General features: G+C 45.1%; 56 protein-coding genes. 34 read left to right on the top strand and 22 right to left on the bottom strand.

Annotated features, from left to right (window positions below; all coding sequences use genetic code 11):
* Positions 1-92 precede the first annotated feature (92 nt).
* The 3 genes from IQQ51_RS15455 (at position 93) to IQQ51_RS15445 (ending at position 2,454) form a co-directional block, all read left to right on the top strand.
* Complete coding sequence (locus IQQ51_RS15455; RefSeq protein ID WP_009847432.1) at positions 93-353, top strand: type B 50S ribosomal protein L31; 261 nt, start codon at positions 93-95, stop codon at positions 351-353.
* A 1-nt stretch (position 354) separates the two neighbouring features.
* Positions 355-480, top strand: coding sequence for a type B 50S ribosomal protein L36 (gene ykgO / locus IQQ51_RS15450; RefSeq protein ID WP_004734365.1), 126 nt, complete (start codon positions 355-357; stop codon positions 478-480).
* 387 nt (positions 481-867) lie between these two features.
* A complete protein-coding gene (locus IQQ51_RS15445) occupies positions 868-2,454 on the top strand; it encodes an AbgT family transporter (protein WP_193841537.1) in 1,587 nt (528 codons plus the stop codon).
* Positions 2,455-2,582: 128 nt separating this feature from the next.
* Here IQQ51_RS15445 and IQQ51_RS15440 read toward each other — a convergent pair whose 3' ends face one another.
* From IQQ51_RS15440 to IQQ51_RS15420, 5 genes are all read right to left on the bottom strand, one after another.
* Positions 2,583-3,512 (bottom strand): hypothetical protein, encoded by a 930-nt coding sequence (locus IQQ51_RS15440; RefSeq protein ID WP_193841536.1) that lies wholly within the window; start codon positions 3,510-3,512, stop codon positions 2,583-2,585.
* A 9-nt stretch (positions 3,513-3,521) separates the two neighbouring features.
* Positions 3,522-4,685, bottom strand: a complete 1,164-nt coding sequence (locus IQQ51_RS15435) for a BamA/TamA family outer membrane protein (RefSeq protein WP_193841535.1) — start codon at positions 4,683-4,685, stop codon at positions 3,522-3,524.
* Positions 4,686-4,873: 188 nt separating this feature from the next.
* Positions 4,874-5,644, bottom strand: coding sequence for a MipA/OmpV family protein (locus tag IQQ51_RS15430; RefSeq protein ID WP_193841534.1), 771 nt, complete (start codon positions 5,642-5,644; stop codon positions 4,874-4,876).
* A gap of 118 nt (positions 5,645-5,762) precedes the next feature.
* Positions 5,763-6,206, bottom strand: a complete 444-nt coding sequence (locus IQQ51_RS15425) for a YaiI/YqxD family protein (RefSeq protein WP_009847429.1) — start codon at positions 6,204-6,206, stop codon at positions 5,763-5,765.
* A 38-nt stretch (positions 6,207-6,244) separates the two neighbouring features.
* Positions 6,245-6,532, bottom strand: coding sequence for a hypothetical protein (locus tag IQQ51_RS15420; RefSeq protein ID WP_017069390.1), 288 nt, complete (start codon positions 6,530-6,532; stop codon positions 6,245-6,247).
* Positions 6,533-7,300: 768 nt separating this feature from the next.
* On the opposite strand from IQQ51_RS15420, the gene IQQ51_RS15415 reads away from it, so the two are divergent.
* A complete protein-coding gene (locus tag IQQ51_RS15415) occupies positions 7,301-7,819 on the top strand; it encodes a GNAT family N-acetyltransferase (protein ID WP_193841533.1) in 519 nt (172 codons plus the stop codon).
* On the opposite strand, the gene IQQ51_RS15410 is transcribed toward IQQ51_RS15415, so the two are convergent.
* Both IQQ51_RS15410 and IQQ51_RS15405 read right to left on the bottom strand, forming a co-directional pair.
* Positions 7,785-8,093 (bottom strand): DUF3301 domain-containing protein, encoded by a 309-nt coding sequence (locus tag IQQ51_RS15410; protein ID WP_017060748.1) that lies wholly within the window; start codon positions 8,091-8,093, stop codon positions 7,785-7,787. The two genes, IQQ51_RS15415 and IQQ51_RS15410, sit on opposite strands and share 35 nt — an antisense overlap.
* A gap of 84 nt (positions 8,094-8,177) precedes the next feature.
* Complete coding sequence (locus IQQ51_RS15405) at positions 8,178-9,218, bottom strand: DUF3549 family protein (protein WP_048616184.1); 1,041 nt, start codon at positions 9,216-9,218, stop codon at positions 8,178-8,180.
* A gap of 87 nt (positions 9,219-9,305) precedes the next feature.
* Between IQQ51_RS15405 and IQQ51_RS15400 the strand changes: the two genes are divergently transcribed.
* Together IQQ51_RS15400 and truC are read left to right on the top strand one after the other, a co-directional pair.
* Entirely contained in the window at positions 9,306-9,620 is a 315-nt protein-coding gene (locus tag IQQ51_RS15400; RefSeq protein ID WP_193841532.1) for a YqcC family protein, read from the top strand.
* Positions 9,620-10,369, top strand: coding sequence for a tRNA pseudouridine(65) synthase TruC (truC, locus tag IQQ51_RS15395; protein ID WP_193841531.1), 750 nt, complete (start codon positions 9,620-9,622; stop codon positions 10,367-10,369). The genes IQQ51_RS15400 and truC overlap by 1 nt, the downstream gene beginning before the upstream one ends.
* A gap of 154 nt (positions 10,370-10,523) precedes the next feature.
* Here truC and IQQ51_RS15390 read toward each other — a convergent pair whose 3' ends face one another.
* From IQQ51_RS15390 to map, 3 genes are all read right to left on the bottom strand, one after another.
* On the bottom strand, positions 10,524-10,907 hold the full coding sequence (locus tag IQQ51_RS15390; protein ID WP_004734354.1) for a DUF3461 family protein: 384 nt from the start codon (positions 10,905-10,907) through the stop codon (positions 10,524-10,526).
* 181 nt (positions 10,908-11,088) lie between these two features.
* Positions 11,089-13,710, bottom strand: a complete 2,622-nt coding sequence (gene glnD / locus IQQ51_RS15385; RefSeq protein WP_050644945.1) for a bifunctional uridylyltransferase/uridylyl-removing protein GlnD — start codon at positions 13,708-13,710, stop codon at positions 11,089-11,091.
* Positions 13,711-13,849: 139 nt separating this feature from the next.
* Positions 13,850-14,728, bottom strand: a complete 879-nt coding sequence (gene map, locus IQQ51_RS15380) for a type I methionyl aminopeptidase (RefSeq protein ID WP_048612219.1) — start codon at positions 14,726-14,728, stop codon at positions 13,850-13,852.
* A 457-nt stretch (positions 14,729-15,185) separates the two neighbouring features.
* Between map and rpsB the strand changes: the two genes are divergently transcribed.
* From rpsB to IQQ51_RS15275, 21 genes are all read left to right on the top strand, one after another.
* The gene (rpsB, locus tag IQQ51_RS15375; protein ID WP_032547152.1) at positions 15,186-15,917 is read left to right on the top strand and encodes a 30S ribosomal protein S2; all 732 of its coding nucleotides are present in this window, start codon (positions 15,186-15,188) and stop codon (positions 15,915-15,917) included.
* A 138-nt stretch (positions 15,918-16,055) separates the two neighbouring features.
* The gene (gene tsf, locus IQQ51_RS15370) at positions 16,056-16,901 is read left to right on the top strand and encodes a translation elongation factor Ts (protein WP_193841530.1); all 846 of its coding nucleotides are present in this window, start codon (positions 16,056-16,058) and stop codon (positions 16,899-16,901) included.
* Between the two features lie 150 nt (positions 16,902-17,051).
* Complete coding sequence (gene pyrH, locus IQQ51_RS15365) at positions 17,052-17,783, top strand: UMP kinase (protein ID WP_017630771.1); 732 nt, start codon at positions 17,052-17,054, stop codon at positions 17,781-17,783.
* Positions 17,784-17,881: 98 nt separating this feature from the next.
* Positions 17,882-18,439, top strand: coding sequence for a ribosome recycling factor (frr, locus tag IQQ51_RS15360; protein WP_017060741.1), 558 nt, complete (start codon positions 17,882-17,884; stop codon positions 18,437-18,439).
* A 98-nt stretch (positions 18,440-18,537) separates the two neighbouring features.
* Positions 18,538-19,290 (top strand): isoprenyl transferase, encoded by a 753-nt coding sequence (locus IQQ51_RS15355; protein ID WP_017063364.1) that lies wholly within the window; start codon positions 18,538-18,540, stop codon positions 19,288-19,290.
* A gap of 15 nt (positions 19,291-19,305) precedes the next feature.
* Positions 19,306-20,148 carry a phosphatidate cytidylyltransferase gene (locus IQQ51_RS15350; RefSeq protein WP_050633976.1) on the top strand — a complete coding sequence of 281 codons (843 nt, stop codon included), beginning with the start codon at positions 19,306-19,308 and terminating at the stop codon, positions 20,146-20,148.
* A gap of 51 nt (positions 20,149-20,199) precedes the next feature.
* A complete protein-coding gene (gene ispC / locus IQQ51_RS15345) occupies positions 20,200-21,408 on the top strand; it encodes a 1-deoxy-D-xylulose-5-phosphate reductoisomerase (protein WP_193841529.1) in 1,209 nt (402 codons plus the stop codon).
* Positions 21,405-22,763, top strand: coding sequence for a sigma E protease regulator RseP (gene rseP, locus IQQ51_RS15340; protein ID WP_193841528.1), 1,359 nt, complete (start codon positions 21,405-21,407; stop codon positions 22,761-22,763). Before ispC ends, rseP begins: the two co-directional genes overlap by 4 nt.
* 48 nt (positions 22,764-22,811) lie before the next feature.
* Complete coding sequence (gene bamA / locus IQQ51_RS15335; protein WP_048606669.1) at positions 22,812-25,217, top strand: outer membrane protein assembly factor BamA; 2,406 nt, start codon at positions 22,812-22,814, stop codon at positions 25,215-25,217.
* 27 nt (positions 25,218-25,244) lie between these two features.
* Positions 25,245-25,745, top strand: coding sequence for an OmpH family outer membrane protein (locus IQQ51_RS15330; protein WP_017063367.1), 501 nt, complete (start codon positions 25,245-25,247; stop codon positions 25,743-25,745).
* A 5-nt stretch (positions 25,746-25,750) separates the two neighbouring features.
* Positions 25,751-26,782 (top strand): UDP-3-O-(3-hydroxymyristoyl)glucosamine N-acyltransferase, encoded by a 1,032-nt coding sequence (gene lpxD, locus IQQ51_RS15325; protein WP_048606667.1) that lies wholly within the window; start codon positions 25,751-25,753, stop codon positions 26,780-26,782.
* A gap of 93 nt (positions 26,783-26,875) precedes the next feature.
* Positions 26,876-27,328, top strand: a complete 453-nt coding sequence (gene fabZ, locus IQQ51_RS15320; RefSeq protein WP_009847408.1) for a 3-hydroxyacyl-ACP dehydratase FabZ — start codon at positions 26,876-26,878, stop codon at positions 27,326-27,328.
* A 1-nt stretch (position 27,329) separates the two neighbouring features.
* Positions 27,330-28,118: an acyl-ACP--UDP-N-acetylglucosamine O-acyltransferase gene (gene lpxA, locus IQQ51_RS15315; RefSeq protein WP_048606664.1), complete on the top strand. Its 789-nt coding sequence runs from the start codon at positions 27,330-27,332 to the stop codon at positions 28,116-28,118.
* A gap of 129 nt (positions 28,119-28,247) precedes the next feature.
* Positions 28,248-29,444 carry a lipid-A-disaccharide synthase gene (gene lpxB / locus IQQ51_RS15310; RefSeq protein ID WP_193841527.1) on the top strand — a complete coding sequence of 399 codons (1,197 nt, stop codon included), beginning with the start codon at positions 28,248-28,250 and terminating at the stop codon, positions 29,442-29,444.
* A gap of 33 nt (positions 29,445-29,477) precedes the next feature.
* Positions 29,478-30,098 carry a ribonuclease HII gene (gene rnhB / locus IQQ51_RS15305; RefSeq protein WP_017063371.1) on the top strand — a complete coding sequence of 207 codons (621 nt, stop codon included), beginning with the start codon at positions 29,478-29,480 and terminating at the stop codon, positions 30,096-30,098.
* A gap of 113 nt (positions 30,099-30,211) precedes the next feature.
* Positions 30,212-33,691, top strand: coding sequence for a DNA polymerase III subunit alpha (dnaE, locus tag IQQ51_RS15300; RefSeq protein WP_193841526.1), 3,480 nt, complete (start codon positions 30,212-30,214; stop codon positions 33,689-33,691).
* 45 nt (positions 33,692-33,736) lie between these two features.
* On the top strand, positions 33,737-34,696 hold the full coding sequence (gene accA / locus IQQ51_RS15295) for an acetyl-CoA carboxylase carboxyl transferase subunit alpha (RefSeq protein WP_017060731.1): 960 nt from the start codon (positions 33,737-33,739) through the stop codon (positions 34,694-34,696).
* 124 nt (positions 34,697-34,820) lie between these two features.
* The gene (tilS, locus tag IQQ51_RS15290; RefSeq protein WP_193841525.1) at positions 34,821-36,167 is read left to right on the top strand and encodes a tRNA lysidine(34) synthetase TilS; all 1,347 of its coding nucleotides are present in this window, start codon (positions 34,821-34,823) and stop codon (positions 36,165-36,167) included.
* 46 nt (positions 36,168-36,213) lie between these two features.
* Positions 36,214-36,537: a c-type cytochrome gene (locus tag IQQ51_RS15285; protein WP_170791809.1), complete on the top strand. Its 324-nt coding sequence runs from the start codon at positions 36,214-36,216 to the stop codon at positions 36,535-36,537.
* Between the two features lie 130 nt (positions 36,538-36,667).
* Positions 36,668-37,006, top strand: coding sequence for a nitrogen regulatory protein P-II (gene glnB / locus IQQ51_RS15280; RefSeq protein WP_017063373.1), 339 nt, complete (start codon positions 36,668-36,670; stop codon positions 37,004-37,006).
* 61 nt (positions 37,007-37,067) lie between these two features.
* On the top strand, positions 37,068-37,910 hold the full coding sequence (locus IQQ51_RS15275; RefSeq protein ID WP_193841524.1) for an endonuclease/exonuclease/phosphatase family protein: 843 nt from the start codon (positions 37,068-37,070) through the stop codon (positions 37,908-37,910).
* Positions 37,911-38,016: 106 nt separating this feature from the next.
* Here IQQ51_RS15275 and IQQ51_RS15270 read toward each other — a convergent pair whose 3' ends face one another.
* From IQQ51_RS15270 to gloB, 3 genes are all read right to left on the bottom strand, one after another.
* Positions 38,017-38,703, bottom strand: a complete 687-nt coding sequence (locus IQQ51_RS15270) for a YIP1 family protein (protein ID WP_050633984.1) — start codon at positions 38,701-38,703, stop codon at positions 38,017-38,019.
* A complete protein-coding gene (locus tag IQQ51_RS15265) occupies positions 38,700-40,274 on the bottom strand; it encodes a LysM peptidoglycan-binding domain-containing protein (protein ID WP_048606648.1) in 1,575 nt (524 codons plus the stop codon). The genes IQQ51_RS15270 and IQQ51_RS15265 overlap by 4 nt, the downstream gene beginning before the upstream one ends.
* A 70-nt stretch (positions 40,275-40,344) precedes the next feature.
* Positions 40,345-41,103 (bottom strand): hydroxyacylglutathione hydrolase, encoded by a 759-nt coding sequence (gloB, locus tag IQQ51_RS15260; RefSeq protein ID WP_193841523.1) that lies wholly within the window; start codon positions 41,101-41,103, stop codon positions 40,345-40,347.
* Between the two features lie 53 nt (positions 41,104-41,156).
* Between gloB and IQQ51_RS15255 the strand changes: the two genes are divergently transcribed.
* On the top strand, positions 41,157-41,939 hold the full coding sequence (locus IQQ51_RS15255; RefSeq protein WP_017060724.1) for a class I SAM-dependent methyltransferase: 783 nt from the start codon (positions 41,157-41,159) through the stop codon (positions 41,937-41,939).
* 78 nt (positions 41,940-42,017) lie between these two features.
* Here the strand turns inward: IQQ51_RS15255 and rnhA are convergent, their stop codons facing one another.
* Complete coding sequence (gene rnhA / locus IQQ51_RS15250) at positions 42,018-42,482, bottom strand: ribonuclease HI (RefSeq protein ID WP_017060723.1); 465 nt, start codon at positions 42,480-42,482, stop codon at positions 42,018-42,020.
* Between the two features lie 56 nt (positions 42,483-42,538).
* Between rnhA and dnaQ the strand changes: the two genes are divergently transcribed.
* Positions 42,539-43,306, top strand: coding sequence for a DNA polymerase III subunit epsilon (gene dnaQ, locus IQQ51_RS15245; RefSeq protein ID WP_193841522.1), 768 nt, complete (start codon positions 42,539-42,541; stop codon positions 43,304-43,306).
* A gap of 9 nt (positions 43,307-43,315) precedes the next feature.
* Positions 43,316-44,563 carry a TIGR03503 family protein gene (locus tag IQQ51_RS15240; protein ID WP_193841521.1) on the top strand — a complete coding sequence of 416 codons (1,248 nt, stop codon included), beginning with the start codon at positions 43,316-43,318 and terminating at the stop codon, positions 44,561-44,563.
* Between the two features lie 128 nt (positions 44,564-44,691).
* Here the strand turns inward: IQQ51_RS15240 and fadE are convergent, their stop codons facing one another.
* Positions 44,692-47,157, bottom strand: a complete 2,466-nt coding sequence (gene fadE, locus IQQ51_RS15235) for an acyl-CoA dehydrogenase FadE (RefSeq protein ID WP_193841520.1) — start codon at positions 47,155-47,157, stop codon at positions 44,692-44,694.
* 329 nt (positions 47,158-47,486) lie between these two features.
* On the opposite strand from fadE, the gene lpcA reads away from it, so the two are divergent.
* Positions 47,487-48,062, top strand: coding sequence for a D-sedoheptulose 7-phosphate isomerase (gene lpcA / locus IQQ51_RS15230; protein ID WP_193841519.1), 576 nt, complete (start codon positions 47,487-47,489; stop codon positions 48,060-48,062).
* A 67-nt stretch (positions 48,063-48,129) separates the two neighbouring features.
* The gene (locus IQQ51_RS15225; RefSeq protein WP_193841518.1) at positions 48,130-48,975 is read left to right on the top strand and encodes a class II glutamine amidotransferase; all 846 of its coding nucleotides are present in this window, start codon (positions 48,130-48,132) and stop codon (positions 48,973-48,975) included.
* Positions 48,976-49,082: 107 nt separating this feature from the next.
* On the opposite strand, the gene purN is transcribed toward IQQ51_RS15225, so the two are convergent.
* Both purN and purM read right to left on the bottom strand, forming a co-directional pair.
* The gene (purN, locus tag IQQ51_RS15220) at positions 49,083-49,757 is read right to left on the bottom strand and encodes a phosphoribosylglycinamide formyltransferase (RefSeq protein WP_193841517.1); all 675 of its coding nucleotides are present in this window, start codon (positions 49,755-49,757) and stop codon (positions 49,083-49,085) included.
* Between the two features lie 132 nt (positions 49,758-49,889).
* On the bottom strand, positions 49,890-50,930 hold the full coding sequence (purM, locus tag IQQ51_RS15215; RefSeq protein ID WP_008222945.1) for a phosphoribosylformylglycinamidine cyclo-ligase: 1,041 nt from the start codon (positions 50,928-50,930) through the stop codon (positions 49,890-49,892).
* A gap of 169 nt (positions 50,931-51,099) precedes the next feature.
* Here purM and upp point away from each other — a divergent pair, with 169 nt between their 5' ends.
* Positions 51,100-51,726 carry a uracil phosphoribosyltransferase gene (gene upp / locus IQQ51_RS15210; RefSeq protein WP_017060716.1) on the top strand — a complete coding sequence of 209 codons (627 nt, stop codon included), beginning with the start codon at positions 51,100-51,102 and terminating at the stop codon, positions 51,724-51,726.
* A gap of 141 nt (positions 51,727-51,867) precedes the next feature.
* Here upp and IQQ51_RS15205 read toward each other — a convergent pair whose 3' ends face one another.
* Entirely contained in the window at positions 51,868-53,106 is a 1,239-nt protein-coding gene (locus IQQ51_RS15205; protein ID WP_050619933.1) for a uracil-xanthine permease family protein, read from the bottom strand.
* Between the two features lie 278 nt (positions 53,107-53,384).
* On the opposite strand from IQQ51_RS15205, the gene IQQ51_RS15200 reads away from it, so the two are divergent.
* Positions 53,385-54,638, top strand: a complete 1,254-nt coding sequence (locus IQQ51_RS15200) for a DUF2066 domain-containing protein (protein WP_193841516.1) — start codon at positions 53,385-53,387, stop codon at positions 54,636-54,638.
* 110 nt (positions 54,639-54,748) lie between these two features.
* Here IQQ51_RS15200 and IQQ51_RS15195 read toward each other — a convergent pair whose 3' ends face one another.
* From IQQ51_RS15195 to IQQ51_RS27190, 4 genes are all read right to left on the bottom strand, one after another.
* On the bottom strand, positions 54,749-55,186 hold the full coding sequence (locus IQQ51_RS15195; protein WP_017060713.1) for a DUF2069 domain-containing protein: 438 nt from the start codon (positions 55,184-55,186) through the stop codon (positions 54,749-54,751).
* Positions 55,183-55,776: an NAD(P)H:quinone oxidoreductase gene (wrbA, locus tag IQQ51_RS15190; protein ID WP_193841515.1), complete on the bottom strand. Its 594-nt coding sequence runs from the start codon at positions 55,774-55,776 to the stop codon at positions 55,183-55,185. The genes IQQ51_RS15195 and wrbA overlap by 4 nt, the downstream gene beginning before the upstream one ends.
* A gap of 6 nt (positions 55,777-55,782) precedes the next feature.
* Positions 55,783-56,133 carry an arsenate reductase (glutaredoxin) gene (gene arsC / locus IQQ51_RS15185; protein WP_193841514.1) on the bottom strand — a complete coding sequence of 117 codons (351 nt, stop codon included), beginning with the start codon at positions 56,131-56,133 and terminating at the stop codon, positions 55,783-55,785.
* Positions 56,134-56,255: 122 nt separating this feature from the next.
* Positions 56,256-56,836 (bottom strand): tetratricopeptide repeat protein (locus IQQ51_RS27190; RefSeq protein ID WP_228012894.1); only part of this gene is annotated, 581 nt, incomplete at its 5' end.

Genomic DNA, 56,836 nt, shown 5'->3' with positions numbered 1-56,836 from the left:
AAAAATATCATAAAATCGCTTGTCTTTCTTTTGATAATAATTATCATTTGCAATGTTATAACATATCAAGTTAGTTATTTAAGGGAAATACAATGAAACCGAATATCCATCCAGATTACCGTCCCGTGGTTTTTCATGACACCAGTGTCGATGAGTACTTCTTAATCGGCTCAACGCTAAAAACAGACCGTACTATCGAATGGGAAGACGGCAATACTTATCCTTACTTCACGATTGAGGTGTCGTCAAAGTCGCACCCTTTCTATACGGGTAAACAACGAGTGCTACATAAAGAAGGACGTGTTGCGAACTTCACACGTCGTTTTGGTCAATTAGGTAAGGGAGCGAAATAGAATGAAAGTTGTGAAATCACTTAAAAGTGCGAAAAGCCGCCATCCTGATTGCCAGATAGTAAAGCGCAGAGGTCGTCATTATGTTATCTGCAAAACCAATCCGAGATTCAAAGCGGTTCAGAAATAGTCAGTCAAATTGATGTGACGCGAGTGTAAAAACGAGGGGAAAGTCAAACTTCATTCATTTGTCTGTTTTTCTTTTCCCTCGAGAAGAACCTGACAGAATATTGCGTATTAACTTAGAGTATGGCGTGTTTTATTTTCAAGTGAATCAATAAGTTATATTATCAGTTATATTTGTAGTGAATGTGTATTTGTGAATTATAAATCTAGATTTTGTATTTAATGTAGATTTATTTGCTAATTAATTGTTCAAATGGAGTTAAAAATCGTCGATTGTTACACATTTTGTAACATTTTGAATTTCTAATTGATAATTTTGTCGCGTACCCTTCGCTGGCAATTTGAACATTTTTGTCACAATTGCATAGGAATCACTACAAGGAGGGAACTGATGAGTTCATCAGCTTCAATAAAAAACAACTCGCCAAAGAAACCTATTTTTACCCGTTTTCTCGATGGTGTTGAATATTTGGGGAACCTATTACCCCACCCGATCACTCTTTTCGCAATCTTCTGTGTCGCTATTCTAGTTACTTCAGGTATCGCAGGATATTTTGATGTGTCTGTTATGGACCCTCGTCCAGAAGGTGCTCCAGGTCGTGCTGCTGACGGCATGATCTACGTTGTAAGCTTACTTAATGCTGAAGGCTTACAGCTCATTGTTACTAATCTAGTGACAAACTTTGTTGGCTTTGCGCCATTAGGTACCGTGCTTGTTGCAATGCTAGGTGTAGCGATTGCTGAGCATTCAGGTCTATTATCTGCGGCGATGCGTGGCATGGTAATGGGCGCATCTAAGCGCATGGTTACGGTAACCGTAGTTTTTGCCGGTATTATCTCTAACACGGCTTCAGAGCTTGGTTATGTAGTACTTATCCCGCTTGCAGCAATGCTTTTCCACTCTTTGGGTCGTCACCCATTAGCAGGTCTAGCGGCAGCATTTGCTGGTGTATCTGGTGGTTACTCTGCAAACCTTCTAATCGGTACGGTTGACCCACTGCTTTCTGGTATAACAGAAACAGCAGCACAAATGATCGACCCGACTTACAGCGTTGGTCCTGAATCAAACTGGTACTTCATGTTTGTTTCTACTTTCTTCATCGCGATTACAGGTGCATTTGTAACTGAGAAGATTGTTGAACCAAAACTGGGTAAATACAATGACGAAGAAGCGTCTGAAGATTTATCAAATGATTCAATGGGCAAGCTAACAGACGTTGAAAAGAAAGGCCTTAAGCTTGCGGGTATCGCAGTGCTAGCGGTTTCAGCGCTTCTTGCTTGGACGATTGTTCCAGCTGATGGTGTTCTACGTTCAGCAGCAGGTACGGTTTCAGGTTCTCCATTCCTGAAAAGTATCGTAGCGTTCATCTTCGTATTCTTCGCAGTTCCTGGTTTTGTTTACGGTAAAGTTACCGGCACAATGAAAACAGACCGTGATGTAATCGACGCAATGTCTAAGTCTATGTCTTCAATGGGCATGTACATCGTACTTGTGTTCTTTGCTGCTCAGTTTGTTGCTTTCTTCAAGTGGACTAACTTCGGTCAAGTATTCGCAGTTGCAGGTGCTACTTTCCTACAAGATATCGGCCTAACGGGTCCAATGTTGTTCTTCGCATTCATCCTAATGTGTGGCTTCATTAACCTGATGATCGGTTCAGCTTCTGCTCAGTGGGCAGTAACAGCGCCAATCTTCGTTCCAATGCTAATGCTAGTTGGTTACGCGCCTGAAACGATTCAAGCGGCTTACCGTATCGGTGACTCAACAACCAACATCATTACGCCAATGATGAGCTACTTTGGTCTTATCCTTGCTGTAGCGACGCGTTACATGAAGAACCTAGGTATCGGTACTCTGATTGCAACTATGCTTCCATACTCAATCGTATTCTTGGTTGGTTGGAGCTTAATGTTCTACGTTTGGGTATTCGTATTTGGCCTACCAGTAGGTCCAGGTGCGGCAACGTACTACACGCCTTAGTCTTAAGGTTTAGATTTGTCTGTAGATGGCTCGTTCCTATAGGCAACTCTTGTTTACAGATAGCTCTCTTATAGAGAACAAAAAAACCTGCGTTTATCGCAGGTTTTTTTTCGTTATGTCGCAGGGAACTAGTAGGAGTAAGTCATGATGACATTGACGATTTTTCTGCCTGGGCCGCCAATGAATTCAAGGTTTGCTCCGTAAGTTTTTGTGATATTCCAATTTGCTCCGATTATCGCAGAGTAGTCTTCTGCGCTTTGTTGAGATAATTGATACGACAGCCCATCTACACCTAACGCGTTGTTTTCTTGCGTTAGCCCTTCGCTGTGCATGTAAGCGGCACCCACATAAGGGAAAATGTTACCCCAGTTTTCAGTTTGAATAAGTTGGCCAACTCGAGGGCTGAACAACATGGTTTTAGTGTTAGTGCGCTCATCGTCGGTACGAGAGTGCGTCATACTGGCCGGAAGTACATAAGTGAAATCTCCAACCTGACCGACAATATTCATCGAGAACCCCCAGTTAGTGCCTTCCACATCCGGGTAAAACTCTGGAGTGTTGATGGATTCTTTAGAGCAAATGGGTAAATTTGAGTGTTTTTCGCAAGCTTTAAAGAGTGAGGTCGGTATTTCGGCTGTTAATTGAGTACCACCCGAGAAACGCCCGACATGTACGCCCATTTGTAGGAAGGGAAACACCCAAGCCGCAGCGCGCAGCTGCATGCTTTTGCTCTCGATTTCAGGTTCGCCAAATGACACCTGCGAAAGATCGTATCTGTCTCCTAAATTTACGTCGCCGACTTGCACGCCCAAATCATACATTTCGATATTTTGCGCAGAAGCGTTACCGATGAATGAAAGAGAAAACGGTAGAGGCAGGGCATAACCGAGATCAATGGCCTTTTGGGCATGAAAAGGTAAAGCGTGTTCCCACTTCTTATTGAGCTTCTGCTGTGTTTCGGCATCAGGAAAATCGACTCGTGCACTTTCTTCTGCCCGACTTGACGTTGCGCCGATAGCCAATGCGATAACCGCGCTTAACGTTATAAACTTTGTCATGCTGACCTCTTAAAACGCTTCGTTGATCGACAGATAAAGGCCTTGTGCATCATTAGAGCCAAAGCCGAGGTCGACACGAACGTTCATACGAGGTTGGAGTTCATAACGATAGCCAACGCCGTAGCTGTAAATTTTATCCTGATACAGGTCATTGATGTTTTCAGCCGTTGTTGCGAGACCGGCCCACATCGTAAAGCCGTGTTTGGTGTAATCATCATTGCTCATAAATGACTGGCGATACTCCATGGTGTGCTCGACGCTGTGCATATCACGGTAGCGTCCGTAATAGATGCCACGCATGGAATCTTGGCCGCCAAAGGTTGGCAGTTCGTAATAGGGAACATCGCCTGCGCTTAAGTTTGCAGTATTGAGAAAAGCCAAGGTGGAGCCTTTGATTGGTGTCCAATACAGACGGTAATCGGCTTCAGCTTTTTCAAAATTGGAGTCACTGCCAAAGTTGTCTTGGTAGCTCGCATATTCAAGGCTCAGAAACTGACCTTGACGAGCATTTACTGCGATGTCGCGGGTATCCCATTGTAAGGCTACACCTACCCCGAGCGTGAAGGGGTTATCTTGACCGTAGATAAAATCGGTATCTTGAGCGACGTTTGATGAAATAGATTCTTCAATCGCCTTTTTATACTGCAGGCGAAGTATTGGCCCTAGGTAAATGTTGTTACCCAAGTGCATTCCGAGATCAGCGTTGTAGGTGACGAAGTCATAGTCGACTAAGTTCTCTTCATCTTTACCGTTATTGACCCCTGACTGATAACCAGTACCGAAATAGTACAAGCTTTGTTTACCCATCGATAATTGGCCGAAGTAGCGCAGTTTATTCTGTGGAGAAAATATTTTTTGTTTAGAACGAACACCAAAACCGACGCCGCTATCCATCTCATTAGCGATACCCACTAATGTGATGGAAGACCGTTGAGTTTTACTCGGCTGTTCAGGTGTCGTGTTAAATGAGTACAATCCACCGATGGCTAGCATAAAGCCAGTTTCTGGCATGTAAGCCGGGCCCCCAAGCAGTGAAAATAATCCGCTATCTTTGTTGTCTGGTGTTGAGGGGAGAACGGTATCTTCTTGTGCTAAAGAAGTAGAAGAGAATCCAAGAAGCAGGGAGCAGATCCATTGCAACGAGCCAAAAATAGTCGTTGTTTTACGTAGCATGGTGCACTCATGTGTTCACTAAAAGAGGGAGTATCCATGTCTGCGCTACGAGGAGGTAATGATCCGTTTCAATATCTGATATGTGTTAAGTGTATATCGTTGTAGGAATCAGACTTGGAGCACCATCTTGACCGATTTCAAAATGGTACATGTAAAATAGGTTGGCTCGTTTATTTGGACGAGTAAACTCATAATCCGGCGAAACGATAGGTAACCCCAAATTCAAATGACCAGCCTAAATCTCGTTGTATCAAAGCGCTGTCGCTGTCGTGATGAATCAAGTCTGCTCGAGCGATACCAATCCAAGTTGGCGTGAACTCATAGAGCCCGATTAACCCCGCTTGATAAACAAACGTTGACCCTGCATCAAACTGGTTTAACCCTGAGGCAGAAGCTTCGGTGTTAGAAATACCATAAAGGTGATTGGACAGTTTCTTGTCACGATAATCGATCTCTAGGTAGGGCGTAATGGTGAATGGCTGCGTCCAGGTTTCTAATGTTCTGCCTAAGTGAAGCTGAACTTCGTAGCCGCTATGTTCTGAAGTCACATCGTGTAAGTAGGTAAGTCGTGCGCCTACCGTACCTAACGTTATCCCCAGCTCCCCATTACCATCTCTGTCTTGAATGCCGTTAGGTAGGTCCACAAAAGTGTCTGACACCTCAGCAAAGCGCCAGTTTCCAGATAGTCCTACGTAAGGGAGCAGTTGCCAATTGGCTAAGCTGCCATCAATAAAGCCTTTTGGGCCGGAGTAGAATAGGTTGGGTGTAGCGCCAAATTGAGGGGCACTTTTATTGGAGAAAACACTTTCACCATAGGTGATGCTGCCTCCGATGATTCCGAACTCTTTATTGGTAAGGTCTTTATCGGCAAAGCCTTCACCAGCAAAGTTTTCATCGGCAAAAGAAATTTGGGTGCTGCCAAAAAGAATGGATAGCGAGAGGGCAATTCGACGAATCATAAGCAATACTCCGTTATTGTAATAAATATCAAGAACGGAGTATGTCGATTAAAATTTCATCGGGGCTACAGCTATTAAGAAACGACGATCAAAGGTGTCGTCGTTAGGAAGGCTGTGGTTAACGTTTGGCTAGCAGGCGATCGAGGTGGTTGGCAAACTCACGACGGTCGGTTTGAGAAAGGGCACTTGGTCCGCCAGTTTGGATGCCACTTGAGCGCATGGTATCCATAAAGTCACGAATATTCAGGCGCGCTTTGATGGTCTCTTTGGTGTAAAGCTCGCCACGAGAGCTCAGGGCTTGCCCACCTTTAGTGATCACTTCGTCAGCCAGAGGGATATCGGATGTAATCACAAGATCGCCGGGTTCAGTGCGTTTTACGATTTCATCATCCGCAATATCAAATCCGCTTGGCACTTGAATCGAGTGAATGTTATTGCGTTTAGGAACGGGAACCAGATGGTTTGCCACAAAGGTACATTCAACCCCTGTGCGCTCAGCTGCGCGTACGATTGTTTCTCGGATAACCTTTGGACAAGCGTCCGCATCAACCCATATCTTCATAGTGTTCTATTTCTCTGTTAGCTTATTGCTCAGTTGCCTTATTGATCAGTTAGTTTAGCTTCAAGCATGGCAACACGAGCGGTGAGTTCAAGGATTTGCTTTTCTAGCTGGCTAACACGATCAAGTGCCGGCTCTTCTTGTGTCGCGACTTCAACTTTAGGAACGCGATTTGCGCTTTTCCAGCTCTTGATAGTCGTGATTAAAGCGGGCATCGGAACAGATGTGCTCATACGAGCCTTAACTAAAGCAACTGTCGGCTCTTTCCCTTGCGCTTGCAGTCCTTCAAGCACTGATTTCAACTCTTCAGAAACATCTTTTGTCAGCATGTTGACCTCCATTTTTAGTCCTTAGTCATTTTACTCGCTCTGGTGAATGATAGCGAATCATAAAACCGCCCATGGCTTGTGAGAGATCTCTTACAAAGGCTGTGAGATAACACGAATACATCGCTAGAGAGATTGATGTGCATATGGTTAAGGTGTTGAATTTTAGTTGTTTTATATAATTAACAACTTTCTTGAATTCAAAGTGTGATGCAAATCTATTGTCCGGAATCCTAAATCGCGTAAATTAAACCTTGTCGGAAGGATTCTGACACGGAACAGGAAAGCACCAAGGATTTGGTTATCTTCAGGATGAAGATTTGGTTACTTAGGATTGAGTGATCAAGCATGGAGCGTAAGGACATTGTAGGGATACAGTCAGTTAACAGGAAGTTAGCTGCAACGGAATGACAATGGACACCTTTAGGATTAAAGGGTTGGATTAGCATCAGGACGATGTAAAGGACACCGCTCACGGAACAAGTGATGTGCGCTAACTAGGATTGTTAGCTTTCAGGATGATTGGACACCGCTAGGACGGCGAAGTAAAGGAAAGAGCTGAAGGATTACAGCCACTATTATGGATGATGCATGGAGCATTAATTAGTAGCCGGACTGCTGCGAGTAAGACCCTAGCCCTGACACTTCGGTGTCGGGGCTTTTCTTTTCCTGAGGCTTTCTCTGTCTAGGAGGCTCTTTTCAATCGAGAGCTTTTTCATCTAAGAGCGCAACATCTGCTTTTCTGCTAATGGTCAACACAAGGAGTGTTTTATGACGATAGCAACCTCAAGAACGCTGTTGGTACCTTATACTGAACAGCTAGAACTCGACTTTATCAAGTTAAATTGCTGCCCCATTAATCGTGCTGAAATGAATGGGCCTCACTCTGTCGCCTCTGCGAAGCATCTCTTTCAAGAAATACTGCAAGATAACGTAGGCTTTTGCCGCGCGATAATCCACAACCAAACCCGTGAATATCTTGGACATGTCTTTGTTTCATCGGAAAAGGGTAAGCATGAACTTGGCTTTATTTTGGATAAAGAATACTGGAATCAAGGTTTTGCCAGTGAGGTACTAAAGCCTTTCTTCAGTTTAGTACGTTTTGAAGAGCGTCTAACGAATGTTGTTGCGACTGTGAATGTCGGCCACAACCCATCGATTAAGCTATTAGAAAAATTAGGCTTTGCATTTAAAGAGACCAAACAAGATCAGTTTGGCCCTTATCATGAATATCGTTATACCGAGTATTGCGACGTTACATTCTATGAGGCTGAAGCTCAAACCGCATAGAACGGAAACCCACCATGGTCAGTTTCCCTTGGTACAGGTCATCACCCAACGCCGAAAACTCAAATTGGTACACGGTGTGCCAACGCCAAATGGTGGTGAGCTCATGGCGCATCTTAAGTTTATGACCACTAAAGGCAACACTTAATAGCTGTAAGTCGAGCTCTTTACATTTTCTCGCAATGGCAGCTTTCGCAAGCTCTGATTGCCTGCGCTGCTGCCAAAACAGAAAGCAAAAGAAGCACAGCATCAAAATAGCCAATAAGTTATCTATCATTTAATCCATACTTCCTTTTATCTCTCTATTCCGTTCGTGATTTGAGCTTTTTGTTATGAGCTACTGAGCTGTTATGTCTGGTATCTATTGCGACTTAGCCGCTTGTTGTAATTCAACAAGTGCATTGGCAAGTTCTGGTGATGGGTTCGAATTCAACAACGGCAAAAATACCATTCTTAGTGTCGGAATCATCACTAAATCTGCAAATAACTGATTGAACAGGTTCTGGTTGCCTGTTTGTGCGAGGCGTAACAAGAATTGCTCAGCAATCGATGGATCTTGCAGTGCGTGCCAGCTACGACCAGCCAAACCAATTAACACCTCTTGATGGCTTAAGCGTGGGCTCGCCAGTACTTGGTTAATTACGGAATTCGTTGTGCTTTGCTCTGCGCCAGAAAGGGCACGTACCAGTGCCGAAAGTAAGAACAGATCCGGCTCTTGGCTGTTAATCTCATTCTCTGCCATCTCTTGTAAGCGTTGAGCCAGCTTGTCATTGATTTGCGTGTGCTCAAGCGCCCCTAGTGTTGCGTATAGAGGTTCTGATGGCAGTTTGTTCAATGCTTTGCGAATCGCGACACCATTTTGTTGGCTGCCTAAGCGAGCACACATATCAGTGATGCCTTGTAGGCCAACGGTTTTCCAGTTGTCCCAACCGAGTTCGCCGGTGAAGTAGTGTTGAGCGTGTTCGTAGTATTGGCTCGTTGCAAGGTCTAAACCTGCTCTTACTTGGCTATGGAACACGGCCATTTTGTCTTCTGAAGGTTTGAAGGTATATGGGTTGTTTGACAGCTTTTGTTGTTGCTCTTCGCTGATCTCACCGTTCAAACGTGTGCCCATCGCTTCGATAACAAACTTAAGAAAATTGCCGACATCACCTTGATGTAATAGGCCTCTTTCGTCCAGTTTGAATTTTAGGAACCAGATCCACGGTTGCTTGTGTTCGTTCCAGTAGCTAATCGCTAAGTGAGCTTGTTTCTGAAGTGGAAATGGGTACGGCTGTTTCCCTTGCTCAACATCAGAGAATAAGGTGTTGTCGATCTTCTGAATACGACGACCTAGGTCGTAGATATCGTATTGGCAACCGCTATTCTTTAGTAACTGAGTGAGCGTGTGAATCGTTTCCATAGTAATAAAGCTCCTAACTTTCTTTCCTAAATAGATGGTACTCTATGCCCCAATTTCAAGGTCACTAGATAAATAACTTGGTGAAAAATGACAGCAGCCACAAAGTTACCTCTTTTACTTCAACAATTAGAACAACAAATGCGCCAATGTTCCCTATGGAGCGCGCTTCCGCCTTCGAATGAAGCTCTGGCGAGCGTTGAGCCTTTTGCTATCGATTCTCTAAAGCCAGAAGAGTGGTTGCAGTGGATCTTTATCGTTAAGATCAACGCAATGATGGATGCCCAAATGAGCCTACCGAAAGGCTTTGCTATCCATCCTTATTTTGTTGAAGTGTGGAAAAATGAGGCAGACAAAGTCGAACTGCTAGTGACGATTCAGAGCATTGATGAGGTATGCGCGTAATGTTAGAGATCATTTATCAAGATGAGTATTTTGTCGCGGTGAATAAGCCCGCAGGCATGCTAGTGCATCGTTCATGGCTGGATAAACACGAAACGCAATTTGTTATGCAGACATTGCGCGATCAAATTGGTCAGCATGTATTTCCATTACACCGCCTAGACAGACCGACATCGGGTGTGTTGGTATTTGCGTTGTCGAGTGAGGTTGCTTCACAGGTGATGCCAATGTTCGCTAATCATGAGATGCAAAAAACCTATCATGCGATTGTCCGTGGTTGGATAGAAGAGGGCGATACGCTCGATTATGCACTTAAGGTTGAGCTGGATAAGATCGCAGATAAGTTCGCGAAAGAAGACAAAGAAGCGCAAGAGGCGGTGACAGTCTATGAACCGCTAGCAAAAGTAGAAGTACCATACACAACAGGACGTTTTCCAACCAGCCGCTACTGCTTGGTTGAGATGATGCCAAAGACAGGCCGCAAACATCAGTTACGTCGTCATATGGCTCACCTAAGACATCCGATTGTCGGTGATACCTCACATGGTGATGGTAAGCACAACCGACTGTTCCGTGATGATTTAGATTCGCATCGTTTGTTGTTGCACGCTTCTGAGCTTCGCTTTATCCATCCTTTCACAAAAGAAGAGTTGGTGATGAAAGCCAACCTGGATGAAACTTGGCTAAGGTTGTTTGAAACCTTTGAGTGGAATACTAACTTAATCGATGCTCAAACTTGCTTGTCTAAGTAAGTCTCGCGTGTTTAGGCAATCGCGAGTCTAAGTGAGTAGAGACAAATAGAATAAAAAACAAAGGGCTGATAGTGATATCAGCCCTTTTTGTATCTGCATAACCTTAACGGCATAACTAATGTTGGTTAGTTAACAGTAATAGTTAGTCGCGGGATCATTTTAGCTTTTCTAGATCGGCTTCGATCTCAGCGATCTTACTTGATACCACTTTCTCTAGATGGCGTAAGTCGGTAAGGATCTTCTGCTTCACATCCACTTCAGCCGTTGGCGTCGGTTTGGTGATCTTGTTGAGCTCATCAATCACAAGAGTGAGGTTGCGGTTAATCTCTGTCACTTCTTTGTATTGATTATTGCCACCGCTAACAAGCACACTTTTTACTTGTCGTGGGTACTTAAATTTAACGCTTTTCGCGAACAGTTCACCTTTCTGCTTACGAAAGTAAATCTTCAGGATATCTTTGTGCGCTTCTTGGCGAAGGGAGTAACGTTCAATCTGTTTAGGTTCGTGGATACCTAAGCCAGTGAGGTTTGGATACATAAGCGACCTCTAGGTTATGAATGTAATACTTTTATGTAATTGACTTGATCAATGTAGCAGCCTAACGACGAGCTAGATAGTTGATATCTGTGAATTGATTGTAAGTTGTGGGCAAGATCGCTCTCTATCTTTGCCCACACTTATTTGGTTATTAAACCTGCTTTTAGACTGAATTCGCTTTCTAAGGTGCGAGTTCCGAAACGTGCTCGGTTAATCGTTCTCTTAGCGCCTGTTCTTGTTCTTCAGACAGTCTTCCACCTGCTTCACTGGTCAGAATAAACAAATCCTCTGCTCGCTCACCTATGGTGGTGATTTTTGCACCGTGTAAGTTGATGTCTAGTTCCGCGAAGGTTGCACCTACTTGAGCCAATAACCCCGGCGTATCAAGAGCTCTTAACTCCATCAAGGTGCGCTTCTTGCTCTTGGTTGGTAGGAACTCAACTAAGGTTTTGACCTTAAAGTGTTGCAAGTTACGTGGTGTGCGACGCGTCTTAATCTTAGTCGGACGGCCATCAGCCAATACATGAGTCAGATGTTTAGCAACGGCTTTGTGTCTTGCTTCATCAATCGCTTCGCCGTGTTGGTCTAGTACGATAAAGGTATCCAAAACATGACCATCTTTGCTGACCATGACCTGCGCGTCATGAACGTTAAAGTTACGTCTGTCGAGTTCGGCAACCACGGTCGCAAACAGTGCCGCTTGGTCTTTACAGTAAACGAACACTTCTGTGCCACCACGCGTCGCTTTCTTACTGATCAGCACTAACGGTTGGCTTGGGTCTTCTAGGCGAAGTAAGTGCTCACAGTGCCAAGCGATTTGTTTATGTGTGTGACGCAAAAAATAATCGGCTTTGAAGCGTTGCCATAACACTTCAATTTCACGAGCGGTGAATCCCTCTTTACGTAGCAAAGCTGACGCCATTTGTTGGTTATGACGAATACGATCTCTGACATCAACAGGGTTTTCCAAGCCGCGGCGCAGTGCGCGCTGCGTAGAGTGGAATAGCTCAGCTAACAGGGTGCGCTTCCAGCTGTTCCATAGCTCAGGGTTAGTCGCACAGATATCGGCAACGGTTAAACAAACCAGTAGCTCGAGTGATTCTTCATCACGCACTTTTTTGGCGAATTCGGTGATCACATCTGGGTCGTAGATATCACGACGTTGAGCTGTTACTGACATCAATAGGTGATTTTGTACTAACCACGCCACTTGTTTGGCTTCTGGCTTTGAGAGCCCATGTTCAATACAGAAAGAGTAAGCCTCAACCGCACCAATCTCAGAGTGGTCTCCGCCGCGGCCTTTTCCTATATCGTGGAAGATAGCAGCAAGGATCAGTAACTCTTTCTTCTGTACTCGAGGATAGACTTCACAGCAGATAGGGTGCTTATCGTGGTTTTCGATTTGACCAAAGCGGTTGATGTGCTTGAGCAGGCGGATACTGTGCTCATCCACGGTGTAAACATGGAATAGGTCAAACTGCATCTGACCAACGATCTGGCTCCACTGCGGTAAGTACGCAGAGAGCACGCCCAATTTGTGCATTAAGCTAAAGGCTTTGTGCAGGGCATTAGGGTGGCGAACTAGATCCATGAACTTGTCACGAGCTTCAGGAATGGTATGCAGGAATCGGTTCAATCGACGACGCGCCGTTCGCAACTGTCGCAATGTTGGTGGACTTACCCCTTCGATCGTCGAGTCATTGGCGATATGGATAAACATATCGAGAATGGTTTCTGGTCTTGCCTGGAATAGGGCAGGCTTACGCGCTTCGATCAACGAACCTCGGCGTTGGAAGTCATCGTCGAGAATCTCAGCGTCTTGGGTCTGACCGCCATTGATGATCGCTTGATCGAATAGTTTAAGCAGCATCTTATTCAGTTCAGCAACACGACGAAGGGTTCGGTAGAACTCCTTCATCATCATCTCAACACCGCGGTTGCCTTCACCACTGTAACCCAGATGTTCAGCGACTTGAGCTTGATGAGCAAAGGTGAGGCGGTTGTCGTAACGGCGCAGTTCAATGTGCAGTGCAAAACGAACTCGCCATAGGAAATCTTGGCACTCAACTAATTCACGATACTCAGCATCGGTTAGAAAACCGTATTTACTCATCTCTAACAAAGAGGTCGCACCGAAGTGGCGACGCGCAACCCAGCTCAGGGTATGGATGTCTCTGAGTCCGCCTGGAGTCGATTTAATGTCCGGCTCTAGGTTGTAAGTGGTGTCGTGATAACGAGCGTGACGCTCTCTCTGTTCTTGAATCTTAGCCTTGTAGAAGGTTTCACTTGGCCAAAATGAATCGGAATGAATCTTCAGTTTTAGTTCTTGGAAGGTGTCTTCACTGCCACATAACAATCGCGACTCTTGAAGGTTGGTCGCAACGGTTAAATCATCAATGCCGATCTCAAGACATTCGGCAATGGTGCGCACGGCGTGGCCGACTTCTAATCTTAGATCCCAGAGTAGGGTGATGAACTGGCTGACTTTCTCGCCGAGCGCTGGTGGCAATGTTTTTTGAGAGACGATGAGAATATCAATGTCAGACAAAGGATGCAGTTCGCCGCGACCATAACCGCCCACAGCGACAAGTGAAATATGAGGCAGTTTGTTGAATCCGAAATTTTCCCACAAACGATTGAGAAGTAAATCCATGTATTCGGAGCGCAGTAGAACCAAATCGGTGACGGGGTGGTGGTTCAGAAATTCATTTTTTTGATACTGCGTGAAGATTTCGAGCTGATTTTTTAATTCGCAGATTTCAATTTGTTCGTCATTGAACGTAAGAGGGCATTGATAAGGCATAGTCTGCTATCCGTGCAAGCAAATGAGAATAGTAAACAATTTAACAGAAGCTGATGGAAAATCGAAATTGAGTGGATAAAAAAATATCCTCGACAATGCGAGGATATTTTTAAAAGGCTGATGCGTTTAGTTCGGTGAACTAAGCGTTCTTCATGATACGTGGGATTGTATCATCGCTGCGCAGTGTTAGTACTTCACAACCAGTATCAGTTACAACCAGAGTATGCTCCCATTGAGCCGAGTTCTTGCTGTCTGCTGTGTATACTGTCCAGCTATCTTCGTCATCAAGACGACAGCCAAACTTACCCGCGTTGATCATTGGCTCGATAGTGAAACACATACCTGCTTTTAGCACGGTGCGATCGCTGTTCTTGTAGTGAACCACTTGTGGATCTTCGTGGAACTCAGAACCAATGCCATGACCACAGTAATCTTTAACAATAGAGAACTTAGCGCGTGGGTTGTTCTTGTTGTTTGTTTTGATGTACTTCTCGATAGCAGTACCGATTTGACCAAGTTGAACACCTGGCTTAACTTGGCGCATGCCTTCGTAAAGTGCTTCTTGAGCAACCATGCACAGACGCTTGTTTGCTGGAGAAACCTCACCTACAAGGAACATCTTAGAGGTGTCACCGTGGTAACCTTGTGGACGAACGCTTAGATCAGCGTTTTCGTCATCAGGGATGATTACCGTGATATCAACGTTAAGAATGTCGCCATCTTTTAGTACCGCCGGTTTGAATTGACCTGTGCTGCCAGTCTCATCTTGTGATGCTGGAATACCGTGACACACAATGTGGTTGATAGACGTACAGATTGACTTAGGGAAACCGTGGTAATCAAGTGGTGCTGAGTATGCGCCTCTTTCTAGAGCGTACTCGTGACAGATTTGGTTTAGCTCTTCTGTCGTTGTACCTACTTGGATGTGAGGTTCAATCATCTCTAGAATTTCAGAAGCCAGCTTGCCGGCGACGCGCATTTTTTCAATTTCTTCAGCAGTTTTAATTTTTACAGCCATTGCATATCTCTTAATTTGGTAGCACCTAAGTGTGCATATTGGGGCTATTCTATCAGTGCAGCATTTTAGCGCAACATTCCCATGTCCATACATTGCTGGTGGATACTGCTCAACGTGAGTGAATCGTGAGCGATTTATTGAGCCTGAAGTGAATGAATAGCGACACTATTTATAGGTGAAATTCGCCGATAGGGATCAGTATAGCAGTCGCCATTTTTAGAATTTTTTCTAGCCATAGATAGACAAAATATGGTATAAAGCGCGCCGGACATCAGGACTGTTTTCTCCAATTGGCGAAACAAGCTTTATGTCCACTAACTTATTTCTTTAAATCACACACATTCCGACACATGTTCCGGGGTGCCTCAACAACACAGATAACGGCTGAAAAGTGGTTAGTTGTTAGGGGTCGGATTCATGGGGGATGTGGAGGCCTAACCCCATAGAGGATTTTAAAATGGCAACTGTATCAATGCGCGATATGCTTAAAGCTGGTGTTCACTTCGGTCACCAAACTCGTTACTGGAACCCAAAAATGAAGCCATTCATCTTTGGTGCTCGTAACAAAGTACATATCATCAACCTAGAAAAAACTGTACCAATGTTCAACGAAGCTCTAGCTGAAATCGCTAAAGTTGGCGAGAAGAAAGGTAAAGTTCTTTTTGTTGGTACTAAGCGCGCTGCATCTGAAGCTGTTAAAGAAGCTGCTATCAACAGCAACCAGTTCTACGTTAACAACCGCTGGTTAGGCGGTATGCTAACGAACTACAAAACTGTTCGTCAGTCTATCAAGCGTCTGAAAGAACTTGAAGCGCAAGCTCAAGACGGTACTTTCGACAAGCTTACTAAGAAAGAAGCTCTAATGCGTACTCGTGAAATGGAGAAGCTAGAGAAATCTCTTGGTGGTATCAAGAATATGGGCGGCCTTCCAGACGCTCTATTCGTAATCGATGCTGATCACGAACACATCGCAGTTAAAGAAGCAAACAACCTAGGTATCCCAGTTTACGCTGTAGTTGATACTAACTCTAACCCAGACGGCGTTGACTTCGTTATCCCAGGTAACGATGATGCAATCCGTGCAGTACAGCTTTACCTAAACGCTGCTGCAGACGCGGTTAAAGAAGGTCGCAACAAAGATGTTGCTGCTGTAGCTGCTGAAAAAGACGGTTTTGTAGAAGCTGAATAATAGCGGCTCTGAGCCATATTTAGTTCACATTAAGCGGTCATAATCGATGGCTTAACGGACTGAATACAGTCAATATCAGGGGCCAATTAATTAGGCCCCTGTTTTTTATCTTTTTTAGAATTTACTGAGGAATAGAGAATGGCAACTGTAACTGCAGCTCTAGTTAAAGAACTTCGTGAACGCACAGCTGCGGGCATGATGGAATGTAAAAAAGCGCTTGTTGCTGCTGAAGGCGACATCGAGCTAGCAATTGAAAACATGCGTAAATCTGGCGCAGCAAAAGCAGCTAAGAAAGCTGGTAACGTTGCTGCTGAAGGCGCAATCATCATCAAAGAAGCAAACGGCGCAGCTGCTCTTCTTGAAGTTAACTGCCAAACTGATTTCGTAGCTAAAGATGCAGGTTTCCTTGCATTCGCTAACGAAGTTGCTGAAGTTGCTCTAGCAGAACGTCTAGAAATCGCTGAACTTCAAGCTAAATTTGAAGAAGCGCGTATCGCACTAGTAACTAAAATCGGTGAAAACATCAACATCCGTCGCGTACAATTCGTTGAAGGTGTTGCACTAGCTTCTTACCGTCACGGCGAGAAAATCGGTGTTGTTGTTGCTGGTGAAGGCGAAGCTGAAACTCTTAAGCACGTTGCAATGCACGTTGCTGCATCACGTCCTGAGTTCCTAAACCCAGAAGACGTACCTGCAGACGTAGTTGAGAAAGAAAAAGCAGTTCAAGTTGAAATCGCTATGAACGAAGGCAAACCAGCTGAAATCGCAGAGAAAATGGTTGTTGGCCGTATGAAGAAATTCACGGGCGAAATCTCTCTAACTGGTCAAGCTTTCATCATGGAGCCTAAGCAAACTGTTGGCGCTATCCTTAAAGAGAAAGGCGCTTCAGTATCTAACTTCGTACGTCTAGAAGTTGGTGAAGGCATCGAGAAAGCAGCTGAAATGAGCTTTGCTGACGAAGTTGCAGCGGTACAAAAAGGTTAATCCTTAGCGTATTGTTTGAAAAGAGACCGTGGCAAATGCTGCGGTCTTTTTATGAATAGTGAATTATTTTTTAGCTGTTATGAATGCAAACTGAGCTATTCAGTTTTTATCCATGACTGTTAATCATCAACTCTTTGGAAGGTAAACTCCATGACTACGAACCCTAAACCGGCGTATCAACGTATTCTGTTAAAACTTAGCGGTGAAGCACTACAAGGCGAAGAAGGTTTTGGTATTGACCCGACGATCCTTGATCGTATGGCTCAAGAAGTGAAAGAATTGGTTGAACTAGGTGTTCAAGTAGGCGTTGTTATCGGTGGCGGTAACCTTTTCCGTGGTGCAGGCCTTGCTGAAGCAGGTATGAACCGCGTTGTTGGTGACCACATGGGTATGCTTGCAACGGTAATGAACGGCCTTGCAATGCGTGACGCTCTTCACCGTGCTTACGTAAACGCACGTGTAATGTCTGCAATCCCTCTTAAAGGTGTTTGTGACGACTACAACTGGGCAGATGCAATCAGCCAACTACGTCAAGGTCGCGTTGTGATCTTCTCTGCTGGTACGGGTAACCCATTCTTCACTACGGATTCTGCTGCATGTCTACGTGGTATCGAAATCGAAGCTGACGTAGTTCTAAAAGCGACAAAAGTAGATGGTGTATTTACTTCTGACCCTGTAGCAAACCCAGACGCAGAGTTGTATGATACGTTGTCTTACAACACGGTTCTTGATAAAGAACTTAAAGTAATGGACTTGGCTGCATTTACGCTAGCACGTGATCACAAAATGCCAATCCGTGTATTTAACATGAATAAACCAGGCGCACTACGTCGCGTGGTTATGGGTGAAACTGAAGGTACATTAATCAGCGACGCTGACTAATTTTTCGGGCTTACTGAGGTGTTGTACCTTGGTAAGCTTATCCTTATCACTCCAAATAAAAAGCTTTCTTGAAGAAAGAACATAATCAAGGTGAAATTGTGATTAACGAAATCAAAAAAGACGCTCAAGAGCGCATGGTAAAAAGTGTTGATGCACTAAAAAACAGCCTGCAAAAGATTCGTACAGGCCGTGCGCACCCGAGCCTACTTTCTGGTCTTACTGTTGAGTACTACGGTGCTCCAACGCCTTTGACTCAAGTAGCTAACGTTATCGCTGAAGATGCACGTACACTAGCTATTACAGTGTTTGATAAAACACTGACTCCTCTAGTTGAAAAAGCAATCCTGACATCTGACCTAGGCCTAAACCCTATGTCTGCGGGTACAGTTATCCGTGTTCCACTTCCACCGCTAACGGAAGAGCGTCGTAAAGACCTAGTTAAAATCGTTCGTGGCGAAGCTGAAGGTGGTCGTGTTGCTATCCGTAACATCCGTCGTGACGCGAATGGCGATCTAAAAGCACTTCTTAAAGATAAAGAAATCTCTGAAGATGAAGATCGTAAAGCACAAGACGAAATTCAAAAGCTAACTGACGCTGCGGTTAAGAACGTAGACGAAGTTCTAGCTGTTAAAGAAAAAGAGTTGATGGAAGTTTAATTTTCCATATTCTTTTCTTTCCGGAAAAACGCTGTACTCACGGTGCAGCGTTTTTTTATGCTACTCTGTTCGACTATTAGAATTTGATTCACTCTTTTATGCATAATTCTCAAGCGTTCACAGACTCTCTTCCTAAACACATTGCTATCATTATGGATGGTAATGGTCGCTGGGCAAAAGCTCAGGGCAAGCCTCGCGTCTTTGGCCATAAAAACGGTGTTCAAGCCGTTCGTAAAACTATCTCTTCTGCAGCCAGACTTGGCATTAAAGCCGTTACTCTTTTTGCATTTAGTAGCGAAAACTGGCGTCGTCCTGAAGAAGAAGTCGGTATCTTGATGGAACTGTTTATTTCAGTGCTGTCGAGTGAAGTTAAAAAGCTTCATAAAAATAATCTACAACTTCGTGTTATTGGTGATAAAAGTCGTTTCAATGATCGACTACAAAAGAAGATAGAAGAAGCGGAAGCTTTGACTAGCACCAATACGGGTATGGTTATTAATATTGCAGCTAACTACGGCGGTAAGTGGGATATTCAGCAAGCAATGACCTCTATTGCTCAACAGGTAAAGTCTGGTGATATTAATGTAGATGATATTGATGAAGCTATGATTACACAGCACCTGACAATGGCAGATATTCCTGAAGTCGATCTACTTATCCGTACCAGTGGCGAATGCCGCATTAGTAATTTTATGCTTTGGCAGTTGGCTTACGCCGAAATGTATTTCACTGAACAATTCTGGCCAGACTTTAATGAAGACAGCTTAGTAGAAGCTGTGACTTGGTTTGTAAACCGTGAGCGTCGTTTTGGATGCACCGGTGAGCAAATTAAAGCTCTGATGGACAGTTAATAAGGATTTTTTGGTTTGAAACAACGAATTATTACGGCGTTGATTTTAGCTCCCCTAGTTATTCTAGGTATTTTCGAGTTATCACTTCCTACATTTATTCTTTCGCTAGCGGTAATCTCGCTATTGGGTTTTTGGGAGTGGACTCAGTTTGTTGAAAGCAAATCGCGTTATTTAGCGTTGATTCCAACGGTTGTAGTTAGTGCTGCAAGTTTTGCTCTTATCCCTTTTGATGCATTTAGCCTTAATAACTTGTCTACTGCTCACTACGCTATTCTAACGATTGGCTCAATTTGGTGGGTAATAGCGAGTGGCATGGCGGTGACTTATCCTAAGTCTATGCCTGCATGGAAAGACTCTTCTCTTCTTCGTCACGCCTTTGGTGTGTTGACTCTGCTGCCATTCTTCTGGAGTGTGGTTATCCTGCGTGCTAACGGTATCGATGTTGATCCTTACCACGGTGCAAAACTGGTGATGTTTGTTTGCTTGCTTGTTTGGGCGGCGGATAGCGGTGCTTATTTTTCAGGAAAGAGTTTTGGTAAGCGTAAAATGGCACCAGCGGTAAGCCCGAATAAGACGATTGAAGGTCTTATTGGTGGCATTATTACTGCGGTGATCGTGGCTTGGATCTTTGCTGACTTGTTTGACATCCAATTCACAAGCCCACTTCACATGATTGTTATTACCCTTGTGACCGTTGTTATTTCTGTTCTAGGTGACCTTGTTGAAAGCATGTTTAAGCGTGTTTCTGGGGTGAAAGACAGCAGTAATCTGATTCCTGGTCATGGTGGTATACTAGATAGAATAGATAGCTTAACGGCTGCATTCCCTGTCTTTGCTCTGCTTTATTTAGCATTCTAATAAAAAAGGGCAGTGATTCTGCCCTTTATTACATTTCTACGGTCATATGTGATGCGAAATCTAACTATCCTTGGCGCCACCGGCTCAATTGGTGCAAGTACACTAAAAGTCGTTGAGCAAAACCCAGATCTCTATTCAGTGGTTGCACTGGCTGCAGGCTCGAATGTTGAAAAGATGCTGGCGCTAGTTAAAAAGTGGCAGCCAAGCTATGTTGCTATGGCTTGCCCTGATGCAGCGTCTCAACTGACTGAAGTGTTGTCCGCGAGTTACCCTAACGTAAAAGTGCTTTCAGGCACTGAAGGCATGTGTCAGGTTGCTTCTTTAGAGGAAGTGGACACGGTAATGGCTGCGATTGTGGGAGCGGCAGGTTTACTTCCTACAATGGCTGCGGTTAAGGCTGGTAAGCGTATTTTGCTTGCTAATAAAGAAGCCTTGGTGATGTCTGGGCAGTTGTTTATCGATGCGGTAGAAAAGTACGGTGCTGAACTACTTCCTGTAGACAGTGAGCACAATGCTATCTTCCAATGCCTACCTCAAAACGTACAAACTAACCTAGGCCGTTGTGATTTAGAAGAGAACGGTATCAACCATATTCTTTTGACTGGTTCGGGTGGTCCTTTCCGTTATACGGACGTTGCTGAGCTGGAGTCGGTAACTCCAGAACGAGCTATTGCACACCCTAACTGGTCTATGGGTCCTAAGATTTCGGTCGATTCAGCGACTATGATGAATAAGGGCTTAGAGTACATTGAGGCGAAATGGTTATTTAATGCCTCTCAAGAGCAGTTAAAAGTGATTATTCATCCTCAGTCTGTGATTCATTCTATGGTCCAGTACAAGGATGGCTCTGTGCTTGCTCAAATGGGCGAGCCTGATATGGCGACGCCAATCGCTTTGACGATGTCTTACCCTGAGCGCACTGAAGCGGGTGTTAAGCCTCTGGATTTCACCAAAGTGGGCGAGCTTACTTTCCTAGAACCCGATTTTAGCCGTTACCCATGTTTAAGATTAGCGATTGAAGCGTGTTACTTAGGTCAGCATGCTACAACCGCAATTAACGCAGCAAACGAAATTGCAGTCGATGCTTTCTTGAACAATCGAGTGAAATTTACCGATATTGCCGTCATTAACGAGCATGTTATGAGCAAAGTATGTGAACAACATAACTCTGAGGGCTTAGATAGCTTGGAAAGCCTCCTCGAGCTCGATAATATGTCTCGTCAATTAGCCAATCAATTTATTAAAGAGCAGCTAGCATGAGTGGAATTCTGTGGAACTTCGCATCCTTTATTGTAGCGCTTGGTATTCTGGTCGCTGTTCATGAGTTTGGACACTTCTGGGTTGCTCGTCGTTGTGGTGTGAAAGTTGAGAAATTCTCGATTGGTTTTGGTAAATCAATCTGGAGCAAAGTTGGTCGTGATGGCACAGAGTACAGCTTGTCTGTCATTCCATTGGGCGGCTACGTTAAGATGCTTGATGGTCGTGTAGACGACCTTTCTGAAGACGAGCAACAATACGCTTTTGATAAGAAGCCATTGTGGAAAAGAACGGCGATAGTTGGTGCAGGTCCTGCATTTAACTTTATCTTTGCCGTCTTTGCGTATTGGCTTGTATTTTTGATTGGCGTGCCGGCGGTTAAACCCGTAATTGGTGAAGTTACTCTGCAATCTATTGCTGCACAAGCCGGAATTGAAACTGGAATGGAACTTAAATCTATTTCGGGAATCAAAACCGCAGATTGGGAATCAGTCAATATGGGTTTGATATCGCATATTGGTGATCAGTCCATGACTGTAACGGTTTCTTCTCAAGACGATATCGGCTTTGAACAACAGATGACATTGGATATTTCAGACTGGTCATTCAACCCAGAAACTGAATCTGCAATGACAACGCTGGGCTTTAGACCGTATTCTCCAGAGATATCGACAGTGCTCGCTCAAGTCATTGATGACGGTGCGGCATACGATGCAGGGGTAGAAGCTGGCGACAAAATTGTTGAGATTAATGGGCAGCCTATTGAACAGTGGCAGTCGGTTGTTGAGTTAATCCGTTCAAACCCGATGACACCCTTGGACCTTGTAGTCCTGCGAAATGGTACTGAACAGTCATTAGTTATGACGCCAAAAAGCCGCGAGCTTTCTGATGGTTCCACAATCGGCTATGCAGGTATTGCTCCAGAAGTCGCAGAATGGCCAGAAGATTATCGCTTTGAGTTACAATTTGGTGTAATTGAGTCTGTAGGAAAAGCATTTGATAAAACAGGTCAAATCATTGGTTTGACGCTGACAATGCTTAAGAAGCTCATCGTTGGTGATGTTGGCTTAAATAACTTGAGTGGCCCGATTTCAATAGCCAAAGGTGCAGGGACAACCGCCGATTACGGTTTGGTTTACTTCTTGGGCTTTTTGGCTCTGATTAGTGTTAACTTGGGAATTATTAATTTGGTTCCGCTGCCTATGCTTGATGGCGGACATTTGCTCTTTTTCGCTATTGAGGCCGTTACTCGTAAACCGGTGCCTGAAAAAGTTCAGGAAATGGGATACAGAGTGGGAGGTGCAATCCTCTTCTCTTTGATGGCTCTGGCAATATTTAATGATTTTACTCGTCTGTGAATGGTTTCTCACAGGCATTGGTAGTAGCAAGGAATAATTAGAATAAGTATGGCGATTAAGCAAATTCTGTTCGCAAGTCTATTGGCCACTAGTGTGGCTGCGAACGGAGCACAAAACTTTGTGGTTCAAGATATCAAGATCGAAGGTTTACAGCGTGTTGCACTTGGTGCAGCTCTACTGAAAATGCCAGTGCGTATTGGCGATGAAGTGGATGAAAGCGATGTATCTGAGATCATTCGTGCACTGTATGCTTCAGGTAACTTCGAGGACGTTAAAGTTCTTCGCGATGAAGGTGTTTTAGTTGTTCAAGTAAAAGAACGACCGACCATCGCGAGCATTTCATTCTCAGGTAACAAAGCGATCAAAGAAGAGCAGCTTCAGCAGAACCTAGATGCGTCTGGTGTTCGTGAAGGTGAAGCGCTTGACCGCACTACGCTGAGTAACATTGAGAAAGGCCTTGAAGATTTTTACTACAGCGTGGGTAAGTACAACGCGACAGTAAAAGCGGTTGTGACACCTCTGCCACGTAACCGTTCTGACCTTAAGTTTGTGTTTACTGAAGGCGTATCCGCTAAGATTCAGCAAATCAACTTTATCGGTAATGAAGTCTTCTCAGACTCTGAACTGCTTAGTCGTTTCAATCTGAATGTTGATGTTGCATGGTGGAATTTCCTTGCAGATGAAAAATACCAGAAGCAAGTCTTAGCCGGTGATATCGAAGCGCTGAAATCTTACTACCTTGACCGTGGTTACCTGAAGTTTAAGGTCGACTCTACGCAGGTGGCGATCTCTCCAGACAAGAAAGGTGTTTACATCACACTTGGCCTAGACGAAGGCGAAGCTTACACTGTTAAAGATGTCTCTTTCCGTGGTGAGTTAATCGGTCGTGAGGCTGACTTCGAAGCGTTAGTGCCATTCGAGGACGGCGATACTTATAACGGTTCTTCGGTAACGTCTTTGGAAGAGAACGTAAAACGAATTCTTGGTGAATCTGGCTACGCGTACCCACAAGTTCGCACGATTCCTGAATTTGACGATGAGACCAAAGAAGTGTCGTTGGTTATCAATGTAGAAGCGGGCAGCCGTATCTATGTTCGCGATATTCGATTCACGGGTAACAACTCAACGAAAGACGAAGTACTGCGTCGTGAAATGCGTCAAATGGAAGGCAGCTGGCTTAACTCTAAGTCAATTGATACCGGTAAGAGCCGTCTTAACCGTTTAGGTTTCTTTGAAACGGTTGATGTACAAACAGTGCGTGTTCCTGGCAGTGAAGACCAAGTTGATTTGGTCTACAACGTTAAGGAAGCAAACTCAGGCAGCATCAACTTTGGTGTTGGTTACGGTACTGAATCAGGTGTTAGTTTCCAAGTTGGTTTGCAACAAGATAACTTTGCGGGCTCTGGTAACCGTGTTGGCGTAAGTGCCATGATGAACGATTACCAAAAGAACGTGAGCTTAGACTACCGTGACCCATACTGGAACCTTGATGGTGTGAGCTTGGGCGGTAAGATCTTCTACAACGAATTTGAAGCCTCTGAAGCGGGTATCGTCGACTATACCAACCAAAGTTATGGTACCAGCCTAACATGGGGTTTTCCTATGGATGAGCTGAACCGTCTCGAGTTTGGTGTTGGCTATACGCACAACAAGATCGGTAACGTTCCGACCTATATCCAAGTTGAACAGTTCGCGAGAAGTATTGACCAATATGGTGACGAACACATTCTAACCGATGATTTCGACATCAATATCTCTTGGACTCGTAACAATCTTAACCGTGGCTTCTTCCCAACCGAAGGTAACCATCAACGTGCTTTTGCTAAGGTGACGGTACCCGGTTCTGATGCTCAGTACTTTAAAATGCAGTACGATGTAAAACATTACATCCCGCTGACCAAAAAGCATGAGTTCACACTATTGATGCGTGGCCGATTAGGCTATGGTAATGGTTATGGTCAAACGGATGGTAACGATAACTTGTTCCCATTCTACGAGAACTACTACGCAGGTGGTTTTACAACCCTACGTGGTTTTGGCTCTAACTCCGCAGGCCCGAAAGCCGTTTACGGGAACAGCACGGGTAACAACCCTACATACGATTCAGCTACTGATGACTCAGTAGGTGGTAACGCGGTTGCTTTGGCAAGTTTAGAGTTAATTGTACCAACGCCGTTTGCTTCTGATGAAGCGCGTAGCCAGATTCGTACCAGTGTCTTCTTTGACATGGCGAGTGTATGGGATACCGAATTCGTAGACCGCGGCGCACCTAACAGTGGCAGCCAGTACTACTACGATTACTCTGATCCAACAAATTACCGTTCATCTTATGGTGCCGCTCTTCAATGGATGTCACCGATGGGCCCGCTGGTTTTCTCTCTAGCGAAACCAGTTAAAATTTACGAAGGTGATGATGAGGAATTCTTCACATTTACCATTGGTAGAACTTTCTAATATTTAAAGGACAATATTTTGAAAAATATGATTAAAGCAGCAGGTTTAGGCCTTGTAGTTCTTAGCTCTTCTTTCTTTGCAACAGCTGCTGAAGCTGCGCAAAAAGTGGGTTATGTAAACACTGCACAAGTATTCCAGGCTCTACCTCAGCGTGAAGTTGTTCTTCAAAAGATGCAGGAAGAGTTCAAAGATAAAGCGGCTGAGCTACAGAGCATTCAAGCTGAAGCGAAAACAAAGATTGAAAAGCTTAAGCGTGATGGCGAGCTACTAGGCCCTGAAGAAGTTGAGAAGCTTCGTATCGAAGTAGGCCAACTGGACAGCAAGTACAAAATCAAAGCTCAAGCACTAGAAAAAGCAAGTCAACGTCGTGAAGCACAAGAGAAGCAGAAGCTGTTCAAAGTGATTCAAGATGCTGTAACTAAAGTTGCAGAGAAAGAAGGCTACGACATGATCGTTGATATTCAAGCTCTACAATACGGTAAGCCTGAATACAACATCTCTGAGCAAGTAATTAAATCACTGAAATAAGTTTTATGAAGAACCTGACTTTAGCCGAATTGGCAACGATTACTGGGGGAGAGCTACACGGAGACGGTACGATTACCGTCTCAGCAGTCGCTCCTATGGATAAAGCGCAAGAAGGTAACATTACGTTCCTTTCTAACGTGAAGTACAGCAAGCACCTAGGTGACTGTAAAGCATCCGCTATTATGGTTAAAGAGAGTGAGCGCGAACTGTGTAAGACCAACGTTATTGTGGTTAGTGACCCTTACGTTGCTTTTGCTAAGGTTGCTCAAGCGCTTGATACTACTCCTGCACCCGCAGCGGCTATTGCTGATTCTGCTTCAATCTCTAGCGATGCAACTATTGGACAAAATGTGTCTATTGGTGCGAACGCTGTGATTGAGTCTGGTGTAGTACTTAGTGATGATGTGATCATCGGTGCTGGTTGCTTTATTGGTAAAAATGCAAAAATTGGCGCAGGCACTAAGCTGTGGGCTAACGTAAGTGTTTACCATGAAGTGGTGATTGGTGAGGCATGTCTGATTCAATCAAGTACTGTTATTGGCTCTGATGGCTTTGGTTATGCGAACGAGAAAGGCGAATGGGTTAAGATCCCGCAAGTCGGCTCTGTTCGTATTGGTAACCGCGTAGAAATTGGCGCGTGTACTACCATCGACCGCGGCGCATTAGATGACACAATCATTGAAGACAACGTTATCCTAGATAACCAACTTCAGATTGCTCACAATGTTCACATCGGATATGGTTCAGCTCTTGCAGGTGGTACTATCATTGCAGGCAGCACGACCATAGGTAAGTACTGTATTATTGGTGGTGGTAGTGTGATTAATGGTCACATTGAAATTACTGACGGCGTTACGATTACCGGAATGGGAATGGTAATGCGCAGCATCACTGAGAAAGGCATGTACTCTTCGGGTATTCCTTTACAGCCAAATAAAGATTGGCGTAAAACAGCAACGCGCGTTCATCGTATTGATGAAATGAACAAACGTTTGAAAACCGTTGAAAAACTTATTGAGAAGAGCGCGGAATCATAATTCCAGCATTTCTAATAAAAGGCTCGCGTACAGCGAGTCTTTTTCGTTTATAATCCTTCTAATTAAATAAAGAATATACATAGGAATACGACTTTGACTACTGAACAGACAACGATGAACATTACTGAAATTCAGGAACTATTACCTCATCGCTACCCATTCTTAATGGTTGATCGTGTGACTAGCTTTGAAAAAGAAAAAACACTGACCGCAATTAAGAATGTCTCTGTTAACGAACCTCAGTTCACAGGCCACTTCCCTCAGCTTCCTGTATTCCCAGGCGTGTTGATCTTAGAAGCAATGGCACAAGCAACAGGCCTTCTAGCATTCAAATCTTTCGGTGCGCCTTCTGGCAACGAGTTGTACTACTTTGCTAGCGTAGATAAAGCTAAATTCCGTAAGCCAGTAGTACCAGGTGACCAACTGGTTATCGAAGTTGAATTCTTAAAAGAGCGTCGTGGCATCGCATCGTTTAATGGTGTTGCTAAAGTTGACGGCGTAGTTGTATGTTCAGCTGAACTTAAATGTGCTCGTAGAGAGTTTTAATATGATTCATGAAACAGCGAAAATTCACCCGGCAGCAGTAATCGAAGGTGATGTAACTATCGGTGCTAACGTGACGGTTGGGCCTTTCACTTACATTGCTGGTAACGTGACAATCGGCGACGACACTGAAGTGATGTCGCACGTTGTGATCAAAGGTCACACAACCATTGGCAAAGAAAACCGCATCTTCCCACACGCTGTTATTGGTGAAGAAAACCAAGACAAGAAATACGGCGGCGAAGAGACGACAGTTGTGATCGGTGATCGCAACGTAATTCGTGAAGCGGTTCAAATCCATCGTGGTACGGTTCAAGACAAAGCAACCACAGTGATTGGTGATGACAACTTACTTTGTGTTAATGCTCACGTAGCGCACGATGTTATTGTTGGTAACCACACTCACATTGGTAACAACGCTATTCTTGGCGGTCACGTAACGGTTGGCGACTACGCTGGTGTTATGGCACTTTCTGCGATTCACCCGTTCTGTTCGATTGGTGCTTACGCTTACATTGGTGGCTGTTCTGCAGTTGTTCAAGATGTACTGCCGTACGTGCTTGCACAGGGTAACCACGCGGCTCCATTCGGTCTTAACCTAGTAGGCTTGAAGCGTAACGGATTTGAGAAACCTGAAATTCGTGCACTACAGAAAGCGTACAAAGAGTTATACCGTTCAGGTAAAACACTTGAAGAAGCGAAAGCAGCTTTAGTTGAAATGGCAAAAGAGTTTACTTCGGTAGCGCCTATGCTTGAAATGCTAGAGAACTCTGAGCGCGGTATTATTCGTTAATACTCGATGTGGTTATGTACCAATCAATGTGAGTATGACAATAATTACTTCATCAGAATGGTATAACAAAAAGATCGCTACTCGTTAGGCGGTCTTTTTTGTTTTAGGCAACAAGGGAATTGAAAAACTATGGCACAGCAAGAAGCAACAACCAATAGCTCGGACTTCGTTTCGAATGAACCATTGCGCGTAGGCATTGTTGTCGGCGAACTGTCTGGCGATACGCTTGGTGAAGGCTTTATCAAAGCGATCAAATCACAATACCCGAATGCTGAGTTCGTTGGCATTGGCGGGCCGAAAATGAAAGCCCTAGGTTGTGAGTCTCTTTTCGAGATGGAAGAGCTGGCCGTTATGGGCTTAGTTGAAGTGCTTGGCCGTTTACCTCGCTTGTTAAAAGTAAAAGCGGAGCTGGTTAAGTATTTCACTCAAAGTCCACCCGATGTTTTTGTCGGTATCGACGCACCCGATTTCAACCTAAGGCTTGAGTTAGACCTTAAGAACGCTGGCATCAAAACGGTGCATTACGTGAGCCCTTCAGTGTGGGCTTGGCGTCCAAAGCGTATCTTTAAAATCGACAAAGCAACCGACTTAGTATTGGCTTTCTTGCCGTTCGAAAAAGCGTTCTACGATAAATATAACGTTGCCTGTGAGTTTGTTGGTCACACGTTGGCAGACGCGATTCCTTTAGAGCCTAGTAAACAAGATGCTCGAGAGCTGTTAGGTCTTGATCAAGACAAGCAGTGGTTAGCCGTATTACCGGGTAGTCGTGGTGGTGAGATGGGTTTGATTGCTCAGCCATTTATCGAAACTTGCCAACGTATCAAACAGAAGTATCCGGATATCAATTTTGTTGTTGCGCTCGTTAACGAGCAACGTAAAAAGCAGTTTACTGATATCTGGCAATCGACCGCACCTGAGCTTGAATTCACGTTAGTCGAAGATACGGCAACCAACGTGATTACCGCCGCTGATTCTGTGCTCTTGGCTTCAGGTACCGTGGCTCTTGAATGTATGTTGCTTAAACGCCCTATGGTGGTTGGTTACAAAGTAAATAAGCTGACGGGTTACATTGTTAAGAAGTTGGCGATCACTGAGTTTGTGTCACTGCCGAACATTTTGGCCGGTGAAGAGATCGTGAAAGAGCATATTCTTGAAGAGTGCCACCCAGACTTTTTGTTCCCGTCTGTCGATAAGATGCTATCAACCGATAATAGTGCCTTGATCGAACGCTTTACCGAGATGCATCACTGGATCCGTAAAGACGCAGACAAACAAGCCGCTAACGCAGTATTGAAATTGATTGACCGACCTTTTGTTGAAGCATAAAGCGCTTACCTACAGAACATTAAGAGATTAGTTATGGCAGTAAAAGAGAAAAAAGAGCTTCCTCCATTTGAATATCCGCAAGGCTACCAGCTGTTTGCTGGCGTAGATGAAGTAGGACGCGGCCCTTTGGTTGGCGACGTGGTGACTGCTGCGGTTATCCTCGATCCAAACAACCCAATCGAAGGCTTGAACGACTCAAAGAAATTATCTGAGAAAAAGCGTCTTGCGCTGCTTCCAGAAATCAAAGAGAAAGCTTTAGCGTGGTCTGTTGGTCGTTGTTCTCCACAAGAAATTGATGAGTTGAATATTTTGCAAGCGACGATGGTAGCTATGCAGCGAGCTATCGCAGGTTTGAGCGTTCAACCTGATATGGCGTTGATAGATGGAAACCGAGTCCCAGAACTGCCGATGGATGGTCTTGCGATTGTGAAGGGTGACTTGCGAGTGGCTGAAATCAGTGCGGCGTCTATTATCGCTAAAGTCGTTCGTGACCAAGAGATGGAAGATCTTGATAAACTTCATCCAGAGTTTGGTTTTGCTAAGCATAAAGGTTACCCGACCAAAGCGCATTTCGAGGCGATTGAAAAACATGGTGTAACCGAGCATTACCGCAAGAGCTTTAAGCCAGTAAAACGCATACTTGGCATAGACTAGAGCTTTACGTTAACTAGAGCTTGGCATCGAATAAAGTTGCTAACTTGTATTAGAAAAAAATAGAATACACACAGTTGTAATCCTAGGCTCAAACCTAGAACTCAGGAAAAATAATGTCAGATCCAAAATTTGTTCACCTACGCGTACACAGTGACTTTTCCATGGTGGATGGCCTATCCAAGGTGCCACCATTAGTTAAAAAAGTCGCTGAAATGGGTATGCCTGCTCTAGCATTGACCGACTTTACCAACCTGTGTGGTTTGGTGAAGTTTTACGGTACTGCCCATGGGTGTGGGGTTAAACCTATTATTGGTGCTGACTTCTTGATGCAGTCTCCGGAGTTCGGTGATGAGTTGACCAAGCTCACCGTTATCGCAACGGACAATAAAGGTTATAACAACCTAACGTTACTTATCTCGAAAGCTTACCTTCGTGGTCATGTTCAACATCAGCCTGTTATTGATAAAGAGTGGCTAATTGAGAATGCAGCAGGCCTGATCATTCTATCGGGCGCCAAAGAAGGTGAGATTGGTAAGGCGTTACTGAAAGGTAACCGTGACTTAGTTGCAAGCAGCGTTGAGTTTTACAAAACGTACTTTGCCGACCGTTTTTACTTGGAGCTGATTCGTACCGGACGACCAGATGAAGAGTCATACTTACACTTTGCGTTAGAGCTTGCTGAACAGGAAGACCTGCCTGTTGTCGCAACCAACGAAGTGGTTTTTCTAACTGAAGACCTGTTTGATGCTCACGAAATCCGTGTGGCGATCCATGATGGTTTCACGATGGTCGATCCTCGTCGTCCTAAGAACTACAGCGCGCAGCAATATCTACGTAGTGAAGAAGAGATGTGTGAGCTGTTCTCAGACATTCCAGAAGCGCTAGAGAACAGTGTTGAGATTGCCAAGCGTTGTAACGTGACCGTTCGTTTGGGTGAATACTTCCTGCCTAACTTCCCTACGGAAGGTTTAGCGATTGAAGACTTCTTGATCAAGAAATCTGAAGAAGGTCTTGAACGACGTTTGGCATTCCTGTTCCCTGACGAAAAAGTTCGCGCTGAGCGCAGACCTGAATACGACGAGCGACTCAAGATCGAGCTCGAAGTTGTCAATAACATGGGGTTCCCAGGTTACTTCTTGATCGTAATGGAGTTCATCCAGTGGTCAAAAGACAACGATGTACCGGTAGGTCCAGGGCGTGGTTCTGGTGCCGGTTCTTTGGTGGCTTACGCGCTTGATATCACCGATCTTGATCCACTTGAATACGATCTACTTTTCGAACGTTTCTTGAACCCAGAACGTGTATCCATGCCCGATTTCGATATCGACTTCTGTATGGATAAGCGTGACCAAGTTATTGACCACGTGGCTGAGATGTACGGTCGTGATGCCGTTTCTCAGATCATCACCTTTGGTACCATGGCGGCAAAAGCGGTAATCCGCGACGTAGGCCGTGTACTGGGTCACCCGTTTGGTTTTGTCGATCGAATTTCAAAGCTTGTACCGCCAGATCCGGGTATGACGCTAGAGAAAGCATTCCTTGCTGAACCTGCATTGCCAGAGCTTTACGATGGCGATGAAGAAGTTCGTGAGCTGATTGATAAGTGTCGCATCCTTGAAGGTTGTACGCGAAATGCGGGTAAGCACGCGGGTGGTGTTGTTATCTCACCCACCACGATCACCGATTTTGCGCCAATCTATGCCGATGCAGAAGGTAACTTCCCAGTAACGCAATTCGATAAGAATGACGTTGAAACCGCTGGTTTGGTTAAGTTCGACTTCTTGGGTCTGCGTACCCTGACCATCATCGACTGGGCGTTGGGCCTCGTAAATCCTCGCCTGAAGAAAGAAGGTAAAGAGCCGGTTCGTATCGAGTCGATTCCTCTTGATGACCAAGCGTCATTTAACCTATTACAAAATTCTGAAACCACCGCGGTATTCCAGCTGGAATCGCGTGGTATGAAAGACCTGATCAAACGTCTACAACCGGACTGTTTTGAAGATATTATCGCATTGGTAGCCCTGTTCCGTCCGGGTCCTCTGCAATCAGGCATGGTAGATAACTTTATCGACCGTAAGCACGGCCGAGAAGCGGTTTCATACCCTGATGAAACGTGGCAGCACGAGTCGCTTAAAGAGACACTAGAACCTACCTACGGCATCATCCTATATCAAGAACAGGTAATGCAAATCGCACAGATCCTTGCTGGCTATACGCTTGGCGGAGCGGATATGTTGCGTCGTGCGATGGGTAAGAAAAAGCCAGAAGAGATGGCAAAGCAGCGTGGTACCTTTAAAGAGGGTGCTGAAGCCAATGGTGTTGATGGCGAACTGGCCATGAAGATCTTTGACTTGGTAGAGAAATTTGCGGGCTACGGCTTTAACAAATCTCACTCGGCCGCATACGCACTGGTTTCTTATCAAACGCTATGGCTGAAAACGCACTACCCAGCGGAATTTATGGCTGCGGTAATGACGGCGGATATGGATAATACCGAGAAGGTTATCGGCCTTGTTGATGAATGTTTCCGTATGAAGCTCAAGCTTTTGCCACCAGATATCAACTCGGGTCTCTATCGCTTTAACGTCGATGAAGATGGCGCGATTGTTTATGGCATCGGTGCGATCAAAGGGGTCGGTGAAGGCCCTATTGAAGCGATCATTGAAGCGCGAGATAAAGGCGGTTACTTTAAAGACTTATTCGACTTCTGTGCACGCCTTGATCTGAAGAAGGTCAACAAACGTGTTATCGAAAAGTTGATTCTATCTGGAGCCTTAGATAGATTAGGTCCTCACCGAGCGGCGATGATGGCATCTTTGAAAGATGCGGTGAAGGCGGCGAGCCAACACCACCATGCCGAGTCTTTTGGTCAATCTGATATGTTTGGTGTGTTGACCGATGCTCCGGAAGAGGTTGAACACAAGTATACCCAAGTGCCTAAATGGCCTGAGAAGGTTTGGCTTGAGGGTGAACGTGAAACGCTTGGCTTGTATTTAACGGGTCACCCGGTTAACGCTTACATCAAAGAGTTAGCGAAATACACCAGCTGTCGTTTGAAAGATGCGACGCCAACGCGTCGTGACCAATCACTAACAATTGCCGGTTTGGTGATTGCTGCGAGAGTAATGACCACGAAGCGCGGTACGCGAATCGGTTTGATGACACTTGATGACCGATCGGGCCGAATGGAAGTGATGTTGTTCTCGGATGCGCTCGATCGCTACGCAGAATTGCTCGAAAAAGACAAAATTGTGGTCGTTTCCGGACAGGTCAGCTTTGATGATTTCAATGGCGGGCTTAAAATGTCCGCGCGCGAGGTCATGGACTTAGGAAGCGCCCGTGAGAAATATGCTCGTGGGGTGTCGATATCTATCGACCAATCCCAAATTAACGGTCAATTTTTTGAACGCTTTAGTCAAATCTTAGAACCTTATAGAGCCGGAACGGTCCCAGTCAATGTATACTACCAGCGTGCCGACGCTAGAGCGCGGTTAACATTGGGCACAGAATGGCGTGTGACGCCAAGTGATACATTACTAGACGAATTAAAACAGCTGCTTGGAAATAGCCAAGTAGAACTCGAATTTAACTAAAATTTAGCTTCGCGAATGCGGAGCTGAATCAACAAGGATTCATAGATGAGCCTGAACTTTCTAGAATTTGAAAAGCCTATCGCTGAACTTGAAGCAAAAATCGAAGCGCTACGTGACGTTTCGCGTCACGGTGGTGACACAGCGGTAGATCTAGACAAAGAAATCGAACAACTAGAGAAAAAAAGCTTAGAGCTTAAACAGAAAATCTTTAGTGACTTAGGTGCATGGCAGGTAGCTCAACTTGCTCGTCACCCTCAACGTCCTTACACCAAAGATTACCTGGAGCATGCATTCACAGAGTTTGAAGAGATGGCGGGCGATCGCGCTTACGCTGACGACAAAGCTATTGTGGGTGGTATGGCTCGTCTAAATGGCCGTCCTGTTATGGTTATTGGTCACCAGAAAGGTCGTGAGACTAAAGAGAAAGTGATCCGTAACTTTGGTATGCCAAAGCCAGAAGGTTACCGTAAGGCGCTACGTCTAATGGAAACTGCTGAGCGTTTCAACATGCCTATCATCACTTTCATCGACACAGCGGGCGCATACCCAGGTGTTGGTGCTGAAGAGCGTGGTCAATCTGAAGCTATCGCTAAAAACCTAAAAGTGATGGCAGGCCTTTCAGTTCCTGTTATCTGTAACGTTGTGGGTGAAGGCGGTTCTGGTGGTGCACTAGCGATTGGTGTTGGTGACTACGTGAACATGCTTCAGTACTCTACGTACTCAGTAATCTCTCCAGAAGGTTGTGCTTCAATCCTATGGCGCGATTCAGATAAAGCACCACAAGCTGCTGAAGCGATGGGCCTGATTGCTCCTCGTCTTAAAGAGCTTGAGCTTATCGACGAAATCATTCCTGAACCTTTAGGTGGCGCGCACCGCGACCCTGCACAAACGGCTCAGAACATGAAAGACATGTTGGTTAAACAGCTAGAAGAGCTAGAGCAGTTTGATAACGAAACGCTGCTTGAGCGCCGTTACCAGCGTCTAATGAGCTACGGCTACTGCTGATAACTTGCCTTAGCGATAAGGCTAGCTATACGAACAAATGATGAAAGGGTTGGACTCAGTGCCAACCCTTTTTTATTATTAAAACATTATCCCTTCACACACGATCTCTTGGTTTATTAGCCTCATGACACACTTAATTGATACCTTCACATCTGTACTTGATCAAAGCGCGCTTAAGCCTTGTCGGTTGATCGTCGCTTTCAGTGGTGGTGTCGATTCACGAGTTTTGTTGGAGTTGGCTGCGCAATACGCTAAGTCCCATCACATTGAGTGCTGCGCGGTACATGTTCATCATGGCTTAAGCAAGAATGCTGATTACTGGGCAGAGCAGTGCCAAACATGGTGTGATGCTTTGTCGGTATCCTTGTTCATTGAACGAGTCTCGCTAGATATTAGCAGTGGAGAAAGCGTTGAAAAGCTGGCTCGAGACGCGCGATACCAAGCCTTTAAAAAGCATATTAGACAAGGTGATGTGTTAGTGACAGGTCAACACATCGATGACCAAGTCGAGACTTTCTTGTTAGCGTTGAAGCGTGGCAGTGGTCCGAAAGGGCTCTCTTCAATGGCGAAAATGATGCCGTTTGCTAATGCTCATATTGTTCGCCCACTGCTGTCGGTGACGAGAACGGATATTGAAGGGGCGGCGCGCGATATGGCTTTAACTTGGGTAGAAGATGAGAGTAATCAAGACGTTCGCTTTGACCGTAATTTTATTCGTCATCAAGTCACTCCGGCACTGACCGAGCGTTGGCCTAGTTTCCAAGAGTCGGTCAGTCGCAGCGCTCAGCTATGTGCAGAGCAAGAGTTACTGTTGGATGAGTTGTTAGAATCTCACTTACAGCAAGCTTTAGGTGGCAATCAAAGTCAAAGTATAAGTATAAGTATAGAAGCACTATCTCAGCACTCTGATTTACTGCGTGCACGTATATTAAGAATGTGGCTGAGCTGCTGTAATCAACCGATGCCGAGCCAAAAGCAGCTCAAACTTATATGGGATGAGGTGGCATGCGCTCAGGCTGACGCCAACCCTAAGCTGGTGTTGAGTGATGTTGAGGTTAGACGTTTTAATCATCAGATCTATGTTGTCAAAGAGACCAAAGACTTATCGAACTGGCAAAGCGATATCTCGATGGAAGAGAGCTTAGTTCTGCCTGATGGTTTAGGGGAACTACACTTAACTTCAGCGGCGAGTGATGGTGTATCTAACCACCGTGATGCGCAACGTTTTAGTCTCAATACAACGAGTGGAACACTGCGAGTGATCTTTAACCCTGAGGGATTGTCAGCACACCCTGTTGGGCGCGGTCATAGCAGGAAGCTGAAGAAGTTGTTTCAAGAGTACCAAGTACCCAGTTGGTTAAGACGTAGAACGCCGATATTAATGGATGGCGATCGAGTGATCGCTGTTTTAGGCTTATTCGTAGATAAAAACTACGAAGGTCAAGATTGTGAAGCGCTTTGGAGCAAGTAGAAAAAGTTTGTGTCACAATTCACCGTCACTTTAATAAAAATAATTAATGGAATATGCAATGAAGAAAATTACACTAGGATTAGTTCTTGGATTTGGACTATTGAGTGGTAACGCACTGGCGGCTGATGTTGCTGCGGGTCAAGCTAAAGCAGCAATCTGTGCGGCATGTCATGGTGCAGACGGTATCGCAGTGATCCCTGGCTATCCAAACCTCAAAGGTCAAAACGAGCAATACATCGCTTCATCAATTAAGGCCTATAAGAACGGCCAGCGCACCGGCGGTTTGGCCGCTGTAATGCAGGCTCAAGCTTCAATGCTGAGTGATGAAGACATCGCGAATCTAGCCGCTTACTACGCAAGCCTTAAGTAAAACCTTCTCAAAGCGCTGATTAAACAAGATGATAAATTTCGAGCCAGAGCTTTAAAGCTCTGGCTTTTTTCATTGAATGTTTACTATAGCTAACCGATAATGAGCCATTCGCACAGTTTAAGGGATGAACATGAAAAAGATTGAAGCCATTATCAAGCCATTCAAACTTGATGATGTACGTGAAGCACTTGCAGAAGTGGGTATTACGGGTATGACAGTATCTGAAGTTAAAGGCTTTGGACGTCAAAAAGGTCATACTGAGCTATACCGCGGCGCAGAGTACATGGTCGACTTTTTACCTAAAGTGAAACTAGAAATCGTTGTGACCGACGAAGTGGCTGACCAATGTGTTGATACCATCATCGAGACGGCTCAAACAGGTAAAATTGGTGACGGTAAGATCTTCATTACTGAAGTTGAACGTGTGGTACGTATTCGTACTGGCGAAGAAGACGAAGACGCCGTATAAAAAAACTATTACCCTAAAAGGAGCGTTTATCGCTCCTTTTTCATTTCTGGTAGGGTGCTGTATGTTTAAGAAAACCATCATTGTTATCACGCTATTGATAACGCTTGCTGTCGTTAGTTTTCATTTTATCTTTGTGATCCCGAATAAACCCAACCTGATCACTTCCTCTCAAAGTACCAGTAACGACATCTACAGTTGCTACCAAAACTCTGCACCGAAAGCGATTGATGTGTCTGATGGCTTAGACATTACGGTGTGGAATATCTATAAGCAAAACCGAAATAATTGGCAGAGTGAGTTAAATAAGCTATCGGCAGGTAGCGATTTAGTCTTGCTGCAAGAAGCGAGTATGACAGAAGGGCTTCGCCAATGGGTAACGAGCGGCCAGTGGGGAAGCACACGTGTTAATGCGTTTGAGGCCTTTGAGCAAAGTGCAGGGGTACTCAACCTAGCAACTCATTTGCCGATTGAAGCTTGTGCTTATACTCATGAAGAACCTTGGCTTCAATTGCCTAAATCCGCGCTTTGGTCGCGTTACCAACTAAGCAATGGCGAAGAGTTGGCTGTGATTAATATCCACGCTGTGAACTTTACCTTTGGTACGGAAGATTATGAAGCTCAGCTCAAGAGCTTAACTGACAATCTGCAAAGGTATCGTGGGCCTGTTATTTTTGCTGGGGATTTTAATAGCTGGAGTGAAGCTCGCTTTGCTGTATTGAAAGATGCGTTGGAGAAGGTTGGTTTGACGGAAGTTGCCTTTGAGCCAGATAACAGAACTCAGTTCATTACAGGGTTGGTGCTCGACCACGTATTCTATCGAGGGCTAGAGGTAGAAAAAGCAAAAGCGCCTATTACGGACGCTTCTGATCATAACCCTATGCGAGTGACCTTTAAGGCTAAATAGTCATTAGCTATTAGTCATTGGAGCTTAACCATTCGCACGGTGGTTACCTTGGGAAATCTAACGGAACAATAGGCTAGAGAGTTTTCGCTAGCCTTATCTCTTCAACTTAAAAGATTAAAATGTAGAGCGCCCAGATTAGGTAGTATCCAACCCATGGTAAGCCTGAAATCACAAGCGCTTGCCCGCGTTCAAACTCAGTCCACGTCAATACCGCGGCATAACCTAGCACGATGTACCATGGCAGAAGCAGTGGTAATGAGCTAGCAAACTGTGACCAATCATTAGTTAGCGGTAACTTGATCAAGCCATTTAAGCTGTTCAAGTCTGCAGCGTAGTTCATCACATGTCCATGCTTGAGTATCAGGCTTGCGTAGCTTGCTACATCACCTAAAACAGCTGGGAATATAACAACCGATGCCGCTGCAAACCATCGCCAAAAGCTGTGTCGGTGTTGGCTTGGCTTGGTTGCTAGGTTAAACCAGAATGCCAATAGAACAATGGTTAATGTTCGGCCAAATACGTCGCTGATGATCTCACTCGCGAGTAAGGTATTGCTGTCAAGTAACGCCAATTGGTCAGGGTTCGTTTGAGCCAGTTGCTGCGAGAGCTCTGCACTTAACCATGCAAAATCTACATTCGAAAAATAAGCACCCCAAAACAAAAATGGGCTGAGCATTAATACGACGTACGGTTGCCATCCCCAAGCACTTCGTTGATAAAGCGCTAAGAAACAAGCTGTTGGTGAACGGAATATATCCAACAGCATGACGAGTGGGTTACTTGACGGGTTCATACACTTACCTTAGTTACATCAACATACAGCTTGAGTTTTTGTCCTGGCTGTAAGTATTTCTTGTTCTGCAAAGTATTCCATTTTACAACATCTGCACTTTTTACTTTGAACTTTGATGCAATACCGCTGACTGTGTCACCTGATCTTACGTTATAAAAGATCGTACGGATGATGGCGCCGTCTGAGCCATTCTTCCAAATGACCAGTTCTTGACCAACTCTAAGCGTGTCGCGTGGTCCCATGCCATTCCACTTAGCCAGTGATTGGTGAGAGACCTTATTTGCGCGTGCAATCGTCCATAGGCTGTCACCACTTCTTACAGTATGGCTGAGCTTATATTGACCACGACTCTTCGACTGTGTGCTTGCTAGGCGATTTGAGGCGCTTAGGGCGTATGTCTTGTCGTCTTTGGTGGATGTTGGGATAAGTAAGTGCTGGCCGATACGAATATTGTTGTTGCTCAAACCGTTCGCAGAGCGGATCACTTTGCTGGTGGTGTTATATTTGCTTGCCAGTACGCTAATGCTGTCACCAGATTGAACCTTGTAACGCACCAACTTCATGCCTTTGCCTTTATTGGCAGCGACTTCTTTGTTGAATTTCTCAACTGAGTCTAAAGGAAGTAATAGTTGTTGGTGTTTCTCTGGCGCTGTCGCCCACTGGTTGTAAGCCGGGTTGTAACCTTGCAGTTCTTTGACAGGAATGCCTGCGTAGTTCGCAGCAATGGCTAAATCAAGCTGTTCTTCAGGGTTAACCAGAGTCAGCACTGGCTTGTTCGGGATCGCAGGGATATCGATGCCATACTTTTCTTGGTTGGCAATGACATCAGCTAGAGCAAGCAGTTTTGGTACATAGCTGCTGGTCTCTTTTGGTAAGTCCAAAGAGAAAAAGTCGATTGGTTTGCCCAGCTTCTTGTTCTTGCGGATTGCACTGTTTACTCGACCACCGCCACTGTTATAGGCCGCAATCGCATGGTTCCAGTCGCCATCGAAACGTCGGTTAAGGTCTGATAAGAAATCCAATGCGGCGTCGGTAGAAGCGGCAACATCACGGCGGCCGTCATACCAAAAGTTCTGTTCAAGCCCGTAGTCTTTGCCTGTGCCTGAAATGAATTGCCATAGACCAGCAGCACTGCCATGAGAATAGGCAAACGCATCGAAAGAACTTTCTACAACTGGCAATAGGGCCAGTTCTAGTGGTAAGCCTTTTTCTTCAATCTTAGTTGTGATCAGATATAGGAAAGGTTCAGCACGCTTTGATACGGTTTTTAGATGACTCGGGTGCTTGAGGTACCAAGTTCGGTAGTAGTCGACCTTCTTTTGGTCTGGTACTTCCATTTCAAGTTGCATCGCAATGCGTTTCCAAACATCTTCTTGTGTTTGTGGAGTAACGACAGGTGCTTCAACTTTTTGATCTTCTTTGGCTGTTGCTTCTGATGAAACGTTCGCTTGAGAAACTTCTTTAGTAGGAGATGTGTTGGTTTGCTCGGAAGCTTGGTCTGGATTCTCTGACTGAGTTAATTGGCAACCAGAAAGTAGTAATACCAAAGCCCAGCTGTACTTAACTCGCATGTTACAGCCTTTTTAATTAACGGCCGATGATAATACTTGCCACCCCCTATGAGTGACAAGCCTGTATTTGTTAAAATTCGTTCTTCCACGCACGTAAAGCGGTGAATACCGATAAAGGATCGGTCTGCTCGGTGCGATTAGACACTGATTTCACTACACTTGGCTCGGTATAGCGCAGGAAGGGGTTCACAAACTTCTCTTGTCTCAAATTTGTGGGGATGGTCGACTTATTTTGAGCGCGAAGTCGGTTCACTTGGTCGCGATATTGCTGCAAATGTTGGTTATCAGGCTCTACGGCTAATGCGAAAGCGATATTGGCTGCAGTGTACTCATGTGCACAATAAACTTCGGTTTCTTGAGGCAGCGCCGTGATCTTATTCAGTGCATCGAACATCTGTTGTGGTGTGCCTTCCATGATTCGGCCACAGCCCGCAGAGAACAACACATCACCACAAAACAGTTTGGCATCACCCACATAACCAATATGACCCGCAGTATGGCCACTGAGCCCTAGGACGAGGAATACTTCGCCAAACAGTTCTAATTGATCACCATCATCGACCGGATGAGTTAAGGTAGGGATAGGTTCATTCCTTGGACCGACAACATCGACGCCGGGAAATTGTCTAACGAGTTCTGGAACACCACCAATGTGATCATGGTGGTGGTGAGTAATCAAGATTGCATCTAAAGTTAGCTCATGGTGTGCTAAGTACTCTAATACTGGAGTCGCATCACCAGGGTCGACGACAGCACAACGGCGATCGCTATTTTGAATCAGCCAGATGTAATTGTCGTTAAATGCAGGTATGCTTTTGATATGTAACATTATTGGTTCTCCAGTCACTTTTGGTGCGACAGAATAAGTGAGACAGATTATTGATGAAGCCAGCACGTAGCAGAAAGAAGTTTGAACGTCCTTACACTTGGGCGCAATTGCACAATGGGGACTGGTTGAGAGAATCTATTCAAACTCGACTCGATGAGTGGTGCCCAAAGCTATTTGGTTACCATATGCTCAAGCTCGGTGGCCTCAGTAGTGAGATTTCTAGCTGCACATGCAACATTCAACATCAAGTAAACCTAGATATCCAGAACCCATTACATAATGTGATAGCGGATGGCTATAATTTACCCTTTTTGGAGAAAAGCTTTGATGTTGTAGTACTGAGTCATCAGCTAGATTATAGCAATGACCCGCATCGATTATTGAGAGAAGTCGATCGAGTGATGATGGACGATGGCTATATCATTATCACTGGCTTCAACCCAATCAGTGTCACTGGGCTTGCCAGTTTGATGCCTTGGCGAAAGAACAGCTTACCCTGGAGTGGCCGCATGTACACGCCAAGTCGAATTAAAGACTGGTTAGGTGTACTTAACTATGAAGTAATTCATTGTGACACCTACGCGCTGTTTCCGATGAGTAAGTATCAAGCGATGTGGACGTGGTTGGAGAACAGCTTAGGTGGTTGTGCATCCTTCGCCGGAAGCCAATACTTTATTGTTGCTCGTAAGCGTACTTACCCGCTAAAACCCATCAAACCACATTGGCACCTTAAGCGACGTTTCTCGCCTGTTGGGGCAAGTTTTAGAACCAATACGCGCCGTACAATGGATTCAGCCAAAGCGTCATATCCGCTAAAAACAGAAAAAGCCGACTAGTTGTCGGCTTTTCATCTATCAATTCGATTGAGAAATTATAAATCGCTTTCTGAAATGTGCGTCTAATCTAAAAAGCGGTTAGCTTGGTTGATAGCCCGTATCTTCTAGAGTCGGATTCTCCGCTGCGTTTCTTGCTAAATCATCACACATTTCGTTTTCTCTGTGTCCCGCGTGTCCTTTTACCCAGCGCCAATCAACGCTATGGCGAGCGGTTTCTTTATCGAGCCTTTGCCACAGATCGGCATTTTTAACCGGTTTTTTGTCGGCTGTTTTCCAGTCACGCTTTTTCCAGTTATGAATCCACTGTGTGATGCCTTGACGCACGTATTGGCTATCTGTGGTCAGAATCACAGAGCAAGGTTCTTTGAGGGCTTGGAGAGCAACGACAGCGGCGAGCATTTCCATGCGGTTATTGGTTGTTAGCGTGAAGCCTTCTGCTAGCGTCTTCTCGACTTTCTTGTAGCGAAGTACGATGCCATAGCCACCGGGACCAGGGTTGCCTAAACAAGAACCATCAGTGAAAATTTCAACTTGTTTCGTCATGATTTGATACTATTACCTCAAGCACATTATCGGCATAGTCTGACACAGTTATCCTTATGAATACCAGTAGCACTCCAGAACAAAGCACGAACGAAAAAAACAGTTCGAACGAAAATAAGCGCATTGTTGTACTCGATACCGAAACCACCGGTATGAATACAGAAGGTGGTCCTCACTATATGGGCCACCGCATTGTTGAAATTGGTGCAGTGGAGATCATCAACCGTAGGCTGACCGGGCGTCATTTCCACGTCTACATCAAGCCCGATCGTGCGATTCAAGAAGAGGCGATTGGCGTTCACGGTATTACCGATGAATTCTTGATTGATAAGCCTGAATACCAAGACATACATAAAGAGTTTCTCGACTTTATCAAAGGTGCGGAGCTGGTGGCTCATAACGCGCCCTTCGATACGGGCTTTATGGACTATGAGTTTGAGAAGCTCAACTCTGCGATAGGTAAAACGGATGACTACTGTAAAGTTACCGATACCTTGGCAATGGCGAAGAAGATATTCCCGGGTAAAAGAAACAACCTAGATATCTTATGTGACCGTTACGGTATCGATAACTCGCACCGTACTCTCCACGGCGCATTGCTCGATGCGGAGATCCTAGCCGACGTCTACTTATTGATGACGGGTGGTCAAACTTCGCTGCAATTTAACGCTGGTCAACAGGAAGGCGAAGCCGAAAGCATACGAAGAGTAGAAAGTGGTCGAAAATCCCTAAAGGTTTTACGAGCTACGGCCGATGAAGTAGAAGCGCATCAAAGTCGTTTAGATCTCGTCGAGAAAAGCGGAAGCTGCCTCTGGCGTCAGTAGGGAGAAAGTATGTTAAGGGTATTGGCTACCGGTTGCTTATTGCTGTTAAGCTTTGGCTTACATGCAGCAACAGAATCCGTAATGAGTTTATTGGATAACCGTTTTCGAGTTGATCCCAGTATTGAACAAGTCACCTTTGTGATTTATCGAACCGATAACTCTAAACCTGTCGTTTTAGTTCGCCCTGATGGCAAGAAATACTACTCTTGGCGCAATGCTGATAATGTCCGTTGGTACGAAGAATCGTCCATGGACATTATCTCTATCGACAATCCGATGCCCGGTCCTTGGCAAGCGATAGGTAAAGTTTCCCCTAAGAACAATATCAAGCTGCTGTCTCATCTTGTTTTGGATGCTAATGAGTTCCCAGATAAGTTGTATCAAACAGAACGCATCAAATTTACCGCTCGACTAACCTCTGATGGCAAGCCGCTGGTGCTGCGCGATTTTCTCGATCGCGTGAAGCTTAAGGTCACCTTTACTAAGTTTGTTGAAAACGAAGAGTCTTTGGTGAGAGAAGCGCGCCCGGTGCCGGTTGTGATGGGCGAGTTTGCTGATGATGGCGCAGATCTTGATGAAAAGGCTGGAGATGGTGTGTTCACGGTCTCTTTGCCAATAGATATCGAGCCTGGTAAATACCGAGCGCGTATTACCTCTGGTAATGGTGTGTTCCTGCGAGCGCAAGAGCAAGAAGTCTTGGTTTATCCAACACCGATCACTAACACCTTCATTCAATCACGAAAAGAGGGTTTACCTCATACTATTGTGGTGTCTGGTGAGCAGGGGATGATCGCACCGAGCTCGTTAGCGGTTCATGTTGAGCACAAGGCTCCTGATGAATATGTGATGTACAAGCAGGGGCAAGCTGAAGTCGACGCAATGAAAGTCGCTCTAGAGGTGCCTTACAATGGCTATTTGGGGATTTATAATTGGTCAGGAGTGGTTTACGCCACTGACGCTTCAAGTCAGCGCCCACTGATCTTTCCAATTACCGAGCAGTCGTACAGCGTTGTTGAAGATATCGACTTAGCAGAGTCACGACGTCTTCAAGAAGAAGCACTTGCTGAACAGAAGCGTATCGCAACAGAGTTGATGATCCTTCAAAAACGTGAAGATGACAGACAGCGCAGTATGATCATTATTGCGGTGGGTAATGTGGTCGCGATTCTATTGGGCTTATTGATTTGGTTTGTGGTTCGTAAGGTTAAGGCGAAGAAAAAAGCGTTACCTGAGATGCAACTCAAGGCGCCCAAGTAACTCGCATAGATGATTAGATTGTCTAGAGAGAATAAGCCGCTAGATAAAGCATTGGAATTTGTGGTAACGAAATCATGAACAAAAAAACGGGACTCATAGGAGTCCCGTTTTTGTTTCTTTTTCTGGCCTTAAGCGACGTTATCAATCGATTGGTCTGGGTACTGAGACTTTGCTGCAAGCTCCTCTGGTGAGAAGTCATCCACGTTAATCGTGTACAGTCTATGTTCCTCAGCGCTAATCAGAAGATTTGCTTCGTCTTGCGTTAAGATACCTTTCTCAAGTCCCAACTGAGCAACAAGATCAAGTCGTAAGAAGGCACGTTTTTGATGTGTCTCTTTGCAGACTTTGTCGAACAGAGGCTCAGCTTGAAGAATTACTTCTAGCGCTTTTTCAATCTTACCTACTGGGTTGTATTCCGTCGCTTCTAGGTATTGGCCGCGACCTATACGAGAGCGTGTTTCGCTTGGTGTTTGTAGAATGTGCGCAACTTTGCTATCGAGCTTGTCGTTTGGAGCACGACGGATACGACCAAATGGCATTAGCACAACACGAAGCAGACGACCAATCACAGGGTTAGGGAAGTTCGCTAAGAACTCATCAATCGCCACTTCAGTCTGACGTAAGCTATCTTGCATCCCCCAATGTACTAACGGTAGATCTTCAGCGTGGCTGCCTTCACTTTCAAAGCGCTTCAACGTTGCTGAACCTAGGTAAAGTTGACTTAGGATATCGCCCAGTCTTGCTGATAAACGTTCTCTACGCTTTAGTGAGCCGCCTAGAACTGCCATTGAAATATCAGACAGTAGCGCTAGGTTGGCACTGTAGCGGTTTAGCTGTTGGTAGTAACGCTGTGTCTGTTTATCTGTTTTATTTGAAGGTGTTGGCGCATCAGAACCACGGCCATCGGTTAAACCAAACCACAAGCTGCGGACTAGGTTACTCATAGTGAAGCTAACGTGTCCAGCTAACGCTGAATCAAACTTATCAAGCGCATCGCTGCTTTCAGAATAAGCCGCTTCCATTTCGTTCAGTACGTAAGGGTGACAGCGAATCGCACCTTGACCATAGATGATCATTGAACGAGTCAGGATGTTTGCGCCTTCAACCGTAATCGCGATAGGCGAACCTTGGTAGCCACGAGCTAGGAAGTTCGATGGGCCTAAACAAATGCCTTTACCACCGACGATATCCATCGCATCAATGATGCTGCGTTGGCCACGGTGAGTACAGTGGTACTTAACGATTGCTGAGATAACCGAAGGCTTTTCGCCAAGGTCAATACCTGCGACGGTTAGGTTACTTGCAGCGTCCATTACATAAGCGTTACCTGCGAGGCGTGCAAGTGACTCTTCGACCCCTTCCATGCGGCCAATAGGCTGTTTGAACTGACGGCGGATACGAGCGTAAGCGCCTGTTGCGAGCGCAGCAGACTTAATGCCACCTGTTGAGTTTGAAGGCAGTGTGATACCACGACCAACCGACAGACACTCAACTAGCATGCGCCAGCCTTGACCTGCCATTTTCTGGCCACCAATGATGAAATCGATAGGCACGAAGATATCGTCGCCTTGCGTTGGACCATTCTGGAAAGGTACGTTTAGTGGGAAGTGGCGGTTGCCAATCTCTACGCCTTTTAAATCAGTTGGGATAAGCGCACAGGTGATACCAAGATCTTTTTGGTCACCGAGCAGACCATCCGGGTCACGCAGTTTAAAGGCCAAGCCCAAAACGGTCGCGACAGGCGCGAGAGTGATGTAACGCTTGTTCCAAGTTAGGCGCATGCCAAGTACTTCTTCGCCTTGCCAGTCGCCTTTACACACCACACCGTAATCTGGGATAGAGCCTGCATCTGAACCGGCTTCTGGGCTAGTCAGAGCAAAACAAGGGATCTCTTTACCTTCCGCTAAGCGAGGCAGGTAGTAGTTTCTTTGTTCTTCTGTTCCGTAGTGTTGTAACAGCTCACCTGGGCCTAATGAGTTAGGTACGCCAACCGTCGATGACAATACACTAGAAACGCCCGTTAGCTTCTGTAGAACCAAAGATTGAGCGTAAGCTGAGAACTCTAAGCCGCCGTATTTTTTCTTGATGATCATGGCGAAGAATTTATGGTCTTTCAGGTATTGCCATACTTCTGGTGGCAAATCAGCAAGCTCATGTGTCACTTGGTAATCATTGACCATTTTACATACGGTATTTACTGGGCCATCTAAAAACGCTTGCTCAGCTTCAGAGAGCTTCGGGTCAGCAATGTTCTGAAGCTTCTTCCATTCAGGTTTGCCTTTGAACAGCTCTGCTTCCCACCATACTGTGCCAGCTTCTAGTGCTTCTTTTTCTGTCTGAGACATCGCCGGTAGAACTTTCTTAAATAAAGAGAGTGCTTTTTGGCTGATTAGGGTCTGACGAATGGTCGGTACAGCAAAGATCGCAACGGCTAACAAGTAACAAAGCCAGCCAGTGACTGACACGCTGCCAAACAGAGTTAATGCTACCATTGCGCCGGTTAATACAACTAATGCACGTACCAGACTAACTCTATGGTAAAGACAGACGCCTAAGATGGCGGTCATGCCGAGTAGGGAGAGCAATATGTTCATGATCGATTTCCTTTTCAGAGATCACTTATTGTTATTAAGTTTTAGGTAAGAGGTCTAACCAGTCAAGTGTAAACAAAATATTAAATATTTGTAAAACTCCAAAGTGAATAAAAAGTGATCTCAATAGAGTTAAAGTTCTAATTGTGAGAGGTTGGTGGCGAATATTTGGACGGATCGGCAGTGAGACCCTAATAAAGGTGGCAATCTTTGGGCTTAAGTGTCGACACTATTTCATGTTTGTGGGTAAACTCAGCTATAAAGAGGGGAAAACCCTCAGTTCTCATTTCACGCACTTTAAGTTGCGTTAAAAAAAATAAGAGATAAGCCTTATGTACCAAGACCTAATCAAAAGTGAATTAAACGAAGCTGCTGACGTTCTTAACAAGTTTTTGAGTGACGACCATAACATCGCTCAAATTGAAGCGGCGGCAAAACTGATTGCTGACTCATTCAAGCAAGAGGGTAAAGTGCTTTCTTGTGGTAACGGTGGTTCACACTGTGATGCAATGCACTTTGCGGAAGAGCTTACTGGCCGATACCGTGAAAACCGTCCAGGTTACGCTGGTATTGCGATTTCAGATCCAAGCCACCTGTCTTGCGTGAGTAATGATTTTGGCTACGACCACGTATTTTCTCGTTATGTAGAAGCGGTAGGTCGTAAAGGTGATGTGTTGTTCGGTCTGTCGACTTCAGGTAACTCTGCCAATATTCTAAAAGCGATTGAAGCTGCTCAAGCTAAAGGCATGAAGACGGTTGCATTGACGGGTAAAGATGGCGGCAAAATGGCGGGTTGTGCTGATATCGAAATCCGAGTGCCACACTTTGGTTACGCAGATCGCATCCAAGAGATTCACATTAAGATCATTCATATTGTGATTCAGCTTGTTGAAAAAGAGATGGAATAATAGTTTTACAGACATTTGGAGCCCAGGTTTGTGGCTCCATTGGTTTTAATAGGGAGTAGATTAAACCATGTGTGAATTGCTCGGTATGAGCGCGAATGTGCCAACTGATATTTGTTTTAGCTTTACTGGTCTTATGCAGCGTGGAGGCAATACTGGCCCGCACCGCGATGGCTGGGGTATTACCTTCTACGAAGGAAAGGGTTTTCGTACATTTAAAGATCCTAACCCTAGCTGTGAATCTAAGATCGCTGAGTTGGTTCAAAACTACCCAATTAAAAGCCAAGCCGTTGTCAGTCATATCCGTCAAGCGAACCGTGGTGGTGTTAATCTAGAGAATACACACCCTTTTACTCGTGAGCTTTGGGGGCGATACTGGACCTTTGCTCACAATGGTCAATTAACGGATTACGACGATCTGATTAGTGGTCGTTTCAGACCGGTTGGCGAGACAGACAGTGAGCTCTCTTTTTGTTGGCTACTCAAACAACTTGAAGAGCGTTTCCCAGAGCCACCACAAGACATGGAAGGTATGTTTCGCTTCGTAGCGGAATGTTGTGACCAGCTTCGAGAGAAAGGCGTTTTCAACATGTTATTGAGCGATGGTGAGTATGTGATGACATACTGTACTAACCATTTGTATTGGATAACAAGACGCGCGCCTTTTGGTAAAGCGAGCTTAATTGATGAAGACGTTGAAATTAACTTCCAAGAAGAAACTACGCCTAATGACGTGGTTACAGTGGTGGCAACTCAGCCTCTAACAGACAATGAAGAGTGGTTTAGAATGAAGCCGGGCGAATATGCGCTGTTTCATTTTGGTGAGCTGATTGGCAACAATCATAAAGCATTGGAAGATGTCGCTTATGCGCCGCAGAAGGTAGCAAGCCAAGCGCCAACTGAACCATTGAGCTGAGCTAAGTATCCCGAATAGTATTATTTGAACCGTATAAAAAAGGCCGCTTACTGAACTAATGAATCAGTAAGCGGCCTTTTTTTGGATTTGATTTAGTTTCTGAAGAATTACTCTTCTGCGTAACCGTGTTTACCTAATGCCTTACCGTCTAAGACAGCCTGCCCATTTAGCATTGATAAACGATCTTCGGCGAACCATTTGCAGACCATAGGGTAAATGCAGTGTTCTTGAGTAAGCACTCGGCTTGCCAGAATATCAGCATCGTCATCTTCAAATACCGGCACCTTAGCTTGTAAGATCACAGGGCCACCATCAAGCTCTTCGGTCACAAAGTGGACGCTAGTACCGTGCTCTTTGTCTTGCGCATCAATGGCACGCTGGTGGGTGTGTAGGCCTGGGTATTTAGGTAACAGGGAAGGATGGATGTTGACCATTTTACCCGCATAGTGACGAACAAACTCTGAACTCAGGATACGCATGTATCCCGCAAGTACGATTAAATCGGGTTGGTATGCATCAATCTGAATCATCAATTCATGATCGAACTCTTCACGTGAACCAAAGTCTTTTGGATTCACTGAATGTGCGTCAACACCTGCGGTTTTCGCTCGTTCTAATCCAAAAGCCTCTGCTTTGTTTGAGAAGACAGCCTTAACTGAAGCATCAATCATATTGTTATCACAGGCATCCAAAATTGCCTGTAAGTTACTTCCGCTTCCTGAAACTAACACAACGATGTTTTTATTAGAGTGACTGGTTTTATTTGAGTGATTGTTTTTCATAGAGTGGGTCATACGATTGATTAACTGAACTGTTTACAATGTACCTACATAAACTAAGGTTTTCTGCGGGCTAAATAGCAAAATGAGGACCATTAGGTCCTCATTGATTAACTAAGTAAGTGAACGTATCACTTATTTGATTTCTACTTGCTCTTCGCCAGCTTCAGCGTTTGCGATCTCACCGATAACCCAAGCGTTTTCGCCTTCAGCTTTCAGTAGTTCAACGGCAGCGTCTGCTTGATCTTTAGGTAGAGCAACAACTAGGCCAACACCACAGTTGAAAGTGCGGTACATTTCGAATGTCTCCACGTTACCTTTCTCTTGTAGCCAGTTGAAGATAGCAGGCCATTCCCAGCTCTTGCCATCAATGACTGCTTTAGTACCTTCAGGAAGTACGCGTGGGATGTTTTCCCAGAAACCACCACCTGTGATGTGCGAGATAGCATGAATGTCATGCTCTGCGATCATCTTAAGCGCCGATTTGATGTAAATCTTAGTAGGTTCTAGTAGGTGCTCACCGATAGTGCGACCTTCTAGTTCTTCACTCTTATCAGCACCAGAAACTTCTAGAACTTTACGAATTAAAGAGTAACCGTTTGAGTGTGGACCACTTGAGCCAACAGCGATAAGTGCGTCGCCTGCTGCTACTTTAGTGCCGTCAATGATGTCCGCTTTTTCTACAACACCAACACAGAAGCCAGCTACATCGTAGTCGTCGCCTTCGTACATGCCTGGCATTTCAGCAGTTTCACCACCGATTAGTGCACAGCCAGCTTGAACACAGCCTTCAGCAATACCAGAAACAACGTCTGCTGCTGTATCTACATCTAGTTTACCTGTTGCGTAGTAGTCTAGGAAGAATAGCGGCTCACCACCTTGAACGATTAAGTCGTTCACACACATTGCCACTAGGTCGATACCAATGGTGTCGTGTTTTTTCAGATCCAAAGCAAGGCGAAGTTTAGTACCAACACCATCAGTACCTGAGACAAGTACCGGCTCTTTGTATTTCGTTGGAAGTTCACATAGGGCGCCAAAGCCACCAATACCGCCCATTACTTCAGGGCGACGAGTGCGTTTAACAGCACCTTTGATACGGTCTACTAGTGCATTACCTGCGTCGATATCAACACCAGCGTCTTTGTAGCTTAGAGAAGAAGTATTACCACTCACGGGATAGTCCTCGAACTTAAGTTGGATGTGAAAACGGCGCTATTCTAACAGGGCTTGATTACCAAGAGCAAACGTTTGCGCGGTTTTTTTTATTAGAATAAAGATTCTGAAATAACCTTAGAGTTCGTGTATAATCTACAGGTTTGTTTAAATATTGCCGGAGTTGGAAATGAAAGTTGTTGAAGTGAAACACCCGCTAGTAAAACATAAAATTGGCCTGATGCGTGAAGGTGAGATTAGCACTAAGCGTTTTCGTGAGCTAGCGACAGAAGTGGGTAGCCTTCTAACATACGAAGCGACATCAGACTTTGAAACTGAGCGTGTGACGATTAACGGTTGGAACGGTCCAGTAGAAGTTGACCAAATTAAAGGTAAAAAAGTAACGGTAGTGCCAATCCTACGTGCTGGTCTAGGCATGATGGACGGCGTTCTTGAGCACATCCCAAGTGCACGTATCAGCGTTGTTGGTATCTACCGTGACGAAGAAACACTTGAGCCAGTACCATACTTCAACAAGCTTGCATCTAACATCGATGAGCGTATTGCTCTAGTGGTAGACCCAATGCTTGCGACAGGTGGTTCTATGATCGCGACTATCGACCTGATGAAAGAGAAAGGTTGTAAGCACTTTAAGATTCTTGTGCTTGTTGCTGCTCCTGAAGGTATCGCTGCTCTAGAAAAAGCGCACCCTGATGTTGAGCTTTACACGGCTGCAATCGATGAGAAGCTAAACGACAAGGGCTACATTGTTCCTGGTCTTGGCGATGCTGGCGATAAGATCTTCGGTACTAAGTAATTCGGTTTCAGCTTAAGTGACTCTAAACAGTCCCTTAATTCGCTGAATTAACCGTATTAATAAAAAGGGAGAGCATTCGATGCTCTCCCTTTTTTGATCTTGTTAGGTTGTGATTCTTTGGAATCTAGCCTTATCGATCCATTAATCGATTTGAGCTTTATCTACCACAGTGTTGTCACCTAGCTCATCTGGAAGTACTAGGTTAAGTAGAATCGCTACGATGCCACATAGGCTTACGCCCTGTAGGCTAAAGTCACCGATGCCAAATGCCATGCCGCCAATACCGAAGACTAACGTAATGCCCACAATCACAAGGTTGCGTGATTTGTGCAGGTCAACTTTGTTTTGAATTAGAGTATTCAAGCCTACGGTTGCGATAGAACCAAACAGTAGAATCATGATGCCGCCCATCACAGGAACCGGAATCGTTTGAAGTAGTGCACCTAGCTTGCCGACCAATGCAAGAACGATGGCTGTTACCGCTGCCCAAGTCATGATCACTGGGTTGAATGCTTTGGTCAGCATTACCGCACCTGTTACTTCGCTGTAGGTCGTGTTTGGTGGCGCGCCTAGCATTGAAGCAGCAATTGTTGCCACACCGTCACCAGTAATTGTGCGGTGTAGGCCAGGTTTTTTAAGGTAGTCTTTACCGGTCACGTTAGAGATAGCAAGCATGTCGCCTACGTGCTCAACAGCAGGTGCAATCGCAACAAATACCATAAAGAAGATAGCGTTGATGTTGAACTCTGGCGCTGTGAAGTTTGGCAGTGCTAGCCAAGATGCTTGCGCTACTGGTGTGAAGTCGACTGCGCCATAAACCAAGCTTGTGATGTAACCTGCGACAATACCACCGAAGATTGGCAGTAGCTTAAGGAAGCCTTTAGAGAACACACTGATGACAATGGTCACTAACAGTGAAATCGAAGAGATCCACAGTGCAGCGTCTGCATCAACAAGCTGAACCGCGCCATCGCCTGTCTTACCTAGCGCCATGTTAACCGCAACAGGCGCAAGGCCTAAACCGATAACCATGATCACAGGGCCAACCACGACAGGTGGAAGCAGTTTATGGATGAAGCCAACGCCACGAACTTTAATTAACGCGCCCATTAGTACATACACAACACCCGCCGCCATAAGGCCGCCCATGGTTGCACCTACACCCCAAGTTTGAATACCAAACATGATAGGCGCGATGAATGCGAAAGAAGACGCTAAGAAGATTGGCACTGAACGGCGTGTAATAAGTTGGAATAAAAGGGTACCGATACCTGCGCCAAAGAGTGCAACGTTAGGATCAAGTCCTGTTAGTAGCGGCACGAGTACAAGCGCACCAAAAGCTACGAACAGCATTTGCGCACCTTGCAAAGCATTTTTCATGATATGTCCTTAAAAATGGTCGTTATATGAAAAGTGAAAAATAAAATTCGCGGGATTCTATCACTTAGCAATCGATTGCTACACCAGATAGATCAAATTTATTTATCTTAGTGATGTTTTATATCCATCTAAGCCCTAGAAATTCAGCTTATAAGTGAGCGATTTATCATGGCCAGGTGATATTTTGTGGTTATTAAACACAGTGGGCGCTAACGACCTTGCCCCTCAATCCATAGTTGCTTATCATCTAGGCACAAGATTTGAATATTAGGATCAGTATGCGCTACATAGCATTGTTGTTGATGGGACTATTAGCCTCTCCGAGTTATGCCTTAACTCAAGTAGATATTTTTAGTGCTGAAGTTGCGATTAACGCTGAAGACAAACAGCCAGAACAAGTGGCAAGAAATACAGGTATGGAGCAGGTATTGATACGTGCGACTGGCCAAACTGATGTCGCTTCGAATGAGACGATTCAAAAGGCGATGCGCAAGAGTTCGCAGTACATGTCTCAAATGAGTTTTGGCGAAAGCAATGACCAATCAACATTGCGTATGCGTTTTAACGGTGCTCAAATCCGTTCTCTACTGACTCAAGCACAGTTACCTTACTGGCCTGATACGCGTTCAAACATCCTTGTTTGGCTGGTGGAAGAGGACAACTACGACAAGAACATCGTATGGGAACACTCTAACTCACAGTTGGCCGCTGGCTTACAAGCGAACGCAAAAGAGCGTGGCTTGCCTCTAACGCTGCCTGTGGGTGACTTTGACGATATTACCGGTATTGCGACTTCTGATTTGTGGGGCAGCTTTGTTACGCCAATCAGTAAAGCGAGTCAGCGTTACCCTGTTGATGCTGTGCTGGTGATAAAGGCTCAATCTTCAGGCCTACGTTGGGCTCTATACGATCAAAAGCCAAGTCAATTGACGAGCGCACCAACATCGCCTGTAAGTGGTTCTTTATCAGGTAACAGCGCAACGACTTCTAAGAAGTTAGTCGACCAAATCAGTAACTACTACGCAGGCAAAAGTGCTGTGACGGTAGCGAGTGAGTCATCAGAATCGATTTTAACGCAGTTTATTAGCCTGAATAATGCTCAAGACTTCTTCCAGTTGGAGAACGCACTTAAGCGTCTAAACTCGGTGGCAAGCCTAGATATTCTGAAGATTCAGAACAACGAAGTCACTTTCCGAATTCACTTATTGTCGACTCAACAAGAGTTTGAGCAAGAAGTAGCAAGTATTCGCCAAGTTGCGAAGGTTGAAGAATCTTACATTGAGCCTGAAGTGAGCCCTGAATTTGAAACTCAAGACAACACAATGTCTGTAGGTGATGATTCAACAGACGCTGCTGAAGTCGCTGGTGACGAAACTGACTCAGGCGTGCAAGTGATTAAGGGTAATGAGGTATCTGAGGATGCTGAGCTCACGCCTGACGCAACGTTAGAGGATTCTAGTACAGAAGAGCTAACTATCACTGCGCCAGTACATGCTAAGCCAAGCTTGGTATACGAGTGGGTTCGCTCATAATTGTCAGCTGACATGACTGATTGAAATGAAAACATGAAAAAAGCCCTGCAAGAGCAATCTCGCAGGGCTTTTTGTTTGTAAGCGGTCAGTTTAAAAGCATGGGCTCAATATTATTGCTCGAACTTAGCTTTCTCTCTCTTTTCTACTTCGGAAAGGCGCTTCAACTTGATGCCTAACTCTTTGGCTCTAAAGCGAGTAAATAAGATATTGCCCGCGAAACCTAGAGTCGTCAGAAGCAGTTCTACAGCCGCTAACAAGCGTTCACCATCGTCTACATACAAAATAGTTAATGCGTGTAGGAAATAGAGCATCAAAACGAAATTTGCCCAAGCGTGCGTATAAGGCTTACCTGCTAAAATACCCGGTAATGGCAGCAACAGTGGGATAGCCCAAGCAATCGCCAGTGTGACATTACTGAGATGAGGGTGCGGTGAAAGCGTCATCTGCCAAGCCACCACCCAGAATAAAAGTGACAAGTTGCCCGCTAAAGCAAGGTAGCGAAATAGCTTGGTTTTGGGAGACATAGCCTTCTCTGGCATATACATCATTGAGAAATTCCCTTCTGGTTTAACGCGATGCGCGCTAGGCGTTTACCTAGGTTTTGCGCCAACTCAATCTCTTCTTTGCTAAGCGAAGCGCTCTCTCCAGTACTGCTTGCACCATAAGGCGTACCACCAGTTTGAGTGGTGTGCAGCGCAGGTTCTGAGTAGGGGATGCCCACGACTAACATGCCGTGATGAAGCAGGGGCAACATCATGCTTTGTTGTGTTGTCTCTTGACCACCATGCAATGATGAAGAAGAGGTAAAGACACAAGCTGGCTTATCGATGAGATCACCATTGATCCACATTGATGTCGTGCTATCCCAAAAGTGCTTCATTGGCCCGGCCATGTTGCCAAACCAAACCGGACTGCCTAGCGCCAAACCATCACAAGATCGAAGTTCTTGTAACGAGGCAATAGGATCGGTTGGTTGATAACGCGAATCAGGCTGCTCTTCTACTGTGTACACGTCGCTCACCGTTCTTAGCATGGCTTCGCAGTTCGGGATAGATTCAACCCCTCGTGCAATCTGCCTTGCTAGAGCTTGTGTGTTGCCTTGGCGGCTGTAGTAAAGAACAAGAATGTTAATGCTCATATTGGATTACAGAATCTCTAGCACTTGCTCTGGTGGACGACCAATCTTCGCTTTGTTGTTCGCGACAACCACTGGGCGTTCAAACAGTTTTGGGTTGTTTGCCATCGCGGCGAAAAGATCTTCATCAGTAACCGAAGCATCACCAAGGTTTGCTTCTTTGTAGTCTGCTTCTTTGGTGCGCATCATGTCGCGAACACTCTCAAAACCAAGCTGAGTGAATAGTACTTTCAGCTGTTCAACTGTTAACGGAGTCTCTAGGTATTTGATTACCTCTGGCTGTACGCCGTTTTCCTGAAGCACTTCTAGAGTTTGACGGCTCTTTGAGCAGCGTGGGTTATGATAAATCACGACAGACATGGTTCTTCCTCATTATTATTTTTGATTTAATTGTTTAGCTGAAGCCACCAGAGGTGACTTCTTTTTTGTGTACAGTTGAGCTTTTTTTTTATTCTGGCAACGAGCTGTTACCAGTAAACATATTATTGTAGCGACAAGAAGCGTTCTCGTTGAATCATCAGCTGATCAATTCGAGCGTCGTAGCGTGCTTGTTTTAGGCTTCCTAATTCTGCGATTTGGCTTGCTTGCGTGTAGTACTGAATCGCTTTGTTCCAGTTGGCTTGCAGTGCCAAAATTTCTGCACGAGCAGCCAGTTCTTCGTCGCTATTACCAAGGCTCGTATTTACTTTTGAAAGTAAGTGCCAGCCATTAGTGTCGTTCGGATTATCGTGCGTGTAACGTTGCAATACGCGAACCGCTTCCTGTAGATCTTCATTCTCAATCAGTGCATTGGCGTAGTTAATGGTCAGAACTGGGTTGTTTGGTTGACGAACCAGTGCAGATTTAAGTTCTTTAATCGCAATCTCAGGCTGCTTTTTCTCGATGTGCAGATCCGAAATAGCATCTAGATAAAACAGGTTGGTTGGATCGCTGTTAATCAGCTTGTTCAGAATCGGCTCTGCTTTGTCTAATTTTTTGGAATCTAGGTAAACCAGTGCTTGGCCATATTCTAGTGACGGAACCAAAGCTTTAGGGGCTTTCTTCAGCTGGCGCTCAAACCAAT

The sequence above is a fragment of the Vibrio sp. OPT18 genome (assembly GCF_015163615.1).
GTDB classification, from domain to species: Bacteria; Pseudomonadota; Gammaproteobacteria; order Enterobacterales; family Vibrionaceae; genus Vibrio; species Vibrio coralliirubri.
The sequence above is the reverse complement of the archived record's forward strand: the minus strand, read 5'-3'. Positions and strand labels throughout refer to the sequence as shown.

Excerpts from the sequence above, each read along its gene's own strand:
- IQQ51_RS15455 (WP_009847432.1), top strand. The coding sequence starts at position 93 with ATGAAACCGAATATCCATCCAGATTACCGTCCCGTGGTTTTTCATGAC.
- ykgO (WP_004734365.1), top strand. The coding sequence starts at position 355 with ATGAAAGTTGTGAAATCACTTAAAAGTGCGAAAAGCCGCCATCCTGAT.
- IQQ51_RS15445 (WP_193841537.1), top strand. The coding sequence starts at position 868 with ATGAGTTCATCAGCTTCAATAAAAAACAACTCGCCAAAGAAACCTATT.
- IQQ51_RS15440 (WP_193841536.1), bottom strand. The coding sequence starts at position 3,512 with ATGACAAAGTTTATAACGTTAAGCGCGGTTATCGCATTGGCTATCGGC.
- IQQ51_RS15435 (WP_193841535.1), bottom strand. The coding sequence starts at position 4,685 with ATGCTACGTAAAACAACGACTATTTTTGGCTCGTTGCAATGGATCTGC.
- IQQ51_RS15430 (WP_193841534.1), bottom strand. The coding sequence starts at position 5,644 with ATGATTCGTCGAATTGCCCTCTCGCTATCCATTCTTTTTGGCAGCACC.
- IQQ51_RS15425 (WP_009847429.1), bottom strand. The coding sequence starts at position 6,206 with ATGAAGATATGGGTTGATGCGGACGCTTGTCCAAAGGTTATCCGAGAA.
- IQQ51_RS15420 (WP_017069390.1), bottom strand. The coding sequence starts at position 6,532 with ATGCTGACAAAAGATGTTTCTGAAGAGTTGAAATCAGTGCTTGAAGGA.
- IQQ51_RS15415 (WP_193841533.1), top strand. The coding sequence starts at position 7,301 with ATGACGATAGCAACCTCAAGAACGCTGTTGGTACCTTATACTGAACAG.
- IQQ51_RS15410 (WP_017060748.1), bottom strand. The coding sequence starts at position 8,093 with ATGATAGATAACTTATTGGCTATTTTGATGCTGTGCTTCTTTTGCTTT.
- IQQ51_RS15405 (WP_048616184.1), bottom strand. The coding sequence starts at position 9,218 with ATGGAAACGATTCACACGCTCACTCAGTTACTAAAGAATAGCGGTTGC.
- IQQ51_RS15400 (WP_193841532.1), top strand. The coding sequence starts at position 9,306 with ATGACAGCAGCCACAAAGTTACCTCTTTTACTTCAACAATTAGAACAA.
- truC (WP_193841531.1), top strand. The coding sequence starts at position 9,620 with ATGTTAGAGATCATTTATCAAGATGAGTATTTTGTCGCGGTGAATAAG.
- IQQ51_RS15390 (WP_004734354.1), bottom strand. The coding sequence starts at position 10,907 with ATGTATCCAAACCTCACTGGCTTAGGTATCCACGAACCTAAACAGATT.
- glnD (WP_050644945.1), bottom strand. The coding sequence starts at position 13,710 with ATGCCTTATCAATGCCCTCTTACGTTCAATGACGAACAAATTGAAATC.
- map (WP_048612219.1), bottom strand. The coding sequence starts at position 14,728 with ATGGCTGTAAAAATTAAAACTGCTGAAGAAATTGAAAAAATGCGCGTC.
- rpsB (WP_032547152.1), top strand. The coding sequence starts at position 15,186 with ATGGCAACTGTATCAATGCGCGATATGCTTAAAGCTGGTGTTCACTTC.
- tsf (WP_193841530.1), top strand. The coding sequence starts at position 16,056 with ATGGCAACTGTAACTGCAGCTCTAGTTAAAGAACTTCGTGAACGCACA.
- pyrH (WP_017630771.1), top strand. The coding sequence starts at position 17,052 with ATGACTACGAACCCTAAACCGGCGTATCAACGTATTCTGTTAAAACTT.
- IQQ51_RS15355 (WP_017063364.1), top strand. The coding sequence starts at position 18,538 with ATGCATAATTCTCAAGCGTTCACAGACTCTCTTCCTAAACACATTGCT.
- ispC (WP_193841529.1), top strand. The coding sequence starts at position 20,200 with ATGCGAAATCTAACTATCCTTGGCGCCACCGGCTCAATTGGTGCAAGT.
- rseP (WP_193841528.1), top strand. The coding sequence starts at position 21,405 with ATGAGTGGAATTCTGTGGAACTTCGCATCCTTTATTGTAGCGCTTGGT.
- bamA (WP_048606669.1), top strand. The coding sequence starts at position 22,812 with ATGGCGATTAAGCAAATTCTGTTCGCAAGTCTATTGGCCACTAGTGTG.
- IQQ51_RS15330 (WP_017063367.1), top strand. The coding sequence starts at position 25,245 with ATGATTAAAGCAGCAGGTTTAGGCCTTGTAGTTCTTAGCTCTTCTTTC.
- lpxD (WP_048606667.1), top strand. The coding sequence starts at position 25,751 with ATGAAGAACCTGACTTTAGCCGAATTGGCAACGATTACTGGGGGAGAG.
- lpxA (WP_048606664.1), top strand. The coding sequence starts at position 27,330 with ATGATTCATGAAACAGCGAAAATTCACCCGGCAGCAGTAATCGAAGGT.
- lpxB (WP_193841527.1), top strand. The coding sequence starts at position 28,248 with ATGGCACAGCAAGAAGCAACAACCAATAGCTCGGACTTCGTTTCGAAT.
- rnhB (WP_017063371.1), top strand. The coding sequence starts at position 29,478 with ATGGCAGTAAAAGAGAAAAAAGAGCTTCCTCCATTTGAATATCCGCAA.
- dnaE (WP_193841526.1), top strand. The coding sequence starts at position 30,212 with ATGTCAGATCCAAAATTTGTTCACCTACGCGTACACAGTGACTTTTCC.
- accA (WP_017060731.1), top strand. The coding sequence starts at position 33,737 with ATGAGCCTGAACTTTCTAGAATTTGAAAAGCCTATCGCTGAACTTGAA.
- tilS (WP_193841525.1), top strand. The coding sequence starts at position 34,821 with ATGACACACTTAATTGATACCTTCACATCTGTACTTGATCAAAGCGCG.
- IQQ51_RS15285 (WP_170791809.1), top strand. The coding sequence starts at position 36,214 with ATGGAATATGCAATGAAGAAAATTACACTAGGATTAGTTCTTGGATTT.
- glnB (WP_017063373.1), top strand. The coding sequence starts at position 36,668 with ATGAAAAAGATTGAAGCCATTATCAAGCCATTCAAACTTGATGATGTA.
- IQQ51_RS15275 (WP_193841524.1), top strand. The coding sequence starts at position 37,068 with ATGTTTAAGAAAACCATCATTGTTATCACGCTATTGATAACGCTTGCT.
- IQQ51_RS15270 (WP_050633984.1), bottom strand. The coding sequence starts at position 38,703 with ATGAACCCGTCAAGTAACCCACTCGTCATGCTGTTGGATATATTCCGT.
- IQQ51_RS15265 (WP_048606648.1), bottom strand. The coding sequence starts at position 40,274 with ATGCGAGTTAAGTACAGCTGGGCTTTGGTATTACTACTTTCTGGTTGC.
- gloB (WP_193841523.1), bottom strand. The coding sequence starts at position 41,103 with ATGTTACATATCAAAAGCATACCTGCATTTAACGACAATTACATCTGG.
- IQQ51_RS15255 (WP_017060724.1), top strand. The coding sequence starts at position 41,157 with ATGAAGCCAGCACGTAGCAGAAAGAAGTTTGAACGTCCTTACACTTGG.
- rnhA (WP_017060723.1), bottom strand. The coding sequence starts at position 42,482 with ATGACGAAACAAGTTGAAATTTTCACTGATGGTTCTTGTTTAGGCAAC.
- dnaQ (WP_193841522.1), top strand. The coding sequence starts at position 42,539 with ATGAATACCAGTAGCACTCCAGAACAAAGCACGAACGAAAAAAACAGT.
- IQQ51_RS15240 (WP_193841521.1), top strand. The coding sequence starts at position 43,316 with ATGTTAAGGGTATTGGCTACCGGTTGCTTATTGCTGTTAAGCTTTGGC.
- fadE (WP_193841520.1), bottom strand. The coding sequence starts at position 47,157 with ATGAACATATTGCTCTCCCTACTCGGCATGACCGCCATCTTAGGCGTC.
- lpcA (WP_193841519.1), top strand. The coding sequence starts at position 47,487 with ATGTACCAAGACCTAATCAAAAGTGAATTAAACGAAGCTGCTGACGTT.
- IQQ51_RS15225 (WP_193841518.1), top strand. The coding sequence starts at position 48,130 with ATGTGTGAATTGCTCGGTATGAGCGCGAATGTGCCAACTGATATTTGT.
- purN (WP_193841517.1), bottom strand. The coding sequence starts at position 49,757 with ATGAAAAACAATCACTCAAATAAAACCAGTCACTCTAATAAAAACATC.
- upp (WP_017060716.1), top strand. The coding sequence starts at position 51,100 with ATGAAAGTTGTTGAAGTGAAACACCCGCTAGTAAAACATAAAATTGGC.
- IQQ51_RS15205 (WP_050619933.1), bottom strand. The coding sequence starts at position 53,106 with ATGAAAAATGCTTTGCAAGGTGCGCAAATGCTGTTCGTAGCTTTTGGT.
- IQQ51_RS15200 (WP_193841516.1), top strand. The coding sequence starts at position 53,385 with ATGCGCTACATAGCATTGTTGTTGATGGGACTATTAGCCTCTCCGAGT.
- IQQ51_RS15195 (WP_017060713.1), bottom strand. The coding sequence starts at position 55,186 with ATGATGTATATGCCAGAGAAGGCTATGTCTCCCAAAACCAAGCTATTT.
- wrbA (WP_193841515.1), bottom strand. The coding sequence starts at position 55,776 with ATGAGCATTAACATTCTTGTTCTTTACTACAGCCGCCAAGGCAACACA.
- arsC (WP_193841514.1), bottom strand. The coding sequence starts at position 56,133 with ATGTCTGTCGTGATTTATCATAACCCACGCTGCTCAAAGAGCCGTCAA.